The 57,671-nt window shown below is 65.4% G+C and carries 46 protein-coding genes (1 of these 46 running past the window's edge); 14 read left to right on the top strand and 32 right to left on the bottom strand.

Annotated features, from left to right (window positions below; genetic code table 11):
- The 9 genes from RBB39_RS16165 to RBB39_RS16125 form a co-directional block, all read left to right on the top strand.
- Positions 1 to 1,209, top strand: partial view of an arylsulfatase gene (locus RBB39_RS16165; protein WP_083970556.1) — the 3' portion only. 345 nt of this gene lie to the left of the window's left edge; 1,209 of the gene's 1,554 nt are visible here — the last part of the coding sequence; its start codon lies off the left edge, out of view; its stop codon occupies positions 1,207 to 1,209.
- 99 nt (positions 1,210 to 1,308) lie between these two features.
- On the top strand, positions 1,309 to 2,313 hold the full coding sequence (locus RBB39_RS16160) for an HAD family phosphatase (protein WP_045994160.1): 1,005 nt from the start codon (positions 1,309 to 1,311) through the stop codon (positions 2,311 to 2,313).
- Positions 2,310 to 3,308, top strand: coding sequence for a MoxR family ATPase (locus RBB39_RS16155; RefSeq protein ID WP_108131418.1), 999 nt, complete (start codon positions 2,310 to 2,312; stop codon positions 3,306 to 3,308). Before RBB39_RS16160 ends, RBB39_RS16155 begins: the two co-directional genes overlap by 4 nt.
- A gap of 98 nt (positions 3,309 to 3,406) precedes the next feature.
- Positions 3,407 to 4,441 (top strand): DUF58 domain-containing protein, encoded by a 1,035-nt coding sequence (locus tag RBB39_RS16150; RefSeq protein ID WP_108131417.1) that lies wholly within the window; start codon positions 3,407 to 3,409, stop codon positions 4,439 to 4,441.
- Positions 4,438 to 4,965 carry a DUF4381 domain-containing protein gene (locus RBB39_RS16145; protein WP_306169188.1) on the top strand — a complete coding sequence of 176 codons (528 nt, stop codon included), beginning with the start codon at positions 4,438 to 4,440 and terminating at the stop codon, positions 4,963 to 4,965. The genes RBB39_RS16150 and RBB39_RS16145 overlap by 4 nt, the downstream gene beginning before the upstream one ends.
- Positions 4,962 to 6,029, top strand: a complete 1,068-nt coding sequence (locus tag RBB39_RS16140) for a VWA domain-containing protein (RefSeq protein WP_306169187.1) — start codon at positions 4,962 to 4,964, stop codon at positions 6,027 to 6,029. Before RBB39_RS16145 ends, RBB39_RS16140 begins: the two co-directional genes overlap by 4 nt.
- Positions 6,026 to 7,657 carry a VWA domain-containing protein gene (locus RBB39_RS16135; RefSeq protein WP_306169186.1) on the top strand — a complete coding sequence of 544 codons (1,632 nt, stop codon included), beginning with the start codon at positions 6,026 to 6,028 and terminating at the stop codon, positions 7,655 to 7,657. The genes RBB39_RS16140 and RBB39_RS16135 overlap by 4 nt, the downstream gene beginning before the upstream one ends.
- Entirely contained in the window at positions 7,654 to 9,321 is a 1,668-nt protein-coding gene (locus tag RBB39_RS16130) for a hypothetical protein (protein ID WP_306169185.1), read from the top strand. The genes RBB39_RS16135 and RBB39_RS16130 overlap by 4 nt, the downstream gene beginning before the upstream one ends.
- Before the next feature lie 118 nt (positions 9,322 to 9,439).
- Positions 9,440 to 11,782, top strand: coding sequence for a tetratricopeptide repeat protein (locus RBB39_RS16125; RefSeq protein ID WP_306169184.1), 2,343 nt, complete (start codon positions 9,440 to 9,442; stop codon positions 11,780 to 11,782).
- 146 nt (positions 11,783 to 11,928) lie between these two features.
- Here the strand turns inward: RBB39_RS16125 and RBB39_RS16120 are convergent, their stop codons facing one another.
- Positions 11,929 to 13,908 carry a diguanylate cyclase domain-containing protein gene (locus tag RBB39_RS16120; RefSeq protein ID WP_311767521.1) on the bottom strand — a complete coding sequence of 660 codons (1,980 nt, stop codon included), beginning with the start codon at positions 13,906 to 13,908 and terminating at the stop codon, positions 11,929 to 11,931.
- A gap of 186 nt (positions 13,909 to 14,094) precedes the next feature.
- Between RBB39_RS16120 and RBB39_RS16115 the strand changes: the two genes are divergently transcribed.
- Complete coding sequence (locus RBB39_RS16115; RefSeq protein ID WP_045994154.1) at positions 14,095 to 15,540, top strand: catalase; 1,446 nt, start codon at positions 14,095 to 14,097, stop codon at positions 15,538 to 15,540.
- Between the two features lie 225 nt (positions 15,541 to 15,765).
- Here the strand turns inward: RBB39_RS16115 and RBB39_RS16110 are convergent, their stop codons facing one another.
- The 8 genes from RBB39_RS16110 to RBB39_RS16075 all read right to left on the bottom strand — a co-directional run bounded on the left by RBB39_RS16110 (position 15,766) and on the right by RBB39_RS16075 (position 24,976).
- Entirely contained in the window at positions 15,766 to 16,935 is a 1,170-nt protein-coding gene (locus tag RBB39_RS16110; RefSeq protein WP_045994153.1) for a hypothetical protein, read from the bottom strand.
- A 102-nt stretch (positions 16,936 to 17,037) separates the two neighbouring features.
- Complete coding sequence (locus tag RBB39_RS16105; RefSeq protein WP_045994152.1) at positions 17,038 to 18,195, bottom strand: porin; 1,158 nt, start codon at positions 18,193 to 18,195, stop codon at positions 17,038 to 17,040.
- A 518-nt stretch (positions 18,196 to 18,713) separates the two neighbouring features.
- On the bottom strand, positions 18,714 to 20,246 hold the full coding sequence (locus RBB39_RS16100) for a ProQ/FINO family protein (RefSeq protein ID WP_052704467.1): 1,533 nt from the start codon (positions 20,244 to 20,246) through the stop codon (positions 18,714 to 18,716).
- A gap of 206 nt (positions 20,247 to 20,452) precedes the next feature.
- Entirely contained in the window at positions 20,453 to 21,025 is a 573-nt protein-coding gene (locus RBB39_RS16095) for a dihydrofolate reductase (RefSeq protein ID WP_045994150.1), read from the bottom strand.
- Positions 21,022 to 21,861 carry a thymidylate synthase gene (locus tag RBB39_RS16090; protein ID WP_045994149.1) on the bottom strand — a complete coding sequence of 280 codons (840 nt, stop codon included), beginning with the start codon at positions 21,859 to 21,861 and terminating at the stop codon, positions 21,022 to 21,024. The genes RBB39_RS16095 and RBB39_RS16090 overlap by 4 nt, the downstream gene beginning before the upstream one ends.
- A 208-nt stretch (positions 21,862 to 22,069) precedes the next feature.
- On the bottom strand, positions 22,070 to 22,873 hold the full coding sequence (gene lgt / locus RBB39_RS16085) for a prolipoprotein diacylglyceryl transferase (protein WP_045994148.1): 804 nt from the start codon (positions 22,871 to 22,873) through the stop codon (positions 22,070 to 22,072).
- Positions 22,874 to 22,994: 121 nt separating this feature from the next.
- Complete coding sequence (locus RBB39_RS16080; protein ID WP_045994147.1) at positions 22,995 to 23,783, bottom strand: sulfite exporter TauE/SafE family protein; 789 nt, start codon at positions 23,781 to 23,783, stop codon at positions 22,995 to 22,997.
- Positions 23,783 to 24,976, bottom strand: coding sequence for a response regulator (locus RBB39_RS16075; RefSeq protein WP_045994146.1), 1,194 nt, complete (start codon positions 24,974 to 24,976; stop codon positions 23,783 to 23,785). Before RBB39_RS16075 ends, RBB39_RS16080 begins: the two co-directional genes overlap by 1 nt.
- Before the next feature lie 121 nt (positions 24,977 to 25,097).
- Between RBB39_RS16075 and RBB39_RS16070 the strand changes: the two genes are divergently transcribed.
- Positions 25,098 to 25,892, top strand: coding sequence for an NRDE family protein (locus RBB39_RS16070; protein ID WP_045994145.1), 795 nt, complete (start codon positions 25,098 to 25,100; stop codon positions 25,890 to 25,892).
- A gap of 64 nt (positions 25,893 to 25,956) precedes the next feature.
- Here RBB39_RS16070 and ptsP read toward each other — a convergent pair whose 3' ends face one another.
- Both ptsP and RBB39_RS16060 read right to left on the bottom strand, forming a co-directional pair.
- Positions 25,957 to 28,218 carry a phosphoenolpyruvate--protein phosphotransferase gene (ptsP, locus tag RBB39_RS16065; RefSeq protein WP_045994144.1) on the bottom strand — a complete coding sequence of 754 codons (2,262 nt, stop codon included), beginning with the start codon at positions 28,216 to 28,218 and terminating at the stop codon, positions 25,957 to 25,959.
- Between the two features lie 122 nt (positions 28,219 to 28,340).
- Complete coding sequence (locus RBB39_RS16060) at positions 28,341 to 28,832, bottom strand: RNA pyrophosphohydrolase (RefSeq protein WP_045994143.1); 492 nt, start codon at positions 28,830 to 28,832, stop codon at positions 28,341 to 28,343.
- Positions 28,833 to 29,053: 221 nt separating this feature from the next.
- Between RBB39_RS16060 and RBB39_RS16055 the strand changes: the two genes are divergently transcribed.
- Positions 29,054 to 29,710 (top strand): HAD family phosphatase, encoded by a 657-nt coding sequence (locus RBB39_RS16055; protein WP_045994142.1) that lies wholly within the window; start codon positions 29,054 to 29,056, stop codon positions 29,708 to 29,710.
- 156 nt (positions 29,711 to 29,866) lie between these two features.
- Here RBB39_RS16055 and RBB39_RS16050 read toward each other — a convergent pair whose 3' ends face one another.
- The 10 genes from RBB39_RS16050 to yrfG form a co-directional block, all read right to left on the bottom strand.
- Positions 29,867 to 30,841: a malate dehydrogenase gene (locus RBB39_RS16050; protein ID WP_045994141.1), complete on the bottom strand. Its 975-nt coding sequence runs from the start codon at positions 30,839 to 30,841 to the stop codon at positions 29,867 to 29,869.
- 462 nt (positions 30,842 to 31,303) lie between these two features.
- Positions 31,304 to 31,786, bottom strand: coding sequence for a sigma D regulator (gene rsd, locus RBB39_RS16045; RefSeq protein WP_045994140.1), 483 nt, complete (start codon positions 31,784 to 31,786; stop codon positions 31,304 to 31,306).
- Positions 31,787 to 31,938: 152 nt separating this feature from the next.
- Complete coding sequence (locus tag RBB39_RS16040) at positions 31,939 to 32,463, bottom strand: disulfide bond formation protein B (protein WP_045994139.1); 525 nt, start codon at positions 32,461 to 32,463, stop codon at positions 31,939 to 31,941.
- A complete protein-coding gene (gene gshA, locus RBB39_RS16035) occupies positions 32,460 to 34,106 on the bottom strand; it encodes a glutamate--cysteine ligase (RefSeq protein ID WP_045994138.1) in 1,647 nt (548 codons plus the stop codon). The genes RBB39_RS16040 and gshA overlap by 4 nt, the downstream gene beginning before the upstream one ends.
- Before the next feature lie 161 nt (positions 34,107 to 34,267).
- A complete protein-coding gene (locus RBB39_RS16030; protein ID WP_045994137.1) occupies positions 34,268 to 36,637 on the bottom strand; it encodes a Tex family protein in 2,370 nt (789 codons plus the stop codon).
- A gap of 107 nt (positions 36,638 to 36,744) precedes the next feature.
- On the bottom strand, positions 36,745 to 37,242 hold the full coding sequence (msrB, locus tag RBB39_RS16025; protein ID WP_045994136.1) for a peptide-methionine (R)-S-oxide reductase MsrB: 498 nt from the start codon (positions 37,240 to 37,242) through the stop codon (positions 36,745 to 36,747).
- Positions 37,243 to 37,590: 348 nt separating this feature from the next.
- Positions 37,591 to 39,147: a phosphoenolpyruvate carboxykinase gene (locus RBB39_RS16020; protein ID WP_306169183.1), complete on the bottom strand. Its 1,557-nt coding sequence runs from the start codon at positions 39,145 to 39,147 to the stop codon at positions 37,591 to 37,593.
- Between the two features lie 329 nt (positions 39,148 to 39,476).
- Positions 39,477 to 40,352, bottom strand: a complete 876-nt coding sequence (gene hslO / locus RBB39_RS16015) for an Hsp33 family molecular chaperone HslO (RefSeq protein ID WP_045994134.1) — start codon at positions 40,350 to 40,352, stop codon at positions 39,477 to 39,479.
- Between the two features lie 99 nt (positions 40,353 to 40,451).
- Positions 40,452 to 40,838, bottom strand: a complete 387-nt coding sequence (locus RBB39_RS16010; protein ID WP_045994133.1) for an RNA-binding S4 domain-containing protein — start codon at positions 40,836 to 40,838, stop codon at positions 40,452 to 40,454.
- On the bottom strand, positions 40,831 to 41,511 hold the full coding sequence (yrfG, locus tag RBB39_RS16005; protein ID WP_045994132.1) for a GMP/IMP nucleotidase: 681 nt from the start codon (positions 41,509 to 41,511) through the stop codon (positions 40,831 to 40,833). The genes RBB39_RS16010 and yrfG overlap by 8 nt, the downstream gene beginning before the upstream one ends.
- 379 nt (positions 41,512 to 41,890) lie before the next feature.
- Between yrfG and nudE the strand changes: the two genes are divergently transcribed.
- Positions 41,891 to 42,475 (top strand): ADP compounds hydrolase NudE, encoded by a 585-nt coding sequence (gene nudE / locus RBB39_RS16000; RefSeq protein ID WP_045993076.1) that lies wholly within the window; start codon positions 41,891 to 41,893, stop codon positions 42,473 to 42,475.
- Positions 42,476 to 42,597: 122 nt separating this feature from the next.
- Here nudE and RBB39_RS15995 read toward each other — a convergent pair whose 3' ends face one another.
- From RBB39_RS15995 to nrdR, 11 genes are all read right to left on the bottom strand, one after another.
- Positions 42,598 to 43,689, bottom strand: coding sequence for an oxidoreductase (locus tag RBB39_RS15995; protein ID WP_045993077.1), 1,092 nt, complete (start codon positions 43,687 to 43,689; stop codon positions 42,598 to 42,600).
- A gap of 246 nt (positions 43,690 to 43,935) precedes the next feature.
- A complete protein-coding gene (gene ilvD, locus RBB39_RS15990) occupies positions 43,936 to 45,783 on the bottom strand; it encodes a dihydroxy-acid dehydratase (protein ID WP_045993078.1) in 1,848 nt (615 codons plus the stop codon).
- A 213-nt stretch (positions 45,784 to 45,996) separates the two neighbouring features.
- Positions 45,997 to 48,444, bottom strand: coding sequence for an endopeptidase La (gene lon / locus RBB39_RS15985; protein WP_045993079.1), 2,448 nt, complete (start codon positions 48,442 to 48,444; stop codon positions 45,997 to 45,999).
- Between the two features lie 194 nt (positions 48,445 to 48,638).
- Positions 48,639 to 49,895 carry a DUF945 family protein gene (locus tag RBB39_RS15980; RefSeq protein WP_045993080.1) on the bottom strand — a complete coding sequence of 419 codons (1,257 nt, stop codon included), beginning with the start codon at positions 49,893 to 49,895 and terminating at the stop codon, positions 48,639 to 48,641.
- A gap of 59 nt (positions 49,896 to 49,954) precedes the next feature.
- Positions 49,955 to 50,428 carry a phosphatidylglycerophosphatase A gene (locus tag RBB39_RS15975; protein ID WP_045993081.1) on the bottom strand — a complete coding sequence of 158 codons (474 nt, stop codon included), beginning with the start codon at positions 50,426 to 50,428 and terminating at the stop codon, positions 49,955 to 49,957.
- A complete protein-coding gene (gene thiL, locus RBB39_RS15970; RefSeq protein WP_045993082.1) occupies positions 50,425 to 51,384 on the bottom strand; it encodes a thiamine-phosphate kinase in 960 nt (319 codons plus the stop codon). Before thiL ends, RBB39_RS15975 begins: the two co-directional genes overlap by 4 nt.
- A gap of 12 nt (positions 51,385 to 51,396) precedes the next feature.
- Positions 51,397 to 51,897, bottom strand: a complete 501-nt coding sequence (gene nusB, locus RBB39_RS15965) for a transcription antitermination factor NusB (RefSeq protein ID WP_045993083.1) — start codon at positions 51,895 to 51,897, stop codon at positions 51,397 to 51,399.
- Positions 51,894 to 52,391, bottom strand: coding sequence for a 6,7-dimethyl-8-ribityllumazine synthase (gene ribE, locus RBB39_RS15960; RefSeq protein ID WP_045993084.1), 498 nt, complete (start codon positions 52,389 to 52,391; stop codon positions 51,894 to 51,896). Before ribE ends, nusB begins: the two co-directional genes overlap by 4 nt.
- 121 nt (positions 52,392 to 52,512) lie before the next feature.
- Positions 52,513 to 53,658: a bifunctional 3,4-dihydroxy-2-butanone-4-phosphate synthase/GTP cyclohydrolase II gene (gene ribBA / locus RBB39_RS15955; protein WP_045993085.1), complete on the bottom strand. Its 1,146-nt coding sequence runs from the start codon at positions 53,656 to 53,658 to the stop codon at positions 52,513 to 52,515.
- Positions 53,659 to 53,905: 247 nt separating this feature from the next.
- Positions 53,906 to 55,066, bottom strand: a complete 1,161-nt coding sequence (ribD, locus tag RBB39_RS15950) for a bifunctional diaminohydroxyphosphoribosylaminopyrimidine deaminase/5-amino-6-(5-phosphoribosylamino)uracil reductase RibD (protein WP_045993086.1) — start codon at positions 55,064 to 55,066, stop codon at positions 53,906 to 53,908.
- The gene (gene nrdR / locus RBB39_RS15945) at positions 55,063 to 55,548 is read right to left on the bottom strand and encodes a transcriptional regulator NrdR (RefSeq protein WP_045993087.1); all 486 of its coding nucleotides are present in this window, start codon (positions 55,546 to 55,548) and stop codon (positions 55,063 to 55,065) included. The genes ribD and nrdR overlap by 4 nt, the downstream gene beginning before the upstream one ends.
- Positions 55,549 to 55,741: 193 nt before the next feature.
- On the opposite strand from nrdR, the gene RBB39_RS15940 reads away from it, so the two are divergent.
- Complete coding sequence (locus RBB39_RS15940) at positions 55,742 to 57,499, top strand: sugar phosphorylase (protein WP_045993088.1); 1,758 nt, start codon at positions 55,742 to 55,744, stop codon at positions 57,497 to 57,499.
- The last annotated feature ends 172 nt before the right edge of the window (positions 57,500 to 57,671 follow it).

Raw genomic sequence — 57,671 nt, 5'->3', positions numbered from 1 at the left:
AAGGCCGAAGGCTACGCCACCGGCCAATTCGGCAAGAACCACCTGGGCGATCGCGACGAACACCTGCCGACCAATCACGGATTCGATGAATTCTTCGGTAACCTCTATCACCTCAACGCCGAGGAAGAACCCGAGCACCCGGACTACCCTGCCGATATGGAAATGCCGGACGGGCGTACCTTCCGCGAGGCCTTCGGCCCCCGTGGGGTAATCAAGTCCAGCGCCGACGGGCAGATCGAGGACACCGGACCGCTGACAAGCCAGCGAATGGAGACCATCGACGAGGAATCCTCCGCCGCGGCGCTGGACTTCATCGAGCGCAAGACCGCCGAGGGCACCCCCTGGTTTGTCTGGTGGAACGCCACCCGCATGCACTTCCGTACCCACGTCAAGGACGAGCTGCGCGGTATCTCCGGTCAGAACGAATACGCCGATGGTATGGTCGAGCACGACATGCACGTCGGCCAGTTCCTCGACAAGCTTGACGAGCTGGGCATCGCCGACAACACCATCGTGTTCTACTCCACCGACAACGGGCCGCACATGAATACCTGGCCCGACGCTGGCATGACGCCATTCCGCGGTGAAAAGAACACCAACTGGGAAGGCGGCTGGCGGGTACCCGCCATGGTCCGCTGGCCAGGTCAGATCGAGGAAGGCTCCATCTCCAACGAGGTCATGCACCACATGGACTGGATGCCGACCTTCATGGCCGCCGTCGGCAACGATTCCATCAAGCAGGACCTGCTGGAGGGTGGCGTTCAGGCCATCGGTCGCGAGTACAACGTACATCTGGACGGCTACAACTTCCTGCCCCTGCTCACCGGGGAAAGTGAGGAAGGCCCCCGTCATGAGGTGTTCTACTTCTCCGATGACGGTGACCTGACCGCGCTGCGCTACGATGACTGGAAGCTGGTGTTCATGGAGCAGCGCATCGAGGGTACCTTCGAAGTGTGGGCGAACCCCTTCACCCCGCTGCGTGTCCCCTTGATGTTCAACCTGCGCCGCGATCCCTACGAGCGTGCTCAGCTGACCTCCAACACCTACTATGACTGGTTGCTGGATCACTCCTTCCTGGCCCTGCCCGCCCAGTCCTATGTGGCAAACTTCCTGGAGACCTTCAAGGAGTTTCCGCCACGCATGAAGGCAGCAAGTTTCAGTCTGGATCAGGTAATGGAAGCCCTGGAACAGCCCGCCAGCGTTCACTGACGCCGGCTTGAACGCCACGAGCCGCTCCCCCGGGGGCGGCTCGTCGGTGAAAAAAGACGGGTCGAAGAGCCCCTTCCATTCTCTCAAGGAACCGAGTGCATGAATCCCCCTAATCCGAGCATCCTCCAACGACAGTCACTGGCAACGCTGCTGCCCGCGGTACTGCTGTCTCTGCTTCCTGCGATGGCACTGGCCGACCCGCTGCCCTCCTGGAATGCCGGTCACAGCAAGAGCACCATCGTCGACTTTGTCGAGTCCACCAGCGATCCGGACAGCGAAGACTTCGTGCCACAGGAGCGACGCATCGCGGTGTTCGACAACGATGGCACTCTGTGGAGTGAGCAGCCCGCCTACACCCAGTTGCTCTACGCCCTGGACCGCGCCAGCGAGGCCGACCCCGAGGCGCTCGACACGCCGCTCAAGAAGGCCGCCGCCGAAGGTGACATCGACACCCTGCTGGAGGCCGGCGAGGAAGGCATCCAGGCGCTGCTGTCGCTGTCCCACCAGGACCTGTCGCTGAGTGACTTCCAGCAGGACGTGAGCGACTGGCTGGCCAACGCCACCCACCCCGCGACCGGCCGCTTCTACACCGACATGGTCTACCAGCCGATGCTCGAACTGCTCGGCTACCTGCGCGACCACGGCTTCTCGACCTACATCGTCTCCGGTGGCGGGCTCGAGTTCATGCGCGTCTTCGCCAGCGACGTCTATGGCGTGCCGCCCCAGAACATCATCGGCAGTACCGGCGAGATGGAACTGGTCGATCTCGAGGACGATCCGCAGCTCTACAAGCGCGGCGGCGACATCTGGCTCGATGACGGCCCCGGCAAGGTGATATCGATCAACCGCCATCTGGGCCAGCGCCCGATTCTCGCCGTGGGCAACTCAGACGGCGACGTGCCGATGCTGATCTGGACCACCGAGGGCGAAGGCCCGCGCCTTGGCGGGCTGGTTCACCACACCGATGGCGAGCGCGAGGTCGCCTACGACAGCGACAGCCATATCGGACGCCTGGCCGATGGCCTGGAACAGGCTGAAGCGCGCGACTGGCAGTTGATCGACATGGCCCGCGACTGGCAACGCCTTTACCCGGAGAAACCATGAGCCTCAACGACGACATCAAGGGACTCGAGGCCGCCATCGGCGAGTCGATCATCGGCCAGCGCGACGTCATTCGGCGGCTGGTGATCGGCCTGCTGGCCGGCGGCAACCTGCTGATCGAAGGCCTGCCGGGACTGGCCAAGACCCGCGCGGTCAAGGCCATGGCGCGCCACCTGGAGGCCGACTTCAGTCGTATCCAGTTCACGCCCGACCTGCTGCCTTCCGACGTGACCGGCAGCGAGGTCTATCATCAGGGCGAGGAAGGCGCGGTATTCCGCTTTCACCCGGGCCCGCTGTTCGCCAATCTGGTGCTGGCCGACGAGATCAACCGCGCCCCGGCCAAGGTGCAGTCGGCCCTGCTCGAGGCCATGGAGGAGCGCCAGGTCACGGTGGGCGGCACGACCCACAAGATGCCGGCGCTGTTCATGGTGCTGGCCACCCAGAACCCGATCGAGCAGGAAGGCACCTACCCGCTGCCCGAGGCGCAGATGGACCGCTTCATGATGCATGTGCGGGTCGACTACCCCAGCCGCGAGGAAGAGGTTCAGGTGATTCGCCTGGTGCGTCAGGAAGAGCAGGCCAACAATCGCGAGGCAAGCCCGGCCGCCGGCGACGCTCCTGCTCAGGTCCCCGTGGCCCTGGCCCAGGAGGCGATCTTCGCCGCCCGCCGCGAGATCGCCGCCCTGCACGTGGCCGAGCCGATGGAGCAGTACATGGCCACGCTGGTGGACGCCACCCGTCACCCGGCGGACTTCAGCGACGACCTGGCCCGCTACATCGAACTCGGCGCCAGCCCGCGCGCCTCGCTGGCGCTCGACCGTTGCGCCCGCGCCCACGCCTGGCTCGAAGGCCGCGACTACGTGGATCCGGTGGACGTCCAGCAGGTGGCTCCGGAGGTGCTGCGCCACCGCATCGGGCTGAGCTTCGAGGCCCAGGGCCAGGGCTTCAGCGCCGACGACGCGGTCGCCACCCTGCTTGGCTGCGTGGCGCTCCCCTGAGGCCTGGACCCGGTCCGTACACGCCTTCTAGCCGCCAGACTTCGCCACGGCGTGAGCCTCGCCCCGGCAAGGGACGGATCCCTGGACAAGAGGTATCGATGCGCCTGCCATTCGCCAGACACCCGGCTTCCCGGACGGTGCCCGGCTCCACGGAGCGAACCACGCTGGATCCGCGCGTGCACCTGGACCTGGCCCAGCTGACGGCCCTGGAACCCCAGGGCCGCCGCCTGCGACTGCTGCCGCGCCAGCCGGCTCGCAGCGTGCTCAATGGCCGCCATGGCTCGCACCTCCGGGGGCGCGGCCTGGACTTCCTTGAACTACGCGACTATCAGCCATCGGACGACGTGCGCAACATCGACTGGCGGGTCACCGCGCGCACCGGCACTCCCCATGTACGGGTGTTCACCGAAGAGCGCGATCGCCCCGCCCTGTTGGTGGTCGACCAGCGCATGTCGATGTTCTTCGGCAGCCGCCACGCCATGAAGTCGGTCACCGCCGCCGAAGCCGCCGCGCTGCTGGGCTTCGCTGTGCTGGAGCAGGGCGACCGGGTGGGCGGCATCGTGGTCAGCGACGAGGCCGTCGAAGAGTTCCGACCGCGTCGCTCCCGGGCCCAGCTGATGCGCTACCTGAGCGCCCTGGCCCAGGCCAACCAGGCCTTGCATCCACAGCGCAAGGCACCCGCGCCGACCTCGCTGGATCAGGTACTGACGTCGGTGGCACGCCTGGCCAGCCGTGACCACCTGATCATCCTGCTCAGCGATTTCGACGTTCCGGGCCCGCGCACCGAAGCACTGCTCGGCGCCATCCGCCGCCACAATGACCTGATGCTGGTGGCGGTCAGCGACCCCTTGTCCGAGCGCTTGCCTGACGACCTCGCCTGCGTGGCCACCGACGGTCAACGCCACGCCCGCTTTGATACCTCCGACGCCGATCAGCGCCGGGCGTTGGAAAGCGTGGCCAGGGAGCGCCGCCAGCAGCTTGAGCGCTGGTCACGACAGCTTGGCGTAGGCCTGGCGTCGCTGTCTGCGGGCTCCCCCACCCTGCCCCAGCTGCGTACCTTACTGGGGCTGCCGTCCGAGGGTGCTGCTGGTTCAGACGCTGGCGATGACCCGGCGACAGGGGGGCCGCGATGAGTACCGCTGCGAGCAACGACGATATCGTGATGTTGCCCGACCTGATCGATCAGCTGTCCGAGGCACCGGTTCCCCCTGCGATCCCCTGGATACCCCAGACCTGGGGCTGGTCGCTGCTGGCCGTCGTGATAGTGGCGCTATTGGCGCTATGGGGCATCCGTCGGTATCTGCGCTGGCGTGCCGATGCCTATCGCCGCGCCGCCCTGATCGAGCTCGGCCAGCGCCTGGATGACGAAGGAGCGATCGCCCTGGCGGAGATCCTCAGGCGGACCGCCCTCTCTGCCTATCCGCGAGAGCGTGTCGCCGGCCTGACCGGCCAGCGCTGGTGGCGCTTTCTCGATGCAAGCCTGGGCGACAGACGCACCCCGCATTTCGACGGCCCGCTGGGCCAGGAGCTGTCCACGGCGCCCTACCGGGCCACCCCGACAGACGGCACCAATCCCCCATCGGCGGAACTCGTGGCACTGAGCCGACGCTGGATCCGCCACCACCGTCGCGATATTCCCCAGGAGTCGGCGTCATGATCGAACTGGCGACGCCCTGGGCGCTGGCCCTGCTGCCGCTGCCGTTACTGGCCTACTGGCTGCTGCCAGCCCACCGCCAACGGCTGGCAGCGCTGCGCCTGCCGTTCTTTCAGCGACTGGTGGAGGCCGCCGGTGTCTCGGTTCCGCGCGGCCGCCAGCGCTCGCCGCTGGCTCGGCTGACACAGCCGCTGGTGTGGGGACTGATCGTGCTGGCCCTGGCCCGTCCGGAGAAACTCAGCGAACCCATCGTCTGGCAGAGCGCCGCCCGCGACCTGATCCTGGCGGTGGACATCTCCGGCAGCATGGATGAGTCCGACCTGATCGATGCCGAGGGTGAGCCCCGCCAGCGCCTGGCGGCGGTCAAGGAGGTCATCGCCGACTTCGTCGCCGATCGCGAGGGCGAGCGTCTGGCGCTGATCGTGTTTGGCTCGCGGGCCTACGTCCAGGCGCCGCTGACCGAGGACCTCAAGACGCTGACCACGCTGCTCGACCAGACCGAGGTCGGCATGGCCGGCCCGCATACCGCGCTGGGTGACGCCATGGGTCTGGCCATCCGCCAGTTCGAGGCAAGCGACGTGGAACAGCGGCTGTTGATCCTGCTGTCCGACGGCGCCGACACCGGCAGCCGCATGAGCCCCATCAACGCCGCCTCCATCGCCGCCGAGCGCGATGTGCGGGTGATCACCATCGCCATGGGTGACCCCCAGGGCAGCGGCGAAAACCGCGTCGATAGCGAAACCCTCGAGGCCATCGCCGAGACCACCGACGGCGCCTTCTTCACCGCCACCGACCAGCAGGCGCTTGCCGCCATCTACGCGCGGATCGATGAACTGGCACCGCGTGAGGTCGCCACACACAGCTATCGCGAGCACCGCTCGCTGAGTCACTGGCCGCTAGCGTTGGCGGCAGCGCTGGTGCTGCTGACCCTGGCGCTCGATCGCCGGCAGTTGGTCCGCTCGCGAACGGCTGGCGCTCCCTCTGGCGGGAAGGCAGATGCCCGGACAGACGTCGCCGAACACCCTGATACCAGCCGCGGTGACAACACGCAGGAGGGCACGCCATGAGCGAGTGGCTCGACGGTCTCTCCGCGCTGCACCTGCTGCGTCCACTATGGTGCCTGCTGCTGCCGCTGGTGGTGGTGCTGTGGTGGTGGCGCCGACGGATCCCCTCGGCGGACATCGGCGGTGACCATTTTGCCCCCCACCTGGCATCTGCCCTGCGTGCCGATGGGCACGACCGCCGCCGACTGCGGCCGCTGGACACCCTGGCGCTGCTGGCCATCCTGCTGATCCTGGGCGTTGCCGGTCCCGCCTGGACGCGCATGCCCAACCCGCTGATCGCCCAGAGCGCCCCGCTGGTGGTGGTGCTGGAGGTCAGCGCCAGCATGGACCAGAGCGACGTGCCACCAAGCCGCATGGAGCGCGCCAAGCACAAGATCCAGACCCTGCTCGAGCGTCGCGACGGCGCCCGTACCGCCTTGATCGCCTACGCCGGCAGTGCCCACCAGGTGGTGCCGCTGACCGACGACCCGGCGCTGGTCACGCCCTACCTCGAGGGGCTTTCCAGCGACGTCATGCCGGAAGAGGGCGACGCCGCCGGGCAAGCGCTGGCGCTTGCCGCCAGCGTGCTCGACGGGGCTCGACGCGACAACGCAGGGCTTCCCGGCGCGGTACTGCTGGTGAGCGACGGCGTCACCGCCCAGGGTTCCGTCACGGCCGGTCTCGGCGAGGATGACACCCTGCTGGTGCTGGACATGAACGCTCCCGGAAGCTCCGGGACAAGCACGGCGTCGGTGGCAGGCGCGACCCGCGTGGGGCTGAGCGTTGACGACGCCGACGTGGACGAGATCACCCGCCGTCTGGCCGCCACCTACCAGCAGGCGCTACGCGATGACGACCGCCTGGCCTGGGAGGATCGCGGCGTATGGCTGGCCTGGCCGGCGGCACTGCTCGCTCTACTGGGCTTTCGCCGCGGCTGGCAGCTCGGCCTGTCCGGCCTGGCGCTGCTGCCGGTGCTGTGGGCCGGGCCCGTCACGCCGGCCCTGGCCCAGGAGGCGTCCCGGGCCACCGAGACCCTCGACACCAGCCTGGCGGGAAGGCTGACCCAGGGCCTCGCGGACGCCTTTCTGACGCCGGATCAGCAGGGCCGATGGTGGGCCGAACGCAACGACTACGGCCGTGCGGCCCGCCACTTCAAGGATCCGGCCTGGCTCGGCTATGCGCTCTACCGCGATGGCCAGTACCAGGCGGCGGTCGAGGTGCTCGACCGGCTCGACAGCGCCGATGCCGCCTTCACCCAGGGGCTGGCGCTGATCAAGAATCGTCAGTACCGCCCCGCCATCGACGCCTTCGAGACGGTGCTCGCGCGCGACCCCGACTATCCCGAAGGTCAACGCAACCTGGAACTGGCCAGGGAGATTCTCGCTTACGTCGAGGACACCCGTGAGCAGTCCGATACCGGCGAGGAGCTCGGCATCGGCGCCGACGACGTGGTATTCGACAATGAAGAGGCCCGGGGTGAGGACACCGAACAGCCGGTGGAGGAACCTGGCCAGCAGATCACCGCCGAGCAGTGGATCGAGACCCTGGACACCGATACCAGCGACTTCCTGCGCCAGCGCTTCGCCATCGAGGCGCAGGCTCCCGCTAGCTCTGATAGTGATAGCGACAACGACAGGGAGACGGCGCCATGAACCCACGTCGAGTCAGCCGCGCCTCGCGCCCTGGCAAGAGTGCGCCGCGTCTGGCGGGGCTCATGCTGCTGTCGTTGCTGCTGTCGTCGCTGGCGCTGACGTCGACGCTTTGCTCGGCCGCAGCGACAGCGGCGGATACCAGCTCGTCCCCGGTCCGGCTCACGGTCGAGCTCGAGCCGCAGGAGCTGGCGCCCGGCGACAGCGCCGAGCTGCGTGTCCAGGTGCTGGTACCCACCTGGATGCCTGAGCCGGTGACCTTTCCGAGCCTGGACCAGCCGGGGCTCAGGGTGACCCTGGGCGATCGCGCCACCACCCCGACCAGCCAGCGCGTCGATGGAAAGACCTGGTCCGGTGTCTCGCGCCGCTATCGCCTGACGCCACTGTCCGCCGGACGCTTCGAACTGGGCAGCGGCAGCCTCGAGGTCACCTATGCCTCTCCCGAGGACAACTCCCCGACCCAGCAACGCCTCACCCTGCCACCGGTGACCCTGACGGCCCAGCTGCCCGAGGCCGCCGAGGGACTCGAGCCCTATCTGTCGGCCCGCGACATCGAGCTGACCCAGACGCTCGAGATCGTGCGAGCGGGCAAGCACGGAGAGAACGGCAAGAGCGGCAAGAGCGGAGAGAACGGAGAGAACGGTGAGCAGGCGCAGGGCCAGAAGGGAGACGATGGTGATGCTGACGACACCGAAAACGCGGGCGACGACCGACAGTCACCGGAGCAAGACGATGCCGACGGCGACAGCGGCCCCATCGAGCTCGAGGCCGGCGACAGCGTCACCCGCACGGTCACCGCGCGACTGAGCGGCGGCAGCGCCCTGCTGCTGCCCGACCTGCTATCTGCAACGGCCAAGGAGGCAGGCGACGAGACAGCGATGGCCCCGCTCGGGGTCTATCCCGAGACACCACGCCTTGAAGAGTCCAGCGATGGCGGCACCCGTACCGACCGGGTGACCTATGTGGCCGAAACTGGCGGCAAGAGTTCTCTGCCCGGAGTCTCGCTGCGCTGGTACGATCCCGAAAGCGACAGCCTGGAGCAGGCCGAGCTTGCGCCAATCGAGGTCAGCGTCTCGGCACCCCGCGCCGCACGCAGCGCAGAGGACTGGGCCCGCCTCGTTCTCGGCGTCTTGCCCTGGCTGCTGGGACTGGTGCTGCTGGTGTCGCTCGCCACCTGGCTGTGGCGGCGCCTTGCCATCGGTGCCAAGGTGCGTGCGCATTGGCAATATCACCAGCAACAACAGCGCCAGCGTCGCGAGGCCAGCGGCGTGGCCGGGCTTCAGCGTCTGAAGCGATCCCTCGATGCCCGCGACCTGGTCGCGGTGCGCCGACACTGGGAGGCCCTGGAACCCCATCTGGACAGCAATAGCGAGGCGCGCGCCCGCTTTGCCAACCAACTCGACGCCCTGTGTCGCGCCTGCCTCGGTCCCGACCGCGAGATCGCCAAGCCAGCGGCAGGTTTTCGCGATACTGGTGGCGATGGCGGCGGCGATGGGGATGGCGGCGGCGATGGCATAGACAATAAAGAATCCCTCTGGCAACGCCTGGCACAGGCCCTGCCAAGTGCACGAGAGCTTGCATCATCGCGCCCTGCAAACCGACAGCTTGCCCACGACCGCCTGACGGCGTTGAACCCGACTGCACAAGTGACCCGACGTAATGCGTGAACCTGGCCGTTTATCCTTTCTTCGATGCCTGCGTGCTCGACTTGCGACGCTCCTTCCGAGCGTCGAGTCCACAGGGCCCGCACCAGCGCTTTCGACGACGCTGACACCAGCGCTTTCGATGGTATCGGCACCAGCGCTTGCCATGGCCCTGATGGCGGGGTTGCTGGCCGCACCGGAGAGCATTGCCCAGACGCCTCAGGGAACGCCCCCGACGACGGCCACCGAAGCCAAGGGCTACGCCCCCGAAGGAAGCTGCGCCTCCTGTCACGAGGCCGAGACCCAGGCATGGCAGGATTCCGACCACGCCTGGGCGCTGCGCGACGCCACCCCCGACAACGTACTGGGCGACTTCGACGAAGCCAGCTTCGAGGATGGCGAGGTCAAGGCACGCTTTCACCGCCGAGGCGATACCTTCCTGGCGACCCTGGAAGGACCGCAGGATCCCGCCGAGACCTTCGAGATCCGCCACACCTTCGGCGTACGCCCGCTGCAGCAGTATCTGGTGGAGCAGCCAGGGGGACGACTGCAGAGTTTGACCATCGCCTGGGACTCGCGCCCCGCCGACGAAGGTGGACAGCGCTGGTTCTCGCTCTACCCGGGCCAGGCGTTTACCCCCGATGACCCCCTGCACTGGCGCGGGCGCTACCAGAACTGGAACGCCATGTGCGCCGACTGCCACTCGACCAACCTCGAGAAGCACTACGATCTTGAAAGCGACAGCTTCGCCACCACTTGGCACGAGCAGAGTGTCGGCTGCCAGAGTTGCCACGGCCCCGCCCAGGATCACCTGGACTGGGCGGCCCAGTGGCAGGCCGACGAAGACGCTCCCGAATCCTCTCCCGCCTCAAGCGGCGATATGGGCCTTGCCCTCGATCTCGCCGAAATGGACGCCCCCGAGCTGGTCGAGCAGTGCGCTCGCTGCCACAGTCGTCGCCAGATGCTGGGCGCGGGCCCGGTGCATGGTGCTCCGCTGACCGATGCCGCCCTGCCGAGCCTGTTGGGCGAGGGCATGTACCACGCCGACGGCCAGATACAGGGCGAGGTCTACGTCTATGGCTCGTTCACCCAGAGCCGCATGTACCAGCAGGGTGTCGGCTGCGTGGACTGTCATGACCCGCATACCAGCGAGGTAAAGATCGAGGGCAACGGCCTGTGCCTGCAGTGCCACAACCCGGCGCCTCCGCCGCGTTTCCCGACCATGCAGCGCAACAACTACGACAGTCCCGAGCACCATCACCATACCCCCGGCAGCGAAGGCGCCCAGTGCGTGAGCTGCCATATGCCCGAGACCACCTACATGGTGGTGGACCCGCGTCGCGACCACAGCTTCCGGGTGCCCCGCCCGGATCTCGCCGAGGCCACCGGTAGCCCCGACGCCTGCACCGGCTGCCACCAGGACCTGTCGCCCGCCGACGCCGCGGCGCAGATTCGTGAGTGGTTCGGTGACGACAGCCGCAGCGCCAGTCGTTCCCACTACGGTGTGGCGCTTCAGTCGGCCCGCCAGGGCCGCCCTGAAGCGCCGGACTACCTCAAGGCGCTGATCGATGATGACGATACTCCTGACATCGTGCGCGCCACCGCGGTGGACGAGCTCACCCCCTTTGCCGGCGACGCCCTGCCGACGCTTGAGCAGGCGCTGCAAGACGAGTCCCCACTGGTCCGCGCCGCCGCAGCGCCAGTATTCGCCCAGGCCCCCGAAGGCGCCAGGGTCGAGCTGCTGCTTCCACTGATCGATGACGAACGCCTGGCGGTCCGCGACGAGGCGGTCAAGGCGCTGGCCGGCACCTCGTTGATGGTCATGCCACAAGAGCGTCGTGCAGCCTTTCTGGAGGCACGTCGCGACTACGAGCGGCGCCTGGAGCAGAACGCCGACCTGCCCGGCAACCGCCTCAACCTGGCGGTACTGCTGGCGCGCACCGGACGCGAGGACGAAGCCGAGCGACAGTATCGTGCGGCGCTGGCGATGGACCCCTACTTCCTGCCGGCCCGCGCCAACCTGGTCACCCAGCTCAGCGCCGAAGGCCGCCAACAGGACGCCCGAGCACTGCTGAAGGACGGCATCGCCCTCGATGGCATGCCCGCGCCGGATCGAGGCCACCTGGCCTACCTGCTGGCGCTGTCGCTGGCAGAGGATGGAGGGATGCAGGAGGAGGGTGGGATGGAAGAGGCCCTGTCCTGGCTTGAGAAGGCCGCCGAATGGCGCCCGGACCACGCCCGCACCCACTACAACCGCGGACTGATGCTGGACCGCCTGGGACGCAAGGACGAGGCCCTGGCGGCGCTCGAGCAGGGACGCCGGCAGGCACCCGGTGATCCCGACCTGCTCTACGCCCTGGTCTACGTCAACGCCACCAGCGGGCGCATCCCCCAGGCGCTGTCGGCCCTGGCCGAGTTGCGCCGACTGCGCCCGGACGACCCACGGCTGGGACAGCTGGAGCGCCAGCTACGCGGCAATCAATAGCATCCCTGAAGATGCCCTGCCCCCTTCGGCCTGGATGAAAAAGTGCCTGGGGGTCATCGGTCGTCGACCGACGACGCCCAGGCGCTGATGCGACAGACTGAAAGTTGGCGGTGGGGACGTCGGTGGTGTCGTCGGTGCGGCCGGCCTTACGCCTCGCTCTCGTCCACCACCAGGCGATTGCGCCCCTGGCGCTTGGCCGCATAGCTGGCCGCATCAGCACGTTCGATGGGAGTGTGAATATCGGCATCGCCTTCACGAAACTCGGTGATGCCGAGGCTCGTGGTGACATGGTATTCACGCCCCTCGTGGACCACACAGGTGTCATTGATCGCTGTCAGGATGTCTTCGCCGATACGTTGCGCCTGGGCCAGCGTACAACTTGGCAGCAGCACCGCGAATTCATCGCCGCCCGGGCGAGCCACGTGATCGCTGCTACGAACACAGCGGCCGACTTCCCGAGCGATGCGACGCAGCATCTCGTCACCGAGCGGGTGGCCACCCTCATCGTTGATCGGCTTGAACCGATCCAGGTCGAACAGCATCAGAACGGAGGGCTTGGCCATCTTGCGCCAGTCCGCCATGGCCTCTTCGAGGCGACGCTCGAAGCCTCGTCGGTTCAAGAGGCCGGTAAGGGGATCGTGTTCGGCCTCCCACTGACGTATTGCCTCCTGCTGACGACGGGCGGTGATGTCCTTGACGGTACCGACGAAGCCAATCACCTCGGTATCGATGGCGACCTGGCTGGCGTGAACCTCCAGCCATAGAAGCTCGCCATCGGCCCGCCAGTAGCGGTATTGACGCAGAAAGTCCTTCCCTGAGGCCATGCTGTAGCGCCACAGCTCGATCGCCGCATCGCGATCCTCGGCATGGATCGCCTGGACCCAACCATAGCGGTCCTGCCCTTTCATGGTACGACCGGTCAACTGGGCCAGGGCGTCATTCATGTAGGTGATGCGACCCTGGGTGTCGGTCACGAACATGCCCACCGGCGAGGACGCCAGCACGCTGTCGAGGAACGCCTGACGTCCGCGCAAATCATTCAGCGCCCGTTCTCGCTCGACCTCCACGGCATTGAAAGCCTCGGCCACCTGGGTCAATTCCTTCATCTCGGTACCCAGCACGACGCGACCACGCAGCCCCTTGCCTACCTGGGCGATCTGCGACTGCAACTGGTAAAGCGGCCGCAGCAGCAGCCATACCATCCAGCCAAGAAGTGGCAGCAGCAATAGCGCGATACCCACCCCGACCCAGCTGAGGCGTTTCAGCAAGCCCCACAAGGGCGCCAATACCTGGCCTTCCGGCAAGAACACGCCGACGATCCAGTCCGCCGGCCACACCTGCCGGTATGCCTGAAAGGTCATTTCGCCATTTACCGTAGGTCCAAAACGCTCGCCCTCCCAGCCATCGAGGGCCAGGTCCAGGGCCGGGTTGTGGGAGAGGTCTCCCAGCGTCCCCATCACGCGCTGGCGGTCAGGGTGATAGAGCACCTGCCCTGAGGCGCTGAACACGGCTGCGTAGCCTTCGTTACCCAGCCGGACCCGGCTCAAGCGTCGGAAGATACCGCCCGAGTGAACTTCGACTACGCCTCCCAAAGCCCCCATGAAGCGACCATCGTCGCCCTTCAGCGGCACCAGTAACAGCACCAGCGGAAGCCCGGTAATACGCCCATAGATGGGGTCACTGACGTAGGGCCGCCCGACCTCGCGCAAAAAACTGAAGTACTCGCGATCGCTGATATCGAGCCCTTCGCGCCCCGGTGTCACCGGCCAATCGGTGACCACCCTGCCGTCGCCGTCGAATACCACCAGGCCGTCGAACAGCTCGAGCAATACGCTGTTTTCCTTCAACACCCCACCGCCGGGGTCGAGCAACGCGCCACTCGGGTGCCTGGACGCCACCCGCTCAAGCATCGCCAGGCGTGTCTCGATCTCTTCGGTCACCTCATCGGCGATTAGATGCGTCTCGTAACGCAGGTGAGAAAAGTTCACCTCACGCACCAGGTCCTTGCCGGTGTACCAGCCCCACGCCAGCAGGATCGTCACCACGACAACCCAGGTCATCGCCAGGCCAGTCATCATTCTCAGTTGCAGCGAGAGCGAAGCGACAAATCTGCACAGCTTGGGCACGAAGGCTTTCCTTCAGGGTCGAACCGCCGGTGGCGGTGGTGCGAAATACGTTACATGCATCGTGAATAGCATAAATAGTAACGCTAAACATCCATTTCCTATAAACGAAATAGAAAGGTTCGATTGTTCTTCGTCGACAGCGGTCTATACCTTATATCGGACCAGACCAAGAGCAGGAGACGCCACATGACCCGCAAGACAATGACCACCAGCGCCGGTGCCCCCATCGGTGACAACCAGAACAGCCTGAGTGCGGGCCCCCGTGGACCTCTGCTGCTCGAGGACTACCAGCTTCTCGAGAAACTCGCTCACCAGAACCGCGAGCGCATCCCCGAGCGCACCGTCCACGCCAAGGGCTGGGGCGCCCACGGCACCCTGACCATCACCCAGGACATCACCCGCTACTCCAAGGCCAAGGTCTTCACCCCGGGTAGCCAGACGCCGATGCTGGCCCGCTTCTCCACCGTGGCCGGCGAACAGGGTGCGGCGGACGCCGAGCGTGACGTGCGCGGCTTCGCCCTGAAGTTCTACACCGAGGAAGGCAACTGGGATGTGGTCGGCAACAATACGCCGGTGTTCTTTATCCGTGATCCGTCCAAGTTCCCGGACTTCATCCATACCCAGAAGCGCCACCCGCGCACCAACATGCGCTCGGCCACCGCGGCCTGGGACTTCTGGTCGCTGTCGCCAGAGTCACTGCATCAGGTGACCATGCTGATGTCGGACCGTGGCCTGCCCACCGACGTTCGTCACATCAATGGCTACGGTTCCCACACCTACTCATTGATCAACGCCGACAACCAGCGCGTGTGGTGCAAGTTCCACTTCCGCACCGCCCAGGGTCACAAGCACTTTACCGATGCCGAGGCCGAACAGGTGGTGGGCAAGAGCCGCGAGACCACCCAGGAAGACCTCTACAACGCCCTGGAAAACGGCGACTACCCGCGCTGGAACTTCTTTATCCAGGTGATGACCGAGGAACAGGCCAGGCAGGCGCCGTTCAATCCCTTCGACCTGACCAAGGTGTGGCCCCATGGCGACTACCCGCTGATCGAGGTCGGCTACTTCGAGCTCAACCGCAACGCCGACAACTACTTTGCCGAGATCGAGCAGGCTGCCTTCTCACCGTCCAACAAGGTGCCGGGCATCGGCTTCTCGCCGGACAAGATGCTGCAGGCACGGGTGTTCTCTTACGCCGACGCCCACCGCTACCGCCTCGGCACCCACTACGAGGCGCTGCCGGTCAACCAGCCGAAGTGTCCGGTCCACCACTACCACAAGGACGGCCCGATGCGCTTCTTCGCCAACGGAGAGCAAAACGGCGACGCCTACTACGAGCCCAACTCCTTCGATGGACCGACCGAGGACCCGAGCGTAGTGGAACCGCCGCTGCCGCTGGAAGGCGACGCCTGGCGCTACGACCACCGCGAAGGCAATGACGACTACGCACAGCCTCGCGCCCTGTTCGAATTGATGAGCCCGGAGCAGCGGGAGCGACTGTTCGGCAATATCGCCCGGCATATGCAGGGTGTCCCGGACTTTATCAAGGAGCGTCAGCTCGGCCACTTCGAGAAGTGCCACCCGGAGTACGCTGCCGGTGTGCGTGAGGCCATCGCCAGAATCGGTGACTGACCCATCTTGCCACCAGGCGAGAAGTGCCACCCGCTGACCAATCCCGTCACAGCACGTCCCCATGCCCCCGCCTAAAGGCGGGGGTATTTTTTTGTGTCCACCGTGGTGGCATCGTTCGGCTTGTCGGGCGACCCCACCGGCCAGAGACCAACGTCTTGCACAAAAAACGGGCCCCGAAGGGCCCGTCCTGTTGTCACCACTCGCGACGATACGTCGCTCGCGATATCAGTTGTCGAGCACGACCTTGAGCTCGTAGTTGTTGGGGCCGTCCTGGGCGTTGCCGAACTTCTGACCGGCGACCCGGATATGGTACATGCCCGGGTCCAGCTGGGTGGTCAGATCGACGTTGCCGTTGAAGCCCTGGCCTTCGCCCTCGGCGACGATACGCCCGGAGGAATCGGCCACCTCCATGGTCAGGCGATAGGTGTCTTCGTCGCCCGGCGGGAAGGTCGAGGTGGTGATACGCACGCTGCTCGGCTCGGCCACGTTGAAGCTCAGTACCTCACCACGAGCGCGAATCTTGACGTCGGTCTTGACGCTCTGCACCTGACGCTCATCCGGGTTATCGCTGCGCGCTGCACTACCGCTGACGCTGGCTGCCGCGCCTGCGCCGGCGGCTGCACCTGCTGTGGCACCGGCCGCCGAGGAGGAACCCGCCACCCCGGCCGTGGACGCCGTGGTGGCCGCCGAGGCACCTGCGCTTGAGGCCACTTCGCCTGCTGCCGCTGCGGAGGAGGCAGACGCAGAAGTCGCTGCTGCGCTGGAGGACTGGGCTGCGGCAGACTGAGTCGCGGCGGCCCCGGAGGCACCGGATTGACTACCCAGGGTGACCACTGCGTCACGACTGGTAACAAAGGCGCTCTGGCTTCCGTCACGATCCGAGCCCACGAACTGCAGACCCGTGCCATCATCCACCTCGATACGATTACCGCGATCATCGAGACCCACCACGGCGATGCTGTAGCCGTCGCCGGCGCGGCCGCGTCGGCCAAAGCGGGTGCCCTTGACCTGCAGCTCGTACATGCCAGGCGTCAGGCGACTCTCCAACTGGAGACCGCCGTCCTGGCCGTAGCCCTCGCCCCGAGCGATCACATTGCCGGCATCGTCCATCAGCACCGCATCGATCTGGTAGCTGTCTTCATAGCCTGCGCTGACACGGCTCTCGAAACGATAGACCCCTTCTTCCTCTACCTCGAAGTCATGGGCATGGGGGGACCCGAACATGAAGCTCTGGCTGCGGGCGTCACTCTCCGGCTTGAAGAAGCCGGTCAGATCGAGCTGGCGGTTCTCCTCACGGAAGCGCTCGGTCATGGCACTGTCAGAAGCCTGTACGGTGGTACCTGCAAGGGCAACACCAAGCGCCAGCAGCGCCGCGGGTAGGGTGACGTCTTTCATGGATCCTCACATGCTTGCCGATTGAGAGCAGAAAAAAAGCCGATCCCGGAGGATCGGCTTTCGTTTATAGCGTTCCAACGCTAGGGGGTCAAACCTGTCGGATTAGAACAGGTAGGTCAGACCCACGGCGTAGCCGTCACCCTGGTCGTTGTCACGGTCACGCACGGCGCCTTCCACGTAGGTGTACATGGCGTCGGAGATGTTGTAGGTCACACCGGCAACCACTTCGTTGAAGTTGTCGTCGTCGTTCTCGTCATCGTTGGCGCTGTCGAAGTCGCTGAAGCCGCTGCCGCCGAGGTCGATGTACTGGTAGGAACCGTAGATGTCACCCATGCCGTTCAGGTAGCCGTAACGGGCACCGATGGCGTAGTAGTCAGCGTCCTTCAGGAAGTCGTTGTCAGACTCGAAGCGCTCGTACTTGACGGCGACGCGCAGGCTGTCCCACTGGTACTGCATGGTGACACCGTACTGATCACCCAGATCTTCGTCATCGATGGTGACGTTGTTCTGAGTGGTGGTGACGGTGCCGTCAGCAGCCACGTCAGTGGACAGGTAGCTGACAGACTGGTCTTCGATGTCGTAGATGCCCAGGTCGTCGTAGACACCGGCGACAGAGAAGCCGCCGATGGTGTACTTCAGACCACCGAAGATGGAGGCTTCGCCACCGTCGGTCAGGTTTTCGTTCTCGGCGTCACCCTTGTACTGGGTACCCAGAGCGAACTGGAAGCCGCCCCAGACCGGAGAGGTGTAGGTGATCTTGTCGCCTTCGGGATCGCCGGCAACAACGCTGGCGTCATCGGCGTCTTCACCCGGAGCACCCTTGAAGGTGTTGGAGTCGGAGACGTCGAAGTATTCGTTGTTGGAGATCGGATCCTGGATCCAGTCGTCCAGCAGGGAGTCATAGGAACCGATGCGCGCGTCACCGAAGTTGCCCTTCAGGCCGATGTAGGCGGTGTCGCCTGCATCACGACCAGCGACCTTCATTTCGTCGGCCTTGAAGTCGTCGATTTCGATCTTGGCGTAGCCGATCAGACCGTTGTAGATGACGTGCTCAGCGGCGAAGCCGAAGGTAGAACCGTTGTCGGCAATCTCGTCACGGGAGTGACCGTCTTCGTCCTTCACCCCGGCGTAGACAATCTGGACGTTGCCGTAGATGTCGAGTTTGGTGCCGTCCTGGTTGTAGACGGTGGCAGCCTGGGCGCCTGCAGCGGTAAAGGCGGCAGCACCGGCGATGGCAGTCGCTAACAGTGTCTTTTTCATTGCTGAGTTCCTTTTGACTAGCTTGCTGTTTCGATCGTTGCTGCGCTTGGCAGCCTTGGCTTGCCGGTCATTGCCGGCTCGTTTTTCTGGCCTTGTGGTTCCTGGCAGGGAACCGAGGCAGCGAGCCTGACAGCGGCGAAGCCTTGTTATAGTCCAATGCTCGCAAGGGCAACCATATACCGGGATTCTCAGGAGCGCAACAAGAAAAAAACACTGTTTTCGTTCCCGCTGCCCCTCGATTCGACACCGATCCCTGCGAAGGCGCCGCCAGCGCTGGAACCGGAAAACCGACTTAACGAACATTGTTCGCTAACCTCGTACCGATTCTGCATAGAATGCTGCGCCGGGCATAGCGACTACATCATGCCCCGCTGATGTGACGCTTTCAAGTCAGCTGGGTTGAACACTGTCGACAGTCGTCAACGGCGGCGGCGGCCCATAAGGACCGCACAATTGATGACCGCATATGAGGACCATGCATAAAGCGCCCAGACAACGACCACACCCAGGGAGCGCGGTCAGTGACTACTATTGTGGCGGGCCATCAGGGCGTCGAGTTTGCGCTGCAGACGCGATTCCTCGCTGTCGTGGCCATGAGGCTGGTGCCTGGACTCGTTCTGCGGCTGGTGGAGATGCGGGGGACGCCCCTGTGACATCGCCGTGCGGCTGCTCTGTTCACTCTCGACTTCCCGATGGGGCTGCGGGTCGGCATTTGATGCCCCCTGGGGTTGTTTGCCCTTGCCAGCGCCAGCGCGCCGCCGGCCCTGGCCGCTGCGCCGCTGCGACACCTTGCCGCGCCCTTGCTGCTCCGCCTGCAGGCGGTCCAGCTTGCGCTTGGCGTGTTCGGCGGCCTGGGCATCGACCGCCCCGACCAGCGCGCCCTGGAGGTCGATACGCTCGGCGCCTTCCCTGACCGACTTGAGATACCGCGGCAGGTTGACGTAGCAGGCCAGGGCCCGCCGCACCAGCTTCTCGGGCCAGGGCTCGCTGGCCGCCAGGTCCTCGTGGATGCCCACCTTCAAGGGACGGGTGTGGCCCTTGAAGAAGGTCTTGTCATAGCGCTGGTACCACTCACCCAACAGCGCCTGGGGAGACGGCGCCTTGTCGATGGCCAGATCCCCCTGGCGGCCAGCCTCGTCGGAGGCCGTCGCTTCGGATGTATCACCCTGGAGGTCAGCGTTCCTGGAAGGCGCCCCTTGGCTTTGTTGGCTTGGCTTCGACCGAGAGGCGTCGGATGACACCGTCGCGTCAGTGGACGGTTCCGGGGACGCCTCGCTCGCCATAGTTGCCGGAGCGACTTCGCCGGCAGGCCCGCCCACTCGCCCAGCATCCTGGTCAGGAGTTTGCTCGGGGGCTTGGTCAGCGGCCTGGACAGGGGCTTGCTCACCGCTGTGCTCAGCGGAGGTCTTGTCGGCTTGCTCGGCTTGCTCGGCTTGCTCACCGGCTGTGGAAGCCGCTGTCTGGTCAGACGCCTGGTCGGCTGCTTGTTCAGTCGTCCGATCGTCTGTCTCGTCGGCTGACTGATCACCACTGGCATGACGCGGGCGATGCTGCATCAATGCAGCCAGGCCCTGGGCGCGTCGCTTGGGACGAACAAAGGCGGGGGACTGAGGCTCGGCTTCGGGATGTTCGACGCGCTCACGCAGCCTGGCGTTGTGGGCCTCGAGTTCACGATTCTGTTCATCGAGTTCGCGATTTTCCTCGGTCAGTTCGCTGTTTTCTTCAAACAGCGCCTGGCGCTCGGCGCGCAGTGCCTCAAGCTCCGTCTCGAGCTGACCGCTGCGTTCGACGGCGCTGCCAAGTTGCGACTCGAGCTCACGCTGACGTTCTCGGGCGGCGGTCAATTCGGCGTTCAGCTCAGCGCTCAACCGCTCTCGTTCGGACGCCAGCCGTTCGCACTCCTCCATCAAGCGCTGGCGCTCGTCGGCCATACGCTGGTGCTCGCTGGACAGCTGCCGCTCGCGCCGACGCCCCTCACGCAGTCCGTCCAATAGCGTCGCCGTGCGTTGCTCGAGCGCCTCCAACGGGTGTTCTGCGTGTGTCTCGATCACGTCGACTCCTCCAGGCTCAGCAAAATGCCGCGTTGCAGGGGTGACTCCGGTCACGCCCCGCTGTTGTCAGGGTTGTCGCCACAGTCTGTGCCAGGGCTTGCGATGTCGCAATTGTCGCCGCTCGGCGACGCTCATTGTGTCACCAGCAAGACGCCAATTTCGTCCCGTGGCGACTACCGCAAATCCGCAACCACGCAATAGGCGCTTCAGCTCTCGGCTGAACGCTCGTAGCGAACGAAGCGGTAGGCGGGCTGGCCTTCGCTCGGCGAGCCGGCTTCGCTGGCGACTTCCTGCCAGTCGCCCTCAAGCGCCGGGAAGTGGGCGTCACCTTCGATATCGACATCCACCTCGGTGAGATAGAGCCGCGATGCGATCGGCATGGCCTGGGCGTAGATCTGAGCCCCGCCCATGACCATGATCTCTTCGGCGGCCTCGATGGTGGCCTGACGGTCGGCCAGTTCGATCGCGCTGGCCAGGTCGTGACAGACCCTGACGCCGTCGTGATGAAAGGAGGTGTCACGGGTGACCACGATATTCAGCCGGTTAGGCAGCGGACGGCCGATGGACTCGAAGGTCTTGCGTCCCATCACCAGGGGCTTGGCCTGGGTCATGCGCTTGAAGAACTTGAGGTCCTCCGGCAGGTACCAGGGCAGCTGGTTGTCGACCCCGATGACCCGGTTACGCGACATGGCGGCGATCATCGCCACCGGCACGAAGGTGTCGAGCCTCGCCAGGTCCTGGCCTTCGCTCGAGTGCTGGGCATTGTCGGCGCTGCTCATACCGCTACCTCGGCCTTGATATGGGGATGGGGTTCATAATCGTGGATGCTGATGTGCTCGAAACGGAAGTCGAACAGGTTATCCACCGACGGCTCCAGCTCCAGGCGAGGCGCCCGGGTGGGCGTTCGACTCAGCTGCAGCTCGGCCTGCTCGAGATGATTCAGATAAAGGTGGGCATCCCCCAGGGTGTGAACGAAATCACCGGGTGCAAGACCCGCCACCTGGGCGATCATCCGAGTGAGCAGCGCGTAGCTTGCGATATTGAAGGGAACGCCAAGGAAGATGTCGGCACTGCGCTGATAGAGCTGGCAGGACAGCTTGCCGTCGGCCACGTAGAACTGGAACAGGCAGTGACAGGGAGGCAGTGCCATCTCGTCCACCAGCGCCGGGTTCCAGGCGGACACGATCAGCCGCCGTGAGCGCGGGTTGGTGGCAAGCTGGTCGAGCAGTGTCTCGATCTGATCGACGCTGCCACCGCGAGGATCCGGCCAGCTACGCCACTGGTAGCCATAGACAGGGCCGAGGTCGCCGTTCTCGTCGGCCCATTCGTCCCAGATACGCACGCCGTTTTCCTTGAGGTAGGCGATATTGGTGTCGCCCTTCAGAAACCACAGAAGCTCATGGATGATCGAACGCAGATGCAGCTTCTTGGTGGTCACCAGCGGAAAGCCACGGGACAGATCAAAGCGCATCTGATGACCAAAGATCGAGCGTGTGCCCACGCCGGTGCGGTCGTCACGCTCGATACCTTCGTCCAGCACCTTGCGCATCAAATCCAGATACGGCTGCTCCAGGGCGGGAAGGTCGGTGGCTTCGGCAGCGCTATCAACAGGCATCGGGATTCACTCGCTTGGTCGTGACGGATTCGGGACGGTTTCTCGAAACCAGAAAAACCGGCAATTGTACTGCCCGGCATGCTTCGATGCCAGACGCGGCCAGCTTGGCGCGGCCACCGGGGCCCGGTCTGCGTGACGCAGCCTCTTGGGCGTGTCCAACCGGGCGCGGCCAAGGCGGCTGCATCATGCATCGGCGGCTCGTCAGCGCCTAGCCGGCCGCAGGCGCGGTACTGGCATCCACCGGCTGGCGGCGAGACCAGGCCACCAACAGCACGCCGAACAGGATCATCGGCAGGCTAAGCAGCATGCCCATGGTGACCCAGCCCAGGGCAATGAAGCCAAGCTGCGGGTCTGGCTGACGCACGAACTCCACGGCGAAACGGCTCAAGCCGTAGATCAACAGGAACAGACCAGAGACCAGGCCGCGACGTCGCGGTGTGCTCGACACCCACCACAGCACCACGAACAGTACCAGGCCTTCGAGCAGCGCCTCGTACAGCGAGGAAGGATGACGCGGCTCGGGGCCGTAGCCAGGGAACGGCATACCCCAGGGAAGGTCAGTGACGCGGCCCGGCAGCTCGTGATTGATGAAGTTGCCGATACGCCCGGCCCCCAGGCCGATCGGCACCAGCGGCGCGACGAAGTCGGTCAGAGTGAAGAACGCCAGGTGCTTGCGCCGGGCGAACAGCAAGGCCGCCAGCAACACCCCGAGCAGGCCGCCATGGAAACTCATGCCGCCGTCCCACACCTTGACGATCCACAGCGGGTCCGCGAGCCACTGATCCAGCCCGTAGAACAGCGCGTAACCAAGGCGTCCACCGAGCACCACGCCGAGGGCGGCGTAGAACAGCAGGTCGCCCACGTCGTCCCGGGTCAGGCCGATGCGGTGGGCGCGTCGACAGCCCAACCACCAGGCAGCGACAAAGCCCACCACGTACATCAGTCCATACCAGTGGACCTGGAGCGGACCCAGCGAGATGGCAACGGGATCGATCTGGGGATAAGACAGCATAGTCGGTAGATTTCCTGAAAGTGACCGAGGTGACCAGAGAGTAACGTAGCGCTATACGAGCGGATGACCGCCAGAAAAACGCCACAGCGGCAATAGGACAGCAAGCGGCGGCGACGGTTCGCTACAGCAGGAAGCCGAGCCCCACCACCGTCAGCAACAGCGCGAACGACAGCTTGAGCACCCGAGCAGGCAACCGATGCGCCAGTCGCACACCAAGCCGCGCACAGGGAACGCTGGTCAGGGCAATCCCCAAAAGCGCCGGCAGCATGACAAAACCGAAGGCGCCATCGGGCAGTCGCGGATCACCAAGGCCCACGGCGATGAAGGTCACCGCACCGACCAGGGCGATGGGCAGTCCGCAGGCCGCCGAGGTACCGACCGCCTGGGTCATGCTGGCACCGCAGCGAATCAGCCAGGGAACGCTCAGTGTCCCCCCACCGATACCGAACAGGGCAGAGACACCACCGATGACACCGCCGGCGACGACCATGCTGCCACGCCCGGGTGCCTGACGCCCCGCCTTGGGCGAGCGCCCCAGCACCAGCTTGGCGGCGACCAGCAGCAGAAAGACACCGAACAGCGTGCCGAGCAGGCCACCCGACAGGGCGCCGGCGACGAACACCCCGAGCACGGCGCCCATCACCAGCCCCGGCAGCAGCGCTACCAGCCAGTCACGCCGAATGCTGCCGCGGCGAAAGTGGCCCCAGGCGGACGAGGCGCCGGTGATCACGATGGTCGCAAGCGAGGTCCCCACCGCCAGGTGCATGGCCACCTCGCCGGACACCTGTTGCAGCGCGAATACCGTCATCAGGCTGGGCACGATGATCAGCCCGCCACCCACGCCGTAGAGACCGGCCAGGAAGCCCGCCGCGGTGCCGAGCGCCAGATAGGAGACCAGGGACGCCAGCATCAGACCGACCTCGTCGGCAGCGGCAACCAGTGATCGAGCAGTTCGAGCAGCGCCTGGGGACGATAGGGCTTGGCCAGCCAGGCGTCCATGCCGGCCTGCTGAAAGCGCGCCTGGTCCTGGTCGCTGGCATTGGCGGTCAGGGCGATCACCACCGCACGCGGGCGGCCCGAATCCGCCGCCTCCATCGCGCGCAGACGACGGCAGGTCTCGACGCCGTCGATATCCGGCAGCACGATATCCATCAGCACCAGATCGACGGCAACCGCCGCCAGCCGCTCCAACGCTTCCTCTCCGCGGGTCGCGGTCACCACCTCGACGCCTCGGCGCTCGAGAACCTCCCGCGCCAGCATCAGGTTGACCGGACCGTCGTCGACGATCAGCACCCTGGGTGTCGCTTCGTCGGCCGATGACTCGGAAGGCTCTGCCACAGGCGCCGTGTCGGTGCCGTCCTCGAGGTTGTCGAGCAACAGGCGAATATCGCTCAGTCGGCGTAACGCCTCGGGCTCGGCGCCGTCGCCGGCCCGGTTGATCAGCTGATCGAGCTCGGCGATCAAGGGTGCCAATGCCTTGCCGACGTGGCTCAGGTAGCTCGACTTCAGACGCGACTCTTCTCTGGCGCGGGACAGCGCGGCGGCCAGGCGCCGGCTTTCGTGCTCCCAGTCGCTGGGCTCGCCGAGCGAATCCGGCGTGTTCTCTGCTCGGCTATCTACTCCGATATCTGCTCTGACTTCCCCCTGGCTTTCAAGCCAAACCGCATCACCGCTCTCGACGTCAGGCGGACTGCCACGCCGTCTTTGGCCTGCCTTCGGTCGAGCGTCGATGGCCTCGAGCAGCCACCTGACTCGCTCCATCAGCGAGTCTTCCGGCGTGGGGGCTTCGTGCCGGCCATCGAGTTGTGGCGACAACTGGCTCTCGACCCGTTCGAGCAGGCTGTCGAAGTCACGCTGAGCGCGGGATAGGCGATGCTTGAGCAGCACCAGGAAGACGAGGATGTTGAGCGTGGTGCCCACCAGCAGCCCCATGACGATCCACAGGGTGGTGCTCCAGCCGGCGGCGGCGGGCATCAGCCAGTGCAGCGAGGCGCCCAGCACCAGACACAGCGCCAGCAGCACCCCCTGGGCGGCTACCACCGGCCACAGGATGGGAATCACCAGCCTGCGCCAAAAGCGATCCCTGCTATCGTCGCCTTCCATCTTCCATCCTGTTGAATGAAGAAGCCAAGAGTGTACGTTGCCGGCCGCAGCCTGTCATGGTGGCACAGTTGTAGGCTCGCCCCGGATTCCCCTGGGCAGAAAATCCGGCTACGCTGCGCCCATGTGCCTGATTGCCTTTCACTTCGCCCCGGACAGTGCGCGGCCGATCACCTTGATCGCCAACCGCGACGAGGTCCACTCGCGCCCCACCGCGCCCCTGGCCGCCTGGCCGGATGCCCCGGGGCTGGTCGCCGGTCGCGACCTCGAGGCCGGCGGGACCTGGCTCGGCATCCATCGTCGCGGCCGCTTCGCCGCCATCACCAATGTTCGCGACCCGGAACTGATACCACCGCAACCGAGCGAAAGCCGGGGCCTGCTGGTGCGCCGTGGCCTTGAAACCGATGACCTCGAGGCCTGGCTCGAATGCCAGAGTGCGGGCGAGGCATTGCGCTACGGCGGCTTCAATCTGCTGATCGGCGACGGCAAGCGGCTTTGGCACCTCGAGCGGCATCGCCACGGCTGCGCGCTGCAGGCGGTCGAGGCCGGAGTGCACGGCCTGTCCAACGCCTCTCTGGATACCCCCTGGCCCAAGCTGGTCCAGGTGCGCAACGCCCTGGCCGAAGACATCACCGAGGCCAGACACGCCTCCCTGGCAAGCGCCCGCCAGGGCTTCCTCGACCGCCACCCGGCGCCGGACAGTAGCCTGCCGGACACCGGCGTGGGGCTGGAGCTCGAACGCTTCCTGTCACCGGCATTTATCGTCGGCGACGACTACGGCACCCGTGCCACCAGCGAGTTGACGCTGCACCGAGACGTGAACGGCGAGCGTTTCGACATCTCGGAACGGCGCTTTGGCCCGGGCGGGCGGCCTCAGGGCGAGACCCGGCTGGCGCTGACCATCGAACGAGACGGCTGAAGCGTCGCTGGCCACGCTGCGAGATGCCAAGGCGCGCGGCCATCCTTGACGGCCGCTGCCTCGCTCAATCCCTGGGCGGCAGCAGATGGGCCAGCTGCCAGGCCTGCATGCGGTTCGCCAGGTGGGCGCGCACCTCGGCTGGCGTATCCAGCGCAAGGGTCTGCTCCACCAGCTCGGCTGCCGCCTCCCGCGATACCCGGCGAATGGCCGCCCGCACACGCGGCAGGTTGGGGCCATTCATCGACAGCACCCGGAAGCCCATGCCCATCAGCAGCAGCGCACCTGCCGGGTCGCCGGCGAGTTCGCCACACACCGAGGTCGGCACGTTCAGCTCGCTGCTCTCGGCGGCCAGGCGATGCAGCGCCGACAGCACCGCAGGGTGACAGGAATCGTAGAGGTCGGCGACCCGCGGGTTGTTGCGATCCACCGCCAGCAGGTACTGGGTCAGGTCGTTGCTGCCCACGGAGAAAAAGTCGACCCGCGCCGCCAGTGCCTTGAGCTGATAGAGCGTTGCCGGCACCTCGAGCATCACCCCGAGGCGCGGCCGGCGCACTTCCACCCCCTCTTCGCCCAGCTCGATGATCGCCCGCTCGATTAGCTTCAGGGTGTCATCGACTTCATCGACATTGGTCACCATGGGCAGCAGCAGCTCGAGGTTGTCGAGCCCCTGGGAGGCCCGGAGCATGGCGCGCAGCTGTACCATCAGCACTTCGGGGTGATCCAGGGTGACGCGAATACCGCGCCAGCCGAGAAAGGGGTTGGCCTCTTCGATGGGGAAGTACGGCAGGTCCTTGTCGCCACCGATATCCAGGGTCCGCATCACCACCGGAAGCGGGGCAAAGCTCTCGAGCTGCTCCCTGTACAGCCGGGTCTGCTCCTGCTCGCCGGGGAAACGTTCGGTGATCATGAACGGCACTTCGGTGCGATACAGGCCAACCCCGCCGATACGCGTCTTGAGCGATGCGACCGTATCGACGGTCAGTCCGGTATTGACCATCAGCGTCATGGCGTGACCGTCCGGGGTCACGCTGGGCAGGTCCTGCTCGTGTTCGAGCAGCGCCGCCAGGGCCTTCTCCTCGTCGATCTGGCTCTGGTAATGGGCCACCAGCTCCGGACCAGGACGCACGAACACGCGCCCTCGGTGACCATCCAGCACCAGCGGGGCGCCGTCGAGTCGCGGCAATGGCAGGTCGATCATCCCCGACACCAGCGGAATCCCCATGGCACGGGCGATGATGGCCACATGGGAGTTGCTCGACCCTCGTACCGAGATCAGTCCGCCAAGTCGGTCCCGGGGCACCTCGCCAAGCAGCGCGACGCTGATCTCGTCACCGATCAGGATGGCCCCCTGGGGGTAGTGTTCGGGCAACCGCGGCGACTCTTCCTGCAGATGGGCCAGCACTCGGCGTCCGAGATCGCGCACGTCGGCGGCACGCTCTCTCAGGTAATCGTCGTCCACCCGCTCAAGATACTGCACATGGCGGCGCACCACGTCGGCCAGGGCGCCGGGCGCCCACTGGCCCTCGCGGATACGCTTTTCGACTTCCTGGGACAGCGCCGCCTCGCCGAGCATCTGCTGATAGACGTCGAACAGCGCCAGTTCCTGGGCCGAGATACGATTGGCCAGCCGCTCGCCGGCGGCACGAATCTCTTCGCGCACCCGAGCGATGGCGTCCTTGAGCCGCGCGATCTCGAACTCGACGTCGGTGGGCACCAGATCCGGCACGCTGTCGAGATCGGCCGGCGGTGACAGCACCACCGCCTCGCCGATGGCCATGCCGGGTGAGGCGGCGACCCCGATGAAGGTCGCCTGGACGCCGGGAAAGGCCGGGCAGGTTAGCCCACCGGTAGCCAGCGCATGGGCCAGCACGCCAGCAAGCTGGGCGCCCATGGTGACCAGGAAGGCCTCGTCGGATTCATCGTAGCGACGACGCTCTGCCTGTTGCACCACCAGTACACCGAGCATGCGGCGCTGATGGATGATGGGCACACCGAGAAAGCTCGAGTAGCGCTCTTCACCGGTCGCCTCGAAGTAACGGAAACTGGGGTGAGCCTGGGCGTCCTCCAGGTTGAGCGGTTCCTCGCGGCGGGCCACGGTGCCAACCAGCCCCTCCCCTACCGGCAGCGCCACCTGGCCCACCGCCTGGGTTCTCAGGCCGATGGTCTCCATCAGCACCAGCGCATCGCGTTCGCCGTCAAACAGGTAGAACGAACAGACATCGGTCTGCATCGCCTTGCGTGTCCGGCGCACCAGGGTCGCCAGCGCCGCGTCCAGGCTGCGCGCGCTGTTGACCTCCTGAATGATTCGTTGCAGGACCTTGAGCATGGAAAGGTCTCACCCCTGTTCTTGTACTGGTCCGGCCATGGGGCGACCGAACGATAAGTGGGAGGCAGCAACGCCACCGGCCTCTCGCCGACGTGGCTGATGTGCTGCCGCGGGCGCTGGATTCATCCCTTCTCCAGCGCCAGGCTCTGGGCGCGAGGCAATAGCTCACGTAGTGCTCGGCGGTAGACCTCCCTCTTGAACGGTACCACCTGCCCCAGCGGATACCAGTAACTGACCCAACGCCAGCCATCGAACTCGGGCTTGGGGGTGCCATCCACACAGATGCGGCTTTCCTGGCAGCGGATCCGCAGCAGGAACCACTTCTGTTTCTGTCCTATGCACACTGGGCGCGAATGTGTGCGAACCATGCGTCGCGGCAGGCGGTAGCGTAGCCACCCCCTGGTGCAGGCCAGTACCTCCACATCCTCGGCGGTCAGGCCGATTTCTTCGTGGAGCTCTCTGAACAAAGCCTGCTGGGGCGTCTCATCTGACTTGATGCCTCCCTGGGGAAATTGCCACGCGTTCTGCCCTACCCGACGCGCCCATAGCAGCTGCCCCTGGTCGTTGACGATGATGATGCCAACGTTGGGGCGAAAGCCGTCTGCGTCGATCACGGGCTTCACCTTTCCAATCGGTATTGACTGCATTCTTCCACAATGGCTCGAAGCGCATCAATACGACATCTCGAACCCCTGCCGAGGTTCTGACATAATCGCCCCCTTTGTGGCCTTCCCGGGCCAGGGGCCCATGGGCATGACGTACGCCTGTTGCTGGCCACTCCGACACAGATCGCCGGGCCGGGAGGTCGCCTCACCCAAGCGCCGGGAGACACACCTTGAGTCTGGCCATCTTCGATTTGGACAATACCCTGCTGTCGATCGACAGCGACCATGCCTGGGGCGAATTCCTGCTCGAGCAGGGCGCCGTGGACGCGGTGGCCTATCGCGAGGCCAATGACCGCTTCAAGGCCGACTACGACGCCGGTCGTCTCGACATGATGGCCTTCCTGGAGGTGGCCCTGAAGCCACTGGCGGACAATTCCATGGAACAGCTCGCCGCCTGGCACCAGCAGTTCATGGCCAGCAAGATCGAGCCCGCCATCCTGCCCCAGGCCGAGGAACTGATCGCCCGCCACCGCGCGCGGGGCGACACCCTGCTGATCATCACCGCCACCAATCGCTTCATCACTGGCCCCATCGCCGAACGTCTGGGCATCGATGACCTGATCGCCGTGGAACCGGAGCTCGTCGATGGCCGCTACACCGGCCGGGTCAGCGGCGTGCCGAGCTTTCAGCAGGGCAAGGTGACCCGCCTGGAACAGTGGCTTTCTGAGCGCGACGACACCCTCGACGGCGCCTGGTTCTACAGCGACTCCCACAACGACCTGCCGCTGCTCGAGCAGGTCGATCATCCGGTCGCGGTGGACCCGGACCCGGCCCTGCGCGAAGTCGCCGAGGCCAAGGGCTGGAAGATCATCTCCCTGCGCGGTTGAGCCAAGCGCGGTTGAGACAAGCCCCTCGCACGACACCGACGCCATCCACAAAAGAACCCCGCCACATTGTGGCGGGGTTCTTCGTTGGCACGATGACCGCTGGTCGACGTGCAGGCGATGCTCTGCAAGGCCCTGTCGGGCCTTGCGAGACCGATATCAGCCCAGCAGGTGCTCGACCGCAGCGCGCTCTTCGCGCAGCTCGTCTTCGGTCGCCTTCATCTTGGTGCGGCTGAACTCGTCGACCTCGAGGCCCTGGACGATCTCGTACTTGCCGTCCTTGCACACCACCGGGTAGGAATACATGATGCCCGGCTCGACGCCGTAGCTGCCGTCGGCAGGAATGCCCATGCTGACGATGCCGTCGCTGCCCAGCGCCCAATCACGCATGTGATCGATGGCGGCGGATGCGGCGGAGGCAGCGGAGGATGCACCACGCGCCTTGATGATGGCGGCGCCACGCTGCTGCACGGTCGGGATGAAGTCGTTTTCGTACCAGTCGCGCTCGACCAGGTCGAAGGCCGGCTTGCCGTCCACCTTGCAGTGGGACAGATCCGGGTACTGGGTCGCGCTGTGGTTACCCCAGACGATCATGCTGTCGACGTCGGTGACGTGCTTGCCGGCCTTCTGCGCCAGCTGGGTCTTGGCCCGGTTGTGGTCCAGACGCATCATCGCGGTGAACTGACCGGCGTCGAGGTCCGGCGCGTTGCAGGAGGCGATCAGGGCGTTGGTGTTGGCCGGGTTGCCCACCACCAGCACGCGAATGTCACGGCTGGCGTTGTCGTTGATGGCCTTGCCCTGGGCGGAGAAGATGGCGGCGTTGGCCTCGAGCAGGTCCTTGCGCTCCATGCCCGGACCGCGCGGACGGGCACCCACCAGCAGGGCGAAGTCGGCGTCCTTGAAGGCCACGTTGGCATCGTCGGTGGCGACGATGTCCTGAACCAGCGGGAAGGCACAGTCGTTGAGCTCCATCACCACGCCATTCAGCGCTTCCATGGCCGGAGTGATCTCGAGCAGCTGCAGGATGACCGGCTGGTCCGGGCCCAGCATGTCGCCTGCGGCGATACGGAAGGCGAGAGAGTAGCTGATCTGACCGGCGGCACCGGTGATGGCAATACGTACGGGGTCTTTCATCATGGCTCCTTGGGATTGTCGCCGTGAAGGGGCCCGGGCGGCATCATGCAGACGTCGGCCGACACCTTGGCTGCCTCGGGCGGCGTTCAGGACGCGGAAAATCTTATGCTTGCAGTGCACAAAACTCAATTGGCCCGACGCAATTGACCTGGCCTCGCACCGCCGACCTGGGTTGTCGCCAGGCACGTCCGCCTGGACGATCTGACGTGGCGGCCCTCAAGAGCCAGATCCAGAAGTGTCGGATCCTCTGAGTATCGGGAGCGGGCGAAATCGGCGGCCTGGTGCGAACAACGCCACCAAAGCCTTCGGTGTTATCGAAGGCGATCAAGGCGCTGCGCTGGCCTTGCGCGCCCACTCACCCTCTCACTAACCCTCTCACTCACTGTCCGCCCTCACGGTCCGCCCTCACGGTCCGCCCTCACGGTCCGCCCTCACTACCCTCCTTCACCGCCGGCACCCCTGTCAGGAGATACCTTCGGCGGGGGCGTGCTCGTCGTGGAGCCGTGCAATCAGCTGATCTTCCAGGCCGAAGCGCTCCGACAGGCCCTTCTTCAGACGCTCGAGCCAGGCCGGCAAACGCGGCAGAAAGCGTTGGCAGCGCACCGGAGTAGAGTAGTCCTCGTCAAAGGACAGCACCAGTTCGGTGGACATCTCGAGGCGTTCCAGCAGACGATCGGCGATATTCAGTGCCGACGTGTCATCGAAGGCACGCGCCTCTTCCCTCAGTTGCGGATAGACCTCGAAATGGCCGGCGCTGATGTAGTCCATCAGCGTCTCGCTGAAGGTGTCGATGCGTTCCTTGGTGATGGTTTCCAGATCCGCATCGCATGACTGTTCGAGCTCATTCAAGACAACGAGCAAACCCTCGCGCTGCTCGAGCCAGCGGTCGATCAGTCGATGGACGCCTCCCCAGCGTTCGCGAGCGGTCTTGCAATCTTCCAACATGGCGGCCTCCCTAGCACTGCCTCACCCCGAATCCAGGCGGATGAACAGACTCCCTCGTGCCGCCGCCCCTGTCAACGAATGCATGCCAAGTACCTGATTGGCCGTCATCACCGACAGCAAAACGGCGCAGAGAACGCCTCTACCGCCAAGCTTCAGCCGTTCCAGCGATAGCCGCTGGTCGTGGCCCGCAGCGTCGTGAGCATGCCCACCGGCACCGCCAGCAGTACCACAAAGCCAATCAACGTCCAGCCTGGCAGCGACAGCCCGAGCAGGGTAGCGCCGACCTCGGCGCACTCGCCGGAGCCGGACAACACCGAGGCGATGACCTTCTGCAGCGGCAGCACATCGATCATGTAGTCAAGACCGGGGCCACAGCTCGGCACCTGATCCGCCGGCAGCGACTGCAGCCACAGATGACGCCCGGCGACAGCGATCCCGGAGAACACCGCCAGGGCCGCCAGACCGCTGTAGGCCACTGTGGCGAATGCACCACGAGGTCCATGCAGCGCGGCCACGGCAAACACCAGCCCCGCCGCGATCACCGCCACCCGCTGAAACACACAAAGCGGACAGGGCTCGAGCCCGACCAGGTGTTCAAGCCCCAGGGCCACGGCCATCATTGCCACGCAAAAGCCCAGTCCCGCCAGGCTCCACTGCCGCAGGCTCCACTCGCTCATTTCAGGCTCTCTCCGCTATGGGTCGGTTGATCCGTGGGTGCCAACGCCCGGGTCTCCCGGGCTCGGCTGAAATAGTCGCTCAGGAATTGAGCAAAATCGCTGGTGTCGGATGCCTCGATCTCCCGCTGCTGCTGATGAGAGGTCTCGACCAGGTCTTCCAGCATGGACGCACGACACCGGTTGAGCGGCTCGTCAGCCAGCGCAGCGGCCTGCTCACGGGCGATGGCGACCATGGCCTCGACAAACTCCTCACCGTTGTCCTCGAGGCGCGCCAGCACGCGAGCAGAAGGCGTCAGCGACGGATCATCGATGCGCGGCGCGATCGCGTCCACCGCCTGCTGGTGGGGACTGCCATCCTCGAGCTGGTCGAGCAGCGCGGCGACCTCGCGCATCTCGGCGACGATGGCACGACTCCAGTCGACCAGACCGCGGCGGTTGCCTCGGTCATTGAGCTCGAGCCCGGGCTCGCGACCGCGCTCCACCACCAGGCGACGATTGTCGTCCAGGTGGTCACACTCCTCGTCGGAGATCCAGGGACTGTCGGACAGCAGACACCACACCAGGAAGGTGTCGAGAAAGCGGGTCTGGGCGGCATCGATCCCCAGGGTAGCGAAGGGATCGATATCCAGACAGCGGACCTCGATGTACTCGACACCGCGGGCCTCGAGGGCCTGGCTCGGTGTCTCGTCGTGACGGGTGACCCGCTTGGGACGAATATCGCTGTAGTACTCGTTCTCGATCTGCAGGATGTTGGCGTTGAGCTGACGCCAGCTATCGTCATCACGCACACCCAACGCCTCGTAGTCTGGCCAGCCGGTGGCGATGGCATGGCGCAGGGTGTTGACGTAATTCGACAACGAATTGAAGCAGATCTTGAGCTGATCCTGCACCTTGTTCTGGTAGCCCAGATCGGACATCCGCAAGCTCGTCGCATAGCGAGATACCAGGGTGCGCTCGCCGAGGCGTTCCAGCCCCTCGGGGATCTCGCCATCATCCAGGAAGCTGTCGTCGACGGCGGGCGATGCACCGAACAGATACAGCAGTAGCCAGCTATGGCGCCGGAAGTTGCGGATCAGTCCGAAGTAGCGCGACGAGCGGTACTCGCCCATGGACACCTGCTCCTGCTCGTCCAGGGTCTGCAGCAGCGTCCACAGGTCGTCGGGCAGCGACACGTTGTAGTGGATGCCGGCGATCGACTGCATGATCCGCCCGTAGCGAGCGTCCAGGCCGCGACGATAGACATGCTTCATGGTGCCGACGTTGGAGCTCCCGTAGTCGGCAATGGGCACGCTGTCGTTGCCATTGAGCCGGGAAGGCATGCTGGCCGGCCAGATCCACTCTCCGTCCAGATGGCGATAGGTGTAGCGATGGAGATCGGCCAGAAATTCCAGCGCCTCGTCGGGACGGCTGTAGACCGGCGTGATGTACTCCAGCAGCGCCTCGGAGTAGTCCGTGGTGATATGGGGGTGGGTCAGTTTGGAGCCCAGCGCCCGGGGATGGAAGGTCGCCGCGATCACGCCGCGGTCGTCGACCCGAAGCCCCTCCTTTTCAATGCCGCGGCGCAGGCGGCCGAAGCGTCGTGCGGCCGCCGGGCCGCGCAGGCGTTCGAGGAGCGAAGAAAGCTGAGTGGACAAGGTGAACACCCCGTGTCGTGGAAGGGCCCGGGGGCCTGCTTCGAATGGCGGCGACGGCAACGGGCGCTCAGGCGCCCGTTGTTTCAGTCGACAGATACGGTCGACAGCGAAGGTCGACAGTCGAGATCGCTGGATAAGGTCGACAGATTATGGCGTTCCATTGGCAGGTTTCAAGAACGACCCTGCTTCGCCTTGAGCAGAGCGGCACCCAGAGCGCCCATGGGAGCGGCCTCGTCGCGCCCTCCCTTGCCTGCCTGACCGCGACCCTGCTGGCTCCGAGGGCCCTTGCCCTTGCCACCGCCTTCGCGACGTCTGGGGGCCTGGCGAGCGTCACCTCCGTCGGCGCTGTCGGGAGTATCGTCCATGCGCATGGACAGCCCGATACGCGAGCGCTGCAGATCCACGTTCATCACCTTGACCTTGACGATGTCGCCCGCCTTGACCACGGTGCGTGGATCCTCGACGAAGCGGTCCGACAGCGCTGAAATGTGCACAAGACCGTCCTGATGCACACCGATATCGACGAAGGCACCGAAGTGGGTGACATTGGTCACGGTACCTTCCAGCACCATGCCCGGCTCGAGGTCCTTGAGCGTCTCGACGCCCTCGCGGAACTGCGCTGCACGGAACTCGGGACGAGGGTCGCGGCCAGGCTTGTCGAGCTCGGCGATGATATCGCTGACGGTGGGCACCCCGAAGCGCTCGTCGGCAAACTCGCTGGGCTTGAGCGCCTTCAGCGTGGCGCTGTCGCCGATCAGCCCGGACAGCTCGCGCCCGCTGCGCTCGGCGATGCGCTCGACCAGCGGATAGGCCTCCGGGTGCACGGCGCTAGCGTCCAGCGGATTGGCGCCGTTCATGATGCGCAGGAAGCCGGCGCACTGCTCGAACGTCTTGGGCCCCAGCCGGGACACCTCGAGCAGATCACGGCGATCACGGAAGGCGCCCTTGGCGTTGCGCTGGGTGACGATGTTCTCGGCCAGCCCCGGATTGAGCCCCGCCACCCGCGACAGCAGCGCCGAGGAGGCGGTATTGAGGTCGACCCCCACCGCGTTGACGCAGTCCTCGATGACCACCTCGAGGCTGCGTGACAGCTGGACCTGGGAGACGTCGTGCTGGTACTGGCCGACGCCGATGGACTTGGGTTCGATCTTGACCAGCTCGGCCAGGGGGTCCTGCAGGCGGCGCGCGATCGACACCGCGCCACGAATGGTCACGTCGAGATCAGGCAGCTCGCGGGAGGCATACTCGGAGGCAGAGTACACCGAGGCCCCCGCCTCCGAGACCATGACCTTCGACAACCGGGGATCCTTCATCGCCTTGAGCAGATCCCCGGCCAGCCGATCGGTCTCCCGGCTGGCGGTACCGTTGCCTACGGCGATCAGCTCGACGCCGTGTTTCTTGACCAGTTTCGCCAGTTCGGCAAGCGACGCATCCCACTGATTCCGCGGGGCGTGGGGAAAGATGGTGGCCTGCTCGAGGAACTGCCCGGTGGCATCGACCACCGCCACCTTGCAGCCGGTGCGCAGGCCGGGATCGATGGCCAGCGTGGCCTTGGGGCCGGCCGGCGCCGCCAGCAGCAGATCCTTGAGGTTGGCGGCGAAGACGTCGATGGCCTCGCCTTCTGCCCGCTCACGCAGACGCCCCATCAGCTCGGTCTCGAGATGGGTGTAGAGCTTGACCCGCCATGTCCAGCGCACCACCTCGGCCAGCCAGCGGTCGGCCTTGCGCCCCTCGTCGCGAATCTCGAAGTGACGCGCGATGGCGACCTGGGCTGGGTGCACCGGCGCCTCGTCTTCGCCAGGCAGGCGCAACGCCAGCGCCAGCACACCCTCGTTACGGCCACGGAACATCGCCAGGGCGCGGTGAGAAGGCACCTTGGCGAGCCGTTCGTCGTGTTCGAAGTAGTCGGAGAACTTGGCGCCCTCCTGCTCCTTGCCGGCGATCACGCGGCTGGACAGCTCGCCCTCGCTCCACAGCCTCTCGCGCAGGCGTCCGACCAGCTCGGGGTCCTCGGCGAAGCGCTCCATCAGGATCTGCTTGGCGCCATCGAGCGCCGCCTTGGCGTCTTCGATCGCCGGCGTCTCGCCTTCGGCAGGCCGCAGGTAGCCCGCGGCTTCGGTCTCGGGGTCGAGGGTTGGATCGGCCAGCAGCGCGTCGGCCAGCGGCTCGAGACCCGCTTCCCGGGCGATCTGTGCCTTGGTCCGGCGCTTCTTGCGATAGGGCAGGTAGAGGTCTTCCAGGCGCTGCTTGGTATCGGCAGCCTGGATGCTGGCGGCCAGCGAATCGCTGAGCTTGCCCTGCTCGTCGATGGCCGCAAGCACTGTGGTGCGGCGCTCTTCCAGTTCACGCAGATAGCCCAGGCGCTCTTCCAGGTTGCGCAGCTGGGTATCGTCGAGTCCTCCGGTCACTTCCTTGCGATAGCGCGCAATGAACGGCACCGTCGCGCCGCCATCCAGCAGCTCGACGGTCGCGGAGATCTGAGGGGCCTTGACCGCCAGTTCTTCGGCCAGGCGGGCAATGATCTTGGCTGTAGCGTCCATGAAATCCTTGGCAATACGACGTCTGTGATCCGGCCAAGGTATCACAAAGCGCCCTTTTGCGCCGCCGCCACCCGCTGCCCGGCGTCATCCCCCGGGCAGCTTTTCGTTCAGGCCGGAACGAACTTGAGCGCGACCCCGTTGTTGCACCAGCGCAGACCGGTGGGATCGGGCCCATCCTCGAACACGTGCCCCTGATGACCACCACAGCGAGCGCAGTGGTACTCGGTACGCGGCCACAGGATCTTGTAGTCCACACTGGTCAGCAGGTGGCCCTCCACGTGCTCGTAGAAGCTCGGCCAGCCGGTGCCGGAGTCGTACTTCATGGCGCTGGTGAATAACAACAGATCACAACCGGCACAGCGAAATTCGCCTTCACGCTTCTCGCCGTCGAGCGGACTGGAGCCTGCCGGCTCGGTCCCTGCCTCGCGCAGCACATCGTACTGGGCCGGGCTCAGGCGCTCACGCCACTCGCTCTCGCTCAATTCCAGCGGCTCGATATCGGGACTTGGCGAAAGCTCCAGCTCCGGGCGGGCATTGGCCACCGCCGGCACCATGCTGGCGAGGCCGCCGAGCCCGAGCAGCGCGAGGAAATTGCGTCGTTTCATTGTAGAGTCTCCTGCGTCAAGGATTGTGCTGGGTCGGTCTGCCCCTCCCCTTCCTTACACTCAATCGTCGCTGTCCGTCCGGACCTTCGCCAACTATCGACGGCAAGGCGCTGGAACAAGAGCAAAAAAAGAGGAGAAGGCCATCGCCTTCTCCTCTTCTCGACCCCTGCCTCGCGGCAAGGTTCAGTCGTTTACTGCCTTGGCAACCCGCAGGTTAAACCAGGCCCGGAGCCGCCTAGACCAGACTCGGGCCCGCCTTGACGATGGCGTCGCTGACGCCGTCGAACTTCTTGGCCGTATGTCAGCCCTACAAACTTGGCCCTCGGCCTGTATCAGGCCCGAAGCCGCCTAGACCAGGCTCGGGCCCGCCTTGACGATGGCGTCGCTGACGCCGTCGAACTTCTTGAAGTTCTCTACAAACTTGCCTGCCAGTTCGCTGCGCTTGCGATCGTAGGCCGCCTGGTCTTCCCAGGTCTGACGCGGGTCCAGCAGGCTGGAGTCGACGCCGGGCACGGACACCGGCACCGACAGGTTCAGGCCGTCGATGTGGCGGGTTTCCACGTCACGCAGCACGCCGGTCTGGATCGCGTGGATGATGGCGCGGGTGGTCGGGATGGAGAAGCGTGAGCCGCCCTCGCCGTAAGCACCGCCGGTCCAGCCGGTGTTGACCAGGTAGACCTGGGCGTCCTTCTCGGCCACGCGCTTGATCAGCAGATCCGCGTACTCGCGGGCCGGGCGCGGGAAGAACGGCGCACCGAAGCAGGTGGAGAAGGTCGTTTCCAGACCGCTGGAAGAGCCCATCTCGGTGGAGCCCACCTTGGCGGTGTAGCCGGACAGGAAGTGATAGGCGGCGGCTTCCTTGGACAGCACCGACACCGGCGGCAGCACGCCACTCATGTCACAGGTCAGAAAGACGATGGCGTTGGGCTCGCCGGCGCGGTTCTCGGCCACACGCTTGTCGACGTGCTCGAGCGGATAGGCGGCGCGGGAATTCTGGGTCAGGCTGTCGTCGGCGTAGTTCGGCTCACGACGATCGTTGAGCACCACGTTCTCGAGCACGGTACCGAACTTGATGGCGTTCCAGATGACCGGCTCGTTCTTTTCCGACAGGTCGATGCACTTGGCGTAGCAGCCACCCTCGAAGTTGAACACGGTACCGACGCCCCAGCCGTGCTCGTCGTCGCCGATCAGGTAGCGACCCGGGTCCGCTGACAGGGTGGTCTTGCCGGTGCCGGACAGGCCGAAGAACAGGGTGGTCTCGCCGTCTTCGCCGACGTTGGCGCTGCAGTGCATGGGCAGCACGTCGGCCTCGGGCAGCAGGAAGTTCTGCACCGAGAACATGGCCTTCTTCATCTCGCCGGCGTAACGCATGCCGGCGATCAGCACCCGGCGCTTGGCGAAGTTGATGATCACGCAGCCATCGGAGTTGGTGCCGTCACGGCTCGGCTCACACACGAAGTGCGGGGCATTCTGGATTTCCCACTCGTCCTTGCGTGACGCATTGTAGGCCTCTGGACGCACGAACATGGTGCGGCCAAAGAGGTTGTGCCAGGCGGTCTCGGTGGTCACACGAACCGGCAGGTAGTGGGTCGGATCGCTGCCCACGTGAAGCTCGCTGACATAGCTGTCCTTCTCGCCCAGGTAGCCTTCCACTCGCTCCCACAATGCATCGAAACGCTCGGCGTCGAAGGGACGGTTGACGCTGCCCCAGTCGATCTGTGCGCTGGTGGACGGTTCGTCGACGATGAACCGGTCCTTGGGGGAGCGCCCGGTACGTTCACCCGTCTTGACCACGAGGGCGCCGTGGGAGGCCAGTCGGCCCTCGCCCTGGGCCACCGCACGCTCGATGAGCTCGGCAGTGCTGAGGTTGACGTGAACGGTAGAAGACTGCGTGGTGGTGGTCATAGGATTCCTGGGCCTTCGGCTTCTCTCTCGTGGACTGGCGCCATCCGACAGGGCGAACGGCGCAAGGGATCCGGCGAGTCGACTACGCGGTTCGACCGTCTTCTTCGACTGACGACGCGTCCGGGATCGGCGGGGATTATGGCAAAAAACCCCGAGACAGGAAATGCCCATTTTTCAAGACGTTATTGTAGTTTAATTACAACATTTCGGCCTTTTTGGTGCATTTCCTGTCATTCCACTACAAACCTGCAACCGCCACCGCAGTCCCGATAACCTCGAGCCTGCCATTCATGCCAGCGAAACGGCTCGGGCCTGGACGCTGCAACCGCTCAATGCACCGTTGGGCTGCCGTCGCTGGGGTCCTCGATCAAGGCTTCGACATCGGCCGCGGTGAAGGCGTAGCGGGTGTTGCAGAAGTGACACTGGGTCTCGATCGTACCTTGCTCCGCGACGATCTGACGCAATTCCTCGTGCCCCAGCGACATCAGTCCCCCGGCGATGCGCGAACGAGAACAAGTACAACCAAAACGCAACGCCTTGGATTCGAAGGTACGCAATGGCTCCTCATGGAACAGCCGCACCAGCAAAGTTGCCGCATCCAGTTCCAGCAATTCCTGTTCGCTGAGGGTGGCAGCCAAGTGATAGGCGCGATCCCAGGCGTCGTCATCCTGATTGAGCGACTCGTCGGGCAGTCGTTGCAGCAGCAGGCCACCGGCGCTGACACCGTCCGCCGCCAGCCACAGCCGCGTGGGCAGCTGCTCGGACTGGGTGAAGTAGGCTTCCAGGCAGCCGGCCAGGCGATCGTGCTCGATGCCGACGATACCCTGATAGCGCCGCCCTTCCCTGGGGTCGAGGGTGATCACGATCTGGCCTTCCCCCACCAGCTCGCGAAAGCCGGCCTCATCGCCGGGCAGTGCCGCATCTTCGGCGAGGCGGGCGATGGCGCGAAGCTCACCACCAGGATTGGACTCCGCCATCATCAAGGAGACGTCACCACTGCCGCGCACCTCGAGGGTCATGGTGCCGTCAAGCTTCACGGTGTCGGTCAACAGAGCCACCGCCGCCAGCAGTTCACCGAGCTGGCGATTGACGGCGGCCGGATACTCGTGACGCTTCAGTACCTCGTCGTAGGCCTCGGACAGGCGGGTGACTTCGCCGCGGACGTTGGTGTCATCGATAATGAATCGCTGTATCTGATCAGCCATGAAAAACGATCTCTGCTGGGCGCGCCCCGGCGGGCGCGCGTCTGACGAAAAGAAGAAGGGTGTTCGACGAGGGCGCGGGGATGAGCGCGACGCGCGCCGTCAGGAGCCGCCCTCGCGCTGGAAGCGCTTGATATCGCGGCGCGCCCGCTTGTCGGGGCGCTTGAGCGGATGCTTGAAGACCTCGTTGGCCTGGCGGCGCTGATCGGCCTCGCGCTCGCGACGTTCGCGACTCTGATCGGTCTCCTGGTACAGCCGCCGCGCCTCCGGCGCCCCACGACGCTGCTCGCTGACCTCGAGCACCTCGACCTCCCACACATCCCAGCCCTGAGGCGCACGAATCAACATGCCGGGGCTCACCGACTTGCTGGTCTTGGCCCTGGCCCCGTCGACCTCGACCTTGCCCCCCTCGATGGCCTTCTTGGCCAGGGCGCGGGTCTTGAAGAAACGTGCCGCCCACAGCCACTTGTCGAGTCTGACGCTATCCACGGGGGGCCTCCGGAGTCTGCGGCGCCGAGGGCATGATATCGGCGAAACGGTCCAGCGCGATAAAGTCCTTGAGCGACTTCTCCGGCCGCCGGCTGTCCGGCTGGCGGATCCCAAGCAGATGGCGAATACCGTACTCGCGAGCGCTTTCGAGCACCACCGCGTTGTCGTCGATGAACAGGGTCCGCTCGCGGTCGAAGGGCTCGATCTCGTTGAGCGCATGCCAGAACGCCTGTTCTTCCTTGGGCTCACCGATATCGGCAGACGACACGATGGCGTCCAGGTAGTCGTCGAGGCCCGTCAGCGGCAGCTTCAGCGCCAGACTCTCGCGATCGGCGTTGGTCGCCAGCACTACTCGCGGATGGGCGCTCTTGAGCCAGCCCAGAAAGTCCAGAGCATCGCCACGCAGGCCGATCAGATGCTGGACCTCGCGCTTGAGCGCGACGATATCCACGTCGAGCTCGCGGCTCCAGTAGGCCAGGCTGTACCAGTTGAGGGTGCCCTGCTCCCGGATGATACGCGCGCGCACCACTTCCTGGGTGGCCTCATCCAGCTTATGCAGTTCAACGTAGCGGCGAGGCAGATGCTCCAGCCAAAAATGACTGTCGAAGTGCAAGTCCAGCAAGGTGCCGTCCATGTCCAGCAGCACGGTATCGATGGTGTCCCAATCGAGCATTACCTCATCTCCAGCCATCACCAGCTCAATGCTTGTTCCACTGCGCCGGCGAACGTCCGCCGACACCTGAGTAACGTGTTAGTGTACCTCAAAGGCATTCGGGCTCGCAGCCCGGGCGCTTGCGCCTGGTCTCGGCCCGGTGCGGACGGCGGATGTCCCGCGACGCCGCCAACCCCATGTTCATTACGCTAGGCTCTGTCCGAAAAGTCGACGAGCGAAGGTTAGACAAGGCAAAAATCGGTGAGACAGCGCAGTTTACGGGGTGTAAATGAGCATGTTGATCCGATTTTTAACGCCGTATTACCGAGCGCAGGCACTTTTCAGACAAGCCCTAGTCATTACGCTATTCACCAGCCCATCCCACCGCCCAGGAGCCCCCATGGACGACAGTTCCCCGGAAAAACCCCGCATCCTCTCACGCAAGACCGTCGCCGAGAGCCGTCTGTTCCGGGTCGAGGAACTCGAACTGCGCTTTTCCAACGGCGCCGAGCGTCACTTCGAACGGCTGCTTGGCAACGGCAAGGGCATCGGCGCGGTCATGATCGTCGCCATGCCCGACCCCGACCATGTGCTGCTCATCCGAGAGTACGCCGCCGGATTCGAGGACTATGTACTGACCCTGCCCAAGGGCGTCGTGGACCCCGGCGAGGATATCGTCACCGCCGCCAACCGCGAGCTGATGGAAGAGTGTGGTGTGGGCGCCCGGCGTATCGAACCGCTGGTCGAGCTTTCCCTGTCGCCCAACTATATGCGCCAGCGTATGCAGGTCATGCTGGCGAGCGACCTCTACCCCAAGCGCCTGGAGGGCGATGAGCCGGAGCCGCTGGTGGTGGAGACCCATGCGCTGGACAGCATAACCGCGCTGCTCGCCCGGGAGGACTTCCACGAGGCCCGCGCCATCGCCGCGCTGTACATCGCCCGGGACAAGCTCAAGGGCGAGCAGGCCGATACCTCGCTTTGGTAAGACCCACCCTACCAATACGACCAGGGGGCCCTGACGGCCCCCTGGTCAACGTGCCTTGGTCGAATTTGCCTTGGCCAAGCTTCCTTGGCCAAGGCCCTCTTGTCGTGCCTGGCTGATTCGCCTCAGCGACGGGCGTGCAGCCGGCGGAGGTTGCTGTTGCCTTCCTTCAGGCGCACCCAGCGCCCCTGGCGGTAGCTGTCGAGCCCCGCTTCCAGCAAGGTCATCACGTCCACCGCCTGCTCGCCGGACACCGGCGGCGGGTCGCCATGCAGCAGGGTCTGAGCGACGGCAGTGTAAAAGGCGGGATAATTGCCCGGTTCCGACAGCCACTCTTCGGTGACCAGGTCCGGCTCCTCGGCGCTGCCCCGGTTGAGGGTCAGTTGTCCCGGCGCATCGTCGACGCCCCAGTCTTCACTCGGCATCAGTCCCTGCTTGAGCCAGCCTTCCTGGGGGTCGAGCCCGTAGATCGAATAGCTACCCTCGGTGCCGTGCACCACGAAGCGCGGGCTGGGCTCGGCTACCAGCGAACTGGCCTGCAGGGTCACCCTGAGGCGGTCGTACTCGAGCAGCGCCAGAAAGTCGTCATCCACCTCGGCGCCGTCTCTGGCGGAGGCCAGTTCCAGCAGAATCGCCCGAGGCATGCCGAACAGCTCTATGGCCTGATCGAGCAGATGCGGGCCGAGGTCGTACCAGATGCCGCCACCGGGCTTGTGCTGCTCTCGCCAGCGGTTGTTCACCGCCGGTCGATAGCGATCGAAACGCGAGGTAAAGGACGTCACTCGCCCCAGCCGGCCCTGCTCCAGAAGCTTGCGCACTGTCAGGAAGTCGCAGTCCCAGCGACGATTGTGAAAGACGCTGAGCAGCAATTCCGAGCGGTCCGCCTGGGCGCGGAGCTGACGCGCCTCCGAGGCCGACACAGTGATCGGCTTGTCCACCACCACGTGCTTGCCTGCCGCAAGAGCCGCCTTGGCCATGGCATAGTGCTGCTCGTTGGGTGTAGCAATCACGATCAGGTCAACGTGGCGCACCTCGAGCAGCTCGTTGAGCTTGGCGTGCACCGTCACGTCCGGAAGGTCACGCAAGACCTTGTCGGCGTCGGAGCTGACCACCGAGGTCAGCTCGAGCCCTGGCGCGGCCTGGATCAAGGGGGCATGGAAGGTCTTGGCAGCCATGCCGTAACCCACCAGGCCCACATTGAGAGTCTGTGTTTTCATAGCGGTCCCCGTGCCTGCATCTCGCCCATCTTGTCGAGGGCTTCTTTGATCTGTCGATCCCCTGTCACGTCAGAATGACCAAATCCCCGGAAATTATCGAGTTCCGGCGTACACGCAAGCTGTTTCATTTCGCTGATCGGTCGCTCATTTCTTCAAGCGAGTCGCCTGAGCGCTGGACGCCATCAACGATGAAGGCCGGCGTATGCCGGCCTTCATCGAGCTACTCTGTGCTAAAAAGCGCAGATATTAGTCGTCAAGCTTTTCCAGATCGCGCACCGCGCCCATGTCTGCCGAGGTGGCCAACAAGGCATAGGCCTTCAGCGCAGGAGTCACCTTGCGCAGACGCTGAATGCTCGGCTTCCAGGCATCCTTGCCGCGCTCCTGCTGGCGCTGGCGGCGCTCGGCAAGCTCGGCGTCGTCCAGCAGGACATTGATGCTCCGAGCGGGGATGTCGATGCGGATACGGTCGCCGTTTTCCACCAGAGCGATGGCGCCGCCGGCGGCGGCCTCCGGCGAGACGTGGCCGATCGACAGCCCTGAGGTGCCGCCGGAAAAGCGTCCGTCGGTGAGCAGGGCGCAGCCCTTGCCCAGTCCCTTGGACTTGAGATAGGACGTCGGGTAGAGCATCTCCTGCATGCCCGGGCCGCCCTTGGGGCCTTCGTAGCGGATCACCACCACGTCGCCTTCCTTCACCTTGTCGCCAAGGATATGTTCCACCGCCTGATCCTGAGACTCGACCACGTGGGCCGGCCCTTCGAACACCAGGATGCTGTCGTCGACGCCGGCGGTCTTCACCACACAGCCGTTCTCGGCGATGTTGCCCTTCAACACGGCGAGCCCGCCCTCCTTGGAGAAGGCGTGTTCGTAGTCGCGGATACAACCGGTGGCGCGGTCACCGTCCAGGCTCGGCCAGCGGGCGCTCTGGGAAAACGCCGTCTGGGTCGGGATACCACCGGGGCCGGCCTTGAAGAAGTTGACCACCTCCGCCGACGGATTGCGCATGATGTCCCACTCGTCGAGGGCCAGCTTGAGGCTGTCGCCGTAGACCGTGGGCACCGAGGTATCCAGCACCCCGGCGCGATCCAGCTCGCCGAGGATCGCCATGATGCCGCCGGCCCGGTGCACGTCCTCGATGTGATACTTCTGGGTATTGGGCGCCACCTTGCACAGCTGTGGGACTTCGCGGCTCAGCCGGTCGATGTCCATCATGTTGAAGTCGACGCCTGCCTCCTGGGCGGCGGCCAGCAGGTGCAGGATAGTGTTGGTGGAGCCGCCCATGGCGATGTCCAGGGTCATGGCGTTCTTGAACGCCGCCTTGGAACCGATGGCACGGGGCAGCAGGTGCGCCTCGTCGCCTTCGTAGTAGCGCCTGGCCAGCTCGACGATGCGCTCGCCCGCCGTCTCGAACAGGCGGCGGCGATCGGCGTGGGTGGCCAGCACCGTGCCGTTACCCGGCAGCGCCAGACCCAGCGCCTCGGTCAGGCAGTTCATGGAGTTGGCGGTGAACATGCCGGAGCAGCTGCCACAGGTGGGGCAGGCGCTGCGCTCGACCTCGTTCAGGGTTTCCTCGTCCACCGAATCGTCGGCGGCCATGACCATGGCGTCCACCAGGTCCAGGCCGTGATCCAGCAGCTTGGTCTTGCCGGCTTCCATGGGGCCGCCGGAGACGAAGATCACCGGCACGTTGAGGCGCATGGCGGCCATCAACATTCCAGGCGTGATCTTGTCGCAATTGGAGATGCACACCAGGGCGTCGGCGCAGTGGGCGTTGACCATGTACTCGACGCTGTCGGCGATCAGATCGCGACTCGGCAGCGAATAGAGCATACCGTCGTGACCCATGGCGATACCGTCGTCCACGGCGATGGTGTTGAATTCCTTGGCCACACCGCCGGCCTTTTCGATCTCACGGGCGACCAGCTGGCCCATGTCCTTCAGGTGAACGTGGCCCGGCACGAACTGGGTGAAGGAGTTCGCCACCGCGATGATCGGCTTCTGGAAGTCGCCATCCTTCATGCCGGTGGCGCGCCACAGGGCGCGAGCGCCGGCCATGTTGCGACCGGCGGTGGTGGTACGGGAGCGATACTCAGGCATGGAATCCTCGTCATTTTTCGTCCACCCGTGATGCAGAAGGCAACCGGGCGGTGTCGCGTGTCCAGACTGTCGATTCTGTCACGCACAGACGGCACTGACTAGCCTTGCACAGGCCATCACGCCACGGGCCCGAGAACCGCGTCATGCGGCCTCGGGCCCGATCCGGAACGGCTTGCCGGCTCACTGTCGGCGAAATGCGCCGTCATATTGCCGCTAGCCGAACACCACCTTGGCGACGTCCTTGTACCGATTGGCGAAATGCACGGTCATGCCGTCCTTGAGGTACTCCGGCAGTTCATCATAGTCGCGCCGATTGGCCTCGGGCAGGATCACCTCGAAGATATCGCTGCGGCGCGCGGCGATGACCTTCTCGCGAATGCCCCCTACCGGCAGCACCTGTCCGGTCAGCGTCAGCTCGCCTGTCATCGCCAGGTTGCGCTCGATGGACTGATGACGCGCCAGTGACAGCAGCGCCGTGGTCATGGTCACCCCCGCCGAGGGGCCATCCTTGGGGGTGGCGCCTTCCGGCACGTGCAGGTGAACAAAGGAGGCATCGAAGAAGCCGGCATCGGCGCCGTACTCGGTCAGGTGCCCCTGAACATAGCTGTAGGCGATGTTAGCCGACTCCTTCATCACGTCGCCCAATTGGCCGGTGAGCTTGAAGCCGCGATCCAGCCCGTGCACCTTGCCGGCCTCGATGGACAGGGTGGCACCGCCCATGGAGGTCCAGGCCAGGCCGGTGACCACGCCCTGCCCTTTCATCACCTTTTCCTTGCGGAACAGCGGGGCGCCGAGGAACTCCTCGAGGTTCTTGAGCGAGACCTTGACCGTCGCCTGGTCGTTCTCCAGAAGCTTGACGGCGGCCTTGCGCACGATCCGGTGCAGCTGTTTCTCCAGTTGCCTGACACCGGCCTCCCTGGCGTAGCCCTCGACCACCTGGCGCAGGGCTGCGGCGGTCAGATTGATACGCTTTTTGGGGATATTGTCGCGCTTGAGCAGCTTGGGCCAGAGGTGGTTCCTGGCGATGGCCTGCTTCTCTTCGGCGATATAGCCCGACAGGCGAATCTGCTCCATACGGTCGAGCAACGCCGGCGGGATGGAATCCAGGGTATTGGCGGTGCACACGAACAGCACCTTGGACAGATCCAGACGCACGTCCAGGTAGTGGTCGAGGAAGTCGACGTTCTGCTCCGGGTCCAGCACCTCGAGCAAGGCCGAGGCCGGATCACCCTGGAAGGACTGGCCCATCTTGTCGATCTCGTCGAGCATGATCACCGGGTTCTCGACCTCGACCTCCTTGAGCGCCTGGACCAGCTTGCCGGGCATGGCGCCGACGTAGGTGCGCCGGTGGCCCTTGATCTCGGCCTCGTCGCGCATGCCACCCACCGAGAAGCGATAGAACTCACGGCCGAGCGCCTCGGCGATGGAGCGACCGATGGAGGTCTTGCCGACACCTGGTGGTCCCACCAGCAGCACGATGGAGCCCCCCACGTCACCCTTGAAGGTGCCCTCGGCGAGGAACTCGACGATCCGCTCCTTGACGTCGGTGAGTCCGTCATGGTCGCGGTCGAGTACCTGTCTGGCGTGGCCCAGGTCCAGCTGGTCCTGGCTGCGCTGGCCCCAGGGCATGGCCGTCAGCCAGTCCAGATAGTTGCGGGTGGTGCCATATTCGGGCGAACCGGTCTCGAGCACCGACAGCTTGGCCAGCTCATCGTCGATGCGTTCCTGCACCCGCTCGGGCACCTCGCGGCCCTCGAGGCGCGCGCGGAAGGTGTCGACGTCGTTTTCACGGTCGTCCTTGGAGATGCCCAGCTCACGCTGGATCACCTTGAGCTGCTCGCGCAGGAAGAATTCGCGCTGACGCTCCTGCATCTGGGCGTTGACCTGCTCGCTGATCTCGCTCTGCAGCTGCGCCACCTCGATCTCCTTGCGCAGCAGCGGCAGCACCTTCTGCATCCGCGGCACCACCGGCAGCGTGGCGAGCACGTCCTGCAGCTCCTGCCCCTGGGCGGAGGTGATGGCGGCGGCGAAGTCGGTCAACGGGCCCGGCTCGTGGGGACTGAAGCGATTGAGGTAGTGCTTGAGTTCCTCGCCGTACAGCGGATTGATCGGCAACAGTTCCTTGATGCCGTTGATCAGCGCCATGGCGTAGGCGCGGGTCTCGTCTTCCTCCGCGTCCACCGGCTCACGAGGGTAGGACACCTCGACCAGAAACGGCGGGGTGCGCGACAGCCAGCGCTCGATCTTGAAGCGTCGCACGCCCTGGGCGATGAACTGGATCTGGTTGTCCTCGCCCTGCAGCTTGTGGGCCTTGACCGCGGTGCCGATGGTCGGAAAGTCCTCGTGGGACAGCTCCTCGACACCGGCCTCTCCGACGAAGGCGAGACCGACGGTGTCATGGGGCGTATTGGCGACCCGCTCGATGGTCTCGGACCAGCGTTCGCGGTTGATCACCAGCGGCTGCACCTGGGCGGGAAAGAAGGGACGATTGTGAATCGGCAACAGGTAAAGCCGTTCCGGCAGCGAGGCGCTGGCAGGAATCACCGCATGGCCCTGGACCTGCTCGCCATCGGCCAGGCCGTCCGCGGTTCCGTCTTCGGCGTCGCCACTCATGGGAATCCAGTCCAGATCGTCGGACCGGGGATCGCGATCATCGCTCATGGTGTCCTCATCCTGAAGTAGGGGGCGTCTTGCCCGTCTGGGTATCAGCAATGCGGGCGACCACGACCAAGTTCAAGGCGTGACAGGAGGATAGCAGCAGAGTGACGCCATCGGGGACGCTGCCGGGCCCGGCCGGGAGGGAATTCAGAGGACAGGAATCTGGTGGCTCTTCTGACGGTGTGAACGGAGTCCGCTCAACCACCCAGCAGCGGTGGTAACGGACGTCCGTTGACCCGCAGTCGCCCCTTGACCACGTCGATGCCCAGCATCGAGGTATCCAGCGGCAACCCCAGCCACAGCGCGACCACGGCCGGCGGATCACGCCATTCGAAGTCTCCGTCCAGGCGCTGGCGAAAGCGCTCGCGCATCTCGGGGCGATCCAGCGACAGCAGGCTCAGCGACGCAAGATCTCGGGGGTCCAGCACCAGCACGCCCTCGCCCTTTAGACTCAGTCCCAGCATGGGGCTGTCGAGATCCACGTCCTTCAGATCCAGACGCGGAGAGTCCTTGAGCAACTGGGCCAGGGCGCGATCCATCGCCGAGTAGGCCTCGGCGTCCTCGAGCGAGACGGTGCCTAGCGCGGTCTTGTGACGCGCCAGGGCCACCACCGAACGCAGCGCCTCGGCGTTGATGCGAGACAGCTCCAGACTGACCTCGCCGTCCACCAGCATGTCGTCGCCGGAGCGCACCTCACCGATGGTCAAGGTGCTCTGCAGCCTCAGCTCGCTGTCATCCAGCAGGGTGCGGGCCTCGAGCACCAGTTCGGTGCCATCCAGGTTGACCTGAGGGTGACGCAGACTGACGGCGTCCAGGGTCAGCTTGTCCTGCTGGGTGAAGTGCAGGGCCCCGGGGGTATAGGCGTAACGGCTTTCGTGATGGAGCGGGCCGATTTCCAGCACCGCGTCTCCATCGCGCAACTCGATCGCCTCCAGCAGCACCTGGGTGCGCCAGTCGCCATAGACTCCGTCAAAGGCGATACGTCCACCGGAGAATTGCAGCGAGCGAGGCGCTTCACCGGACGGAGACTGACTGATGAGAAATGGTGCCAGCCGCAACTCCCCCTGCAGGGTGCCCCCCAGGGTGCGGTAGTGAGCTTCCCAGCGGGGCGGGCTTGCCGGCATGGCATCACCGAACAGGCGCCGGTCGGCGTCGCCGACGTGTACGTCGAGCCGGCCAAAGACGCTGGTATCGAGTACGCCGTGGCGTGCCTCATAGGGAATCGCAAGATGCCAGGCGTGACCGATCAGGGGAGCCACATGCAACACGCCGGAGGAACGCAGCCAGCCCTGCTCCACGTCGTCGCGCGAGATTCGCAGGTCACCGCGCGCCTCGAGATCGGCAAGCGCCCTCTCCAGTTCGCGCTCGAACAGCAGACTGGCGATATATTGGGCCACCGCCCAGGCCAGCGCCAGCACCACCACCACCGGTACGATCCATCGTTCCTTGCGCATTCCTTGCCCTCTCTGCCGAGAGGAGCCTCCCTGCCCCCGTCGGCGTGACGATACGCTGTTCAGTGTAGCCAGAACCACAGGTGCATGGTGCACCAGGAGTAAACGCCGGCCATGACATCATCGACCATGATGCCGAAGCCGCCGGCGACGCGACGATCGGCCCAGCGGATGGGCCAGGGCTTGATCACGTCGAATACGCGAAAGACAACGAAGCCCCACAGCGCCGCTTCCCACGAAAAGGGCACCGCCGCCATGGTCAGCCAGTAGCCGACAAACTCGTCCCAGACGATACCGGAGTGGTCGTGCACGCCGAGGTCCCGGGACGTCTTGTCGCACAGCCAGACACCCCAGACGAAGGTGATGGCGATCATCACCAGGTACCAGCCCAGGGTCAGCTCGGACAACAGCCAGTAGAAGGGAATGGCCGCCAGGGTCCCGAAGGTCCCCGGGGCAAAGGGCGCCGCCCCGCTGCCCAGCCCGAAGGCAAGAAAATGGGTCGGTCGACGCCACACGCTAGCCGGTGCTTTGTTCACGATGTCCCTCCGTGGAAATGTTGCCACCCCGGCAGCGAAGAGGCATTCACCCCTTGTATCCCCGGCGACGCGGTGACCTGGCCGATGGCAACGAAGGCGAGCCCCAGTTCCGCCAGTGCCAGGCGGGCCCGATCGAACGCCGCCGACGGCAGCGCCACGACCAGCTCGTAGTCGTCGCCGCCGGTCAGGGCGGCCTCTCGGGCCGCCTCGGTGCCGAGGGCCTCTACGAGCCCTTCGGCCAGAGGCAGCGCTTCGGCGTCAAGACGCGCCCCGACACCGCTGGCTTTCAGCAGGTGACCAAGGTCGGCAAGCAAGCCGTCGGAGACGTCGATGGCCGCGCTGGCCAGTCCCCGCAGCGCCAGACCTGCCTGCCAGCGCGCCTGGGGCAACAGGTAGCGGGCAAGCAGCGGTGACTCAAGATCTCGCTGACCCTCGTACCAGGCCGCCAGTCCCCCGGCGCCGCCACCCAGCGCACCGGTGACCGCCAGCACGTCGCCGGCGCGGGCACCGTCGCGACGCAGCGCCTCGCCCGTGGGTACCTCACCCATCACGGTGACGCTGACGGCGCGTTGGCCCCGGGTGACGTCGCCCCCGACCAGGGTCATGTCCGCCTCGTCGCACACAGCATGGAAGCCCTGGGCGAACTTTGCCACCCACTGCTCTTCCACCTCGGGCAACGTCAGCGCCATCAGACACCAGCGCGGCTGCGCGCCCATGGCGGCCAGATCACTCAGGCTCACCGCCAGGGCGCGATGCCCCAGCGCCTGCGGCGGTGCGTCTTCGGGAAAATGCTGCCCTTCCACCGACGTGTCGACGCTGACCACCAGTTCGTGCCCTGGCGCAGGGCGCATCAGGCAGGCGTCGTCACCCACCCCGAGCGAGACGCCGGAGGCCTTGCCGGGCTCGCCCGTCGTGGGCGCCAGCCAGCGCTCGATGAGTTCGAATTCTCCGTACATCAGGCGCGACCTTCAGCGGCGACGGGCACTGACCTCGGCGCTTCTGAGCTTGATGGCCAGCTTGTCGAGAATGCTGTTGATGTACTTGTGGCCATCGGTGGCGCCAAAGGACTTGGCCAGCTCGACCCCTTCGTTGATCACCGCCCGATAAGGGACCTCCAGACGCTTGGACAGCTCGTAGGCCCCAAGGCGAAGGATCGCCAGCTCGATCGGGTCGATGTCCTCGAGGCGGCGGTCCAGCAGCGGCGAGATGGAGGCGTCGAGCTCCTTGCGGTAGCGTGCGACGTTGTGCAGTAGCTCATGGAACAGCGCCAGATCGGCGATTTCCATGACCTTGAGCCAGTTCTCGTGCACCTCCAGGTCGTCATCGGGCACCTGGCTGCGAAATTCGGCCTCGACCGCGGTGATGGACTTGTCGGTCATCTGCCACTGATAAAGTCCCTGCACCGCCAGCTCGCGAGCCGCACGGCGAGACTGCTGGGCCTTGCTGGGCGCACGCTGTTCGCGGCTCATGCGGGGGTCTCCTCGGCATCGTCACCAAAATGACGCAGCAGCGACACCATCTCCATGGCGGCCATGGCGGCTTCGACGCCCTTGTTGCCGGCCTTGGTGCCGGCCCGCTCGATGGCCTGCTCGATGGAGTTGACCGTCAGCACACCGTTGGCCACCGGGGTGTCGAACTCCAGCTGCAGCCGCGACAGCGCGGAATTGCACTCGCCGGCCACGTGCTCGAAGTGCGGGGTACCGCCGCGAATGACCGCGCCGAGCGCGACCACGGCGTCGGGACGCGCCACCGCGAGCACACGCTTGACCGCCAGCGGCAGTTCCCAGGCACCCGGGACGTGGACGATGTCGATCATCTCCATGTCCACCCCGTGGCGCACCAGGCTGTCCACCGCGCCCTCGACCAGGCTATCTACCACATGGTGATTGAAGCGGCCCACGACGATCACGTAGCGGCCCTGGACGTCGACGAAGCTGCCTTCGACTTGGGAAATAGGTTGCATCTTGAATCTTCCTGAATGTACCGGCCTGGGGCCGGTAATCGGGGTGACCCTGTCAAAGGGCCTGTCCCCTGGTAAAAACCGAAACACCGGACGCCAGCATTACTGCCTCGCCCGGCGTGAATCAACCGCTGATATCAGCTGGCGAGACGATGTCCACCACCTCGAGATCGAAACCCGACAGCGCGGAGAACTTCCACGGTGAGCTCAGCAGACGCATCCTGCCGACACCGAGCTCGCGCAGGATCTGGGAGCCGGTGCCGATGGTCAGGTAGTTGCCGGCGCCGTCGGACTCGCTGCCGCGAGCGGTGCGGCGGCGCTCCAGGAACACCTGCAGCATATCGTTGAGGTCCTGATGCGGACGCATGTCATCGAGCAGCACGAAGACACCCTGATCGGCCCGCGCCACCTCTTCCAGCGCCTGGTGGGCGCGCCAGGAGGCGTCCTCGCCCTTGACCAGGCACATCAGGTCACGCATCTCGTTGGCCAGATGCACCCGCACCGTGGTCACGCTGTCCGGACTCGGCGAGCCCTTCACCAGCGCCAGGTGGTGCACCTTGTGGGTGCGGTCGAGAAAGACGTGGGCGGTCAGCTCACCGTAGGCGGTGGTCACTGGCAGTCGCTCGACCTCTTCTACCGTCTGCTCGTTGTGGATCCGGTAGTGGATCAGGTCGGCGATGGTGCCCATCTTGATCCCGTGGGTCTCGGCGAAGCGCTCGAGCTCAGGACGTCGGGCCATGCTGCCATCGTCGTTCATGACCTCACAGATCACACCGCTGGGATCACAACCGGCCAGGGCGGCCAGATCGCAGGCCGCCTCGGTGTGGCCGGCGCGCCGGAGCACGCCGCCGGGCTCGGCCATCAGCGGAAAGATGTGGCCGGGCTGGACGATGTCTTCTGCCTTGGCATTGCGCGCGCAGGCGGCCTGCACCGTGCGCGCGCGGTCAGCAGCGGAGATGCCGGTGCTGACCCCTTCGGCGGCCTCGATGGACAGGGTGAACTTGGTACCGAAACCGGAGCCGTTGTCCTGCACCATCAGCGGCAGCTTGAGCTGTTCGCAGCGCTCCCGGGTCATCGGCATGCAGATCAGACCACGGGCGTGAACCGCCATGAAGTTGATGTGCCAGGCCTCGACCTTCTCGGCGGCCATGATGATGTCACCTTCGTTTTCCCGATCCTCGTCGTCCATCAGGATCACCATGCGGCCCTGGCGGATATCCTCGACGAGTTCGGCAATAGGGGCCAGGCCCCCGCTGGAAGACTGCGACATGTATGCTCCCTGGATCTAAAATGGCCACTCGCGACGGCGGCCAGAAACCGCGTCAGGGTACCGTGGCGCGGCGTCGGGCGCCAGTCATAGTGGCGCGGCGTCGGGCGCCTGAGATAGTGGCGCGGCGTCGGGCGCCTGAGATAGCGGCGCGGCGTCGGGCGCCTGGGATAGACAAAGACCAGACAGGGCGTCGGGCGCCGCTTATATGAAGCCCCGCTACTGCGATCCCCCGGCGACTTTCGTCGGGTCAGTGCTCGGCGCAGGCGGCCAGCGCCGGGCGCGCCAGAATACGCCAGTCCTTGCCGAGGGCGCGGATATCGAGAATTTCCAGAGGCCGTTGCTCGGCCATGCGTTCGATACCCGACAACGCCATCAGCCCGCGCGCGTTGGAGCCGAGCAGGGTCGGCGCCGTGTAAAGACGCAACTCGTCCACCAGACAGGCATCCATCAAGGCACCTGCCAGGGTCGCGCCGGTCTCCACCAACAGCTCGTTGCAGCCGCCCTCGTCACCGAGCCACTTGAGCAGCGCGCCAAGATCGACGCGGCCGTCGTCGCCTGCAGGCATCTCCAGCACCCGCGCGCCGGAGCGCATCAGCGCGTCTCTGCGAGGGGATTCGCTGCCCTCGACGCAGACCACCAGCGTCTCCCCTGGCTCGCTCAGGCAGGCCGCGGCCAGCGGCATGCGCAGGCGCGAGTCCACCACGACCCTAAGCGGCTGGCGTCGGGCGATGACTTCGGCGTCATCGAGCCCGAGCTGATCGGCACGCACCGTCAGCCGCGAGTTGTCGAAGATGATCGAATCCACCCCGGTGAGGATGGCGCAGCTCTGAGCCCGCAGCCGCTGGACGTCACGCCGAGCCTCGGCACCGGTGATCCACTGGGACTCGCCGGAGGCCATGGCGGTACGGCCGTCGAGGCTCATGGCGAGCTTGAGGCTGACCCGTGGACGCCCCCGGGTCATGCGCGACACGAAGCCGGCGTTCAATACCTGGGCGTCCGCCTCGAGGCAACCGCGCCTTACCTCGACCCCGGCGTCACGCAGGCGTGCGATACCGCGTCCCGCCACCTGAGGATTGGGATCCTGCATGGCTACCACCACCCTGGCGACACCGGCCTTGATCAAGGCATCGCAGCAAGGCCCTGTGCGCCCCTGGTGAGAGCAGGGTTCCAGCGTCACGTAAGCGGTGGCGCCTCGGGCGTGCTCACCGGCAGCCTCGAGTGCATGGACCTCGGCGTGGGGCTCCCCGGCGCGCTGATGGTAGCCGTCGGCCAGATGCTTGCCGTGCTTGACCAGTACGCAACCGACCCTCGGATTGGGCATGGTGGTGTAGCGACCGCGTTCGGCCAGCTTCAATGCCCTGGCCATCCAGGCTTCATCCTGGCCTGCCGTGATGTCCGTCGGATTCATGTGCTCTCCCCGGTGTCGGGCGAGAAACTCGGCTCCTGGGCCAGGCGGTCGATCTCGGCACGAAATTCGTCGATATCCTGAAACCGTCGATAGACTGAGGCAAAGCGGATATAGGCCACCTGATCGAGGCGCTTCAAGGCATTCATCACCTCTTCACCGACCACCCGCGCCTGGACCTCGCGCTCGCCCCGTGCGCGGAGGTTCTGGCGGATACGTTCCACCGCCGCCTCGATCGACTCGGCGCTGACCGGGCGTTTTTCCAGCGCCCGCAGCATGCCGGCCCGCAGCTTGATCTCGTCGAACACCTCCCGCGAGCCATCGGCCTTGATGATCCGTGGCATGATAAGTTCAGCGGTCTCGTAGGTGGTGAAGCGCTCACCGCAGCCAGCACACTGCCGCCGTCGGCGCACCTGATCACCTTCGGCGACCAGCCGGGAGTCAGTCACTCGGGTCTCTTGGGCGCCACAGAAGGGGCAATGCATAGCGGACAGTCCGGCAGGAAAAATATGTCGCCATAGTGTAACGGCTGAGGCCTGCCCCGCCCAGCGCAATGGCCCAGGTCATCCGCGATTTCAGCTGAGTTGGCACGCCCTGTGCTTGATACTTTCTTTCTAGCCGTCAATGAAATGGCGAGCGCTCACGGGGCAAGGCGCCCCCACGCCTGCGGAGGACACCATGGCAAGCCACCTCTCCCCCCTGGAACCCGACGACTTTCGCCAGCGTGCCGCAGAGCTGCTCGCGCCTCTCTATGGTGCACGCAGCGAAGAGGTCCTGCGCCGTCTGCTGCGCCTGATCGAAGCGCAGGGGGCCGGGTTGAGGCACCGTCATGGTGCACGCCAGACGCTGTGGAGCGAGCAGGACCAGTGGCTGATCGTCTATGGCGACTCGCTGCTGGATGCCGACAAGCCCCCCCTGGCGGTACTCGATGAGTTCCTGAGCAAGCGCCTGAAGACTGTCTTCAGCGGTGTCCATGTGCTGCCCTTCTTCCCCTGGAGCAGCGACGACGGCTTCTCGGTGATCCACTATCGCGAGGTCGACCCGAAACTGGGCGACTGGCGCGATATCCGGCGCCTGGCCAGTCACCATGATCTGATGGTGGACCTGGTGCTCAACCATGTCTCGCGGGAATCGCTGTGGTTCGCCGACTATCTCGGCGGCAACCTGCCCGGGCGCGACTACTTCATCGAGATGGACCCCGATACCGATCTCAGCGAGGTGGTGCGTCCGCGCAGCTCACCGCTACTGGTCCCCGTCAGCACCCGCCGTGGCGTTCGCCACCTGTGGGCGACCTTCTCCGAGGACCAGATCGACCTCAACTTCGCCAACCCCGACGTGTTGATCGAATTCGTCGGCATCCTGCTGTTCTACCTGCAGCAGGGCGCCCGCATCGTCCGGCTGGACGCCGTCGCCTTCCTGTGGAAACGCCCCGGCACCCGCTGTATCCACCTTCCCGAGACCCACGCGGTGGTGCGGCTGTTGCGGGCGGTGGTCGACCACGTCGCCCCCGGCACCCTGATCATCACCGAGACCAATGTGCCCCACGCCGAGAACATCAGCTACTTCGGCCTGGAGCGACAGGACACGCCGCCCGACGAGGCCCACCTGGTCTACCAGTTCCCGCTGCCACCTCTGTTGCTGCACACCTTGACCAGTGGCGAGGCCGGCACCCTGGCGCGCTGGCTCGACAGCCTGCCCGAGCTCCCCGCCGGCTGCAGCTATCTGAACTTCACCGCCAGCCACGATGGTATTGGCGTGCGCCCGCTGGAAGGCTGGCTGGAAGGCCACGAGATCGACGCCCTGGTCGCCTTGATGCAGCGCTTCGGTGGCTTCGTCAGCATGCGCCGGCAGGCCGACGGCAGCGACAGCCCCTACGAGCTCAATATCACCTGGTTCGACGCCATGAGCGGCACCCGGCGCGGCCCCGACCCGTGGCAGGTCGAGCGCTTCCTGTTGAGCCAGCACCTGATGCTGGTGCTGAAGGGTATCCCCGGCGTCTACCTGCACTGCCTGACCGCCACCCAGAACGACCACGACGGGGTCGAACGCAGCGGGCGCCTGCGTTCGATCAATCGCAAGCGCTGGGACCGCCAGGAGCTGGAACCTCTGCTGGACAGCCGTCACACGCCGACCCGCGAGGTGTTCTTCGCCCTCACCCGACGCCTCGAGATCCGTCGCAGGGAACCCTGCTTCCACCCCGATGCGGCCCAGACGGTCATCCCCACACCACCGGAGCTGCTGGCGATCCAGCGCGGCCCCCTGGACGATGGCCGTCGACTGTTGGCCATTCACAACGTCACCGATCGGCCTCAGCCACTGGTACTGGACGGCCTCGACCAGTCCGGCTGGCAGGACCTGCTGGAAGGAGGCGCCTGGCGGCCCGTCGACACCCTGGCCCCCTATCGTTCACTGTGGCTGGTGCGCACCGACAGATAAGCCACCGCGCGCTCGGTGTATCACACAACAGCGCGGCCCTGGCGCTTTCACTGACCGGCGACGTCAGCGGTCGAACCGATGGCGTTTGCTGCTGTCCTAGTGCGAGTGATTCTCGCTTGTCGCGGGATTCGTCCTACAAGATGCCGGAGAGTAACGACATGCCCCGCCGCCC

It is taken from the genome of Halomonas sp. MMSF_3323 (assembly GCF_030733595.1).
Classification (GTDB): domain Bacteria; phylum Pseudomonadota; class Gammaproteobacteria; order Pseudomonadales; family Halomonadaceae; genus Halomonas; species Halomonas litopenaei.
Note: the sequence above shows the minus strand (reverse complement) of the source record. Positions and strands in the feature narration are given on the sequence as shown.

Coding starts and splice junctions, on each gene's coding strand:
- nrdR (WP_045993087.1), bottom strand. CDS start 55,548: ATGCATTGCCCCTTCTGTGGCGCCCAAGAGACCCGAGTGACTGACTCC.
- nudE (WP_045993076.1), top strand. CDS start 41,891: ATGGACGACAGTTCCCCGGAAAAACCCCGCATCCTCTCACGCAAGACC.
- RBB39_RS16135 (WP_306169186.1), top strand. CDS start 6,026: ATGAGCGAGTGGCTCGACGGTCTCTCCGCGCTGCACCTGCTGCGTCCA.
- RBB39_RS15980 (WP_045993080.1), bottom strand. CDS start 49,895: ATGCGCAAGGAACGATGGATCGTACCGGTGGTGGTGGTGCTGGCGCTG.
- hslO (WP_045994134.1), bottom strand. CDS start 40,352: ATGGCTGATCAGATACAGCGATTCATTATCGATGACACCAACGTCCGC.
- RBB39_RS16030 (WP_045994137.1), bottom strand. CDS start 36,637: ATGGACGCTACAGCCAAGATCATTGCCCGCCTGGCCGAAGAACTGGCG.
- RBB39_RS15995 (WP_045993077.1), bottom strand. CDS start 43,689: ATGAAAACACAGACTCTCAATGTGGGCCTGGTGGGTTACGGCATGGCT.
- ribE (WP_045993084.1), bottom strand. CDS start 52,391: ATGCAACCTATTTCCCAAGTCGAAGGCAGCTTCGTCGACGTCCAGGGC.
- ptsP (WP_045994144.1), bottom strand. CDS start 28,218: ATGCTCAAGGTCCTGCAACGAATCATTCAGGAGGTCAACAGCGCGCGC.
- RBB39_RS16145 (WP_306169188.1), top strand. CDS start 4,438: ATGAGTACCGCTGCGAGCAACGACGATATCGTGATGTTGCCCGACCTG.
- RBB39_RS16150 (WP_108131417.1), top strand. CDS start 3,407: ATGCGCCTGCCATTCGCCAGACACCCGGCTTCCCGGACGGTGCCCGGC.
- ilvD (WP_045993078.1), bottom strand. CDS start 45,783: ATGCCTGAGTATCGCTCCCGTACCACCACCGCCGGTCGCAACATGGCC.
- nusB (WP_045993083.1), bottom strand. CDS start 51,897: ATGAGCCGCGAACAGCGTGCGCCCAGCAAGGCCCAGCAGTCTCGCCGT.
- RBB39_RS16130 (WP_306169185.1), top strand. CDS start 7,654: ATGAACCCACGTCGAGTCAGCCGCGCCTCGCGCCCTGGCAAGAGTGCG.
- ribD (WP_045993086.1), bottom strand. CDS start 55,066: ATGAATCCGACGGACATCACGGCAGGCCAGGATGAAGCCTGGATGGCC.
- ribBA (WP_045993085.1), bottom strand. CDS start 53,658: ATGTCGCAGTCTTCCAGCGGGGGCCTGGCCCCTATTGCCGAACTCGTC.
- msrB (WP_045994136.1), bottom strand. CDS start 37,242: ATGAAACGACGCAATTTCCTCGCGCTGCTCGGGCTCGGCGGCCTCGCC.
- RBB39_RS16105 (WP_045994152.1), bottom strand. CDS start 18,195: ATGAAAAAGACACTGTTAGCGACTGCCATCGCCGGTGCTGCCGCCTTT.
- RBB39_RS16050 (WP_045994141.1), bottom strand. CDS start 30,841: ATGAAAGACCCCGTACGTATTGCCATCACCGGTGCCGCCGGTCAGATC.
- RBB39_RS16115 (WP_045994154.1), top strand. CDS start 14,095: ATGACCCGCAAGACAATGACCACCAGCGCCGGTGCCCCCATCGGTGAC.
- rsd (WP_045994140.1), bottom strand. CDS start 31,786: ATGTTGGAAGATTGCAAGACCGCTCGCGAACGCTGGGGAGGCGTCCAT.
- RBB39_RS16095 (WP_045994150.1), bottom strand. CDS start 21,025: ATGAGCAGCGCCGACAATGCCCAGCACTCGAGCGAAGGCCAGGACCTG.
- RBB39_RS16140 (WP_306169187.1), top strand. CDS start 4,962: ATGATCGAACTGGCGACGCCCTGGGCGCTGGCCCTGCTGCCGCTGCCG.
- RBB39_RS16075 (WP_045994146.1), bottom strand. CDS start 24,976: ATGGAAGGCGACGATAGCAGGGATCGCTTTTGGCGCAGGCTGGTGATT.
- yrfG (WP_045994132.1), bottom strand. CDS start 41,511: ATGCTCGATTGGGACACCATCGATACCGTGCTGCTGGACATGGACGGC.
- lgt (WP_045994148.1), bottom strand. CDS start 22,873: ATGCTGTCTTATCCCCAGATCGATCCCGTTGCCATCTCGCTGGGTCCG.
- RBB39_RS16160 (WP_045994160.1), top strand. CDS start 1,309: ATGAATCCCCCTAATCCGAGCATCCTCCAACGACAGTCACTGGCAACG.
- RBB39_RS16155 (WP_108131418.1), top strand. CDS start 2,310: ATGAGCCTCAACGACGACATCAAGGGACTCGAGGCCGCCATCGGCGAG.
- RBB39_RS15940 (WP_045993088.1), top strand. CDS start 55,742: ATGGCAAGCCACCTCTCCCCCCTGGAACCCGACGACTTTCGCCAGCGT.
- RBB39_RS16080 (WP_045994147.1), bottom strand. CDS start 23,783: ATGCTGGCGTCCCTGGTCTCCTATCTGGCGCTCGGCACCGCGGCGGGC.
- RBB39_RS16125 (WP_306169184.1), top strand. CDS start 9,440: ATGGTATCGGCACCAGCGCTTGCCATGGCCCTGATGGCGGGGTTGCTG.
- RBB39_RS16040 (WP_045994139.1), bottom strand. CDS start 32,463: ATGAGCGAGTGGAGCCTGCGGCAGTGGAGCCTGGCGGGACTGGGCTTT.
- lon (WP_045993079.1), bottom strand. CDS start 48,444: ATGAGCGATGATCGCGATCCCCGGTCCGACGATCTGGACTGGATTCCC.
- thiL (WP_045993082.1), bottom strand. CDS start 51,384: ATGTACGGAGAATTCGAACTCATCGAGCGCTGGCTGGCGCCCACGACG.
- RBB39_RS16110 (WP_045994153.1), bottom strand. CDS start 16,935: ATGAAAGACGTCACCCTACCCGCGGCGCTGCTGGCGCTTGGTGTTGCC.
- RBB39_RS16090 (WP_045994149.1), bottom strand. CDS start 21,861: ATGCCTGTTGATAGCGCTGCCGAAGCCACCGACCTTCCCGCCCTGGAG.
- RBB39_RS16020 (WP_306169183.1), bottom strand. CDS start 39,147: ATGACCACCACCACGCAGTCTTCTACCGTTCACGTCAACCTCAGCACT.
- RBB39_RS16070 (WP_045994145.1), top strand. CDS start 25,098: ATGTGCCTGATTGCCTTTCACTTCGCCCCGGACAGTGCGCGGCCGATC.